Source organism: Bacillus mycoides, from assembly GCF_018742245.1.
Taxonomy (GTDB): domain Bacteria; phylum Bacillota; class Bacilli; order Bacillales; family Bacillaceae_G; genus Bacillus_A; species Bacillus_A cereus_U.
Window position 1 is genome coordinate 651,029 of record NZ_CP036132.1, and the last position, 57,671, is coordinate 708,699.

Below are 57,671 nucleotides of genomic sequence, written 5' to 3' on the forward strand. Positions count from 1 at the left end.
AAAAATGGTGTCTCAATTGTTCTCTTCGGATTCCAAAAAGCGATATAAGAACGTATTTTATCGACTTTAACTTTCGCATCATTTTGTAGAGAGCTATACAGTTTATGAGTAACAGAATTGATTTCTGTATTAAAAGGCAAGTCTCGATAGTAGCTTAAAGATTGAAAAGCAAAAAAGATGGAGACTGCTTCTTCTTCGGTAAATAAAATGGGGGGAAGCATGTTGTTTGTTAATACTTTATATCCTCCGTTTCGACCTTGTTCAGCGTAAATGGGTAATCCCATATCACTTAAATCTAAAATATATCTATGGACAGTACGAACGGATATATTGAACTCATCAGCTATTTCTTGAGCTGTAAATTTTCTTTTCGCAGAAGCAAATATAAGAATGTCTAGTAAACGTTTTGCTTTTGACAAATATATCACTCGTTTCTTTTTTTACATGACATTAATTGTCATGTTTTACGGTTAGTATATTGTTTATATCATAATTTTATCAAGATGAGACGCAAGGAGGAAAAGAAATGTCACGTAAAATTGTTTTATTTATTGCAGCGAGCTTAGATGGATTTATCGCGAAAGAAGACGATGATTTAGAGTGGTTAATCGAAACGGAAGGAGAGGGAGACAACGGTTATACGGAAATGTATGAGACAATTGATACAATAATCATGGGAAAGAGAACGTACGATTATGTAGTAGAGCATATGGAACCATTCCCGTACCTAGATAAGAAATGTTATGTTTTTTCTAATTCTGAAAAAGGTTCAAATGGACATGTGGAATTTGTAAATGGAGATGTAGTAGAGTTCACCAAAAGGTTGAAAGAGCAGGAAGGATCTAAAATATGGATGGTCGGTGGAGGGAGTCTACTGAGAGAATTTTTTAGGAATAATCTAATTGATGAATATGTTGTTACGATTACACCTCACATATTAGGTTCTGGTATTCCACTATTTAAAGAAAAGAACCCGGAAATTAATTTAACTTTAACGGATACAAAACGTTTTGGTCAGTTTGTAAATCTATATTATAAAGTAAAATCTTAAAGGATAAAGAAACACGACTACTGATAGTAGTCGTGTTTTTATATAGATGGCAATGAAATTGTAAAGCAAGACCCGTGGTCAACTTCACTTGTGGCAGTAATATTCCCGCCGTGTAGTTCTACGATTTCCTTCACGATAGAAAGTCCTAAACCGGTTCCACCTGTAGCTCGTGTTCTTGCTTTATCAACACGATAAAAGCGGTCGAAAATGTGAGGGAGGTCTTCAGGAGGAATACCTTCTCCCTTGTCCTCAATTTTGATGGAAATATGTTTATGTTCTTCTGTAACAGAAATATTAATATGAGAATGTTCTTTTGAATGTCTATACGCGTTATTTAAAATGTTAGCCATAACTTGTTCAAAGCGCTGCTCATCTAGCTTTACTAAGAGTGAGAGAGGACATGTAAAAACAACTTTAATTTGTTTTTCTCCATACATCACATTTATTTTTTCAGTGATGCGAGTAAGGAAAGTGTGTAAATGCACTTCTTTTACTTGAATGAAAAAGTTATGCTTTTCCATTTGAGCGAGTGAAAATAAATCTTGAACTAAGTTTGTAATATAATCAGATTCGTCTTTTATAATGGATAAGTATTGTAAACGTTGCTCAGGAGGTATATCTTCTTTTAATGCAATGTCAGCATAACCTCTTACGTACGTTAAAGGTGTTCGTAATTCATGAGCAACACTCGCTAGAAATTCACTTCTTTCTGTTTTCATATAATGTAAATCATTTGCTAGAGTTTGGATAGATTCTGCTAGTTCACCAATTTCGTCATTTCGAGTAGTCGTTAATGAAACTGATAAATCGCCCTTACTCATTTTTTCAGTCGCTTGTTTCATGTGTAACAATGGTTTTGTTAATAAACGTGATAATAGAAAAATGGTGATGGCTGTTAATAGAAAAGTAATGACTCCGGCGATAATGAATTGTCTTGTTAGCCCGTTAACCATTTCTTCGATTGATTCCGTTCCGAGAAACATATATACATAGCCTTCCGTTTTTCCTGCCACTACAATTGGACTAACTGTACATATATAATTAGATGTTTTCCAATGATTCTCTATAATCGCTCCATCATGATCTGTTCGTGTTTGCATTCCTTCAATATGTTTTTTTATAGTAGTATTTATTTCATTGGATTTAGCTAGTACTTCTTTATTTGCATTTGTAATAATAACAGTTGTTTCAGCTTCGGATTCCATTAAAGCAACATGGGAGATTGTTTGCTTATCAAAATACTTTTCAAGGACATCTCGGTGACTATTTCCACGCTTTAATAAAGCAGTCATTTCTTCATTTACTCTAGTGTTCACAAGGCTATAATAGAGCAAGACAAATAGAACACTTTCGATTAAAAGTGTAACAATTAGAAAATAAAATCCGAGTTGAATAGAAATTCGCTTCATCGCTTTGCTCCTTAATCTAGGGTATCAATCCATCGATACCCTACTCCATATACAGTTTTTAAATGGTGATCAATAGGGAAATTTACTTTTCGTAATTTATCACGCAAATTACGAATATGTGAATCGACTGTTCTATCTTCTGTATTTGTATTCAATCCCCAAATTCGTTCAATGAGCTGATCACGGCTTAATACATAGTTCACATGACGTAAAAATAATCCGAGTAAAGAGAATTCGATTGGTGTGAGAAGAAGTTCTTCATTATAGACAGAAATGAAATGTTTGGCCTCATCCCATAAAATGCCGTGATATTGGATTTGCGCGTGTTGATTTGTTCGCCTTAAAACAGCTTCAATTCTTGCGAAAAGTTCCTCTGCGTGGAATGGTTTCGTCACGTAATCATCCGCTCCAAGTTTTAACCCTTGGATGACATCTACCGTTTGATCACGAGCAGTTACCATAATGATTGGAACGTTACTAAATGATCGAATTCTTTTGCACGTTTCCCACCCGTCCATCTTTGGCATCATAATATCGAGTAAAACAAATTTGAAGTTTCGATTTTCTATATGTGAAATAGCTTCTTCTCCGGACACTGCACATACGCAGTTGTATCCGATTGGAGTAAGATAAAGTGATAATAATTCAAGCATTCTCGGTTCATCATCTACAAGTAGTATATCGATCATAGAGTACCTCCGCATTTGTAGTCATTACTTAAATTGTAAGTCAAAATCATGAAGAAATGGTGCAGATTATAATGTATCTGCATAATTTCTTCAGAATTGCTTGTTATTGTAAAGTTGAAATTCCATTTTAGGTAATAAGATTGGTTCGAAAACAATTACGGGGGCGATATAGTGAAAAAGATGACCCGAATTTTTGGGATAACAATAATTGCGGCAGTCGGTCTTGCGGCATGCGGACAAACGAATACAGATCATAAAAATCATGAATCTACAAAAGAGAAGAAAACAGAGCAAAAGGAAATGAAAATGAATCAGGAGATAACTGCGCCGAAAGAAATGAATGCCGGGGCATCAGAGGATTTATTAACGACAAGTTTAAAAAATGTAACGAGATTAAATACAAATAATCCTCTGCAAATGGCAGTGTTAACTTCGCAAACGATATGGCCAGCAACGCATAAAGAGAATCAGCCAGGTGCTGTTATTTTAGTGCCAGTGAACGAGTGGCAATTGGGTATTGCAAGTGCGGATCTTATTCATCATCCGAATAACGGACCGATTTTATTTATAGAAAAAGAAGTGGTACCCGAAATGACGTTAAAAGAAATAAAACGATTAAATCCGCTCGGAACGAAAGATGGAACGCAAATTATGGTGATGGGGGATGTAGGGGCATCTGCGCTTGAGCAATTAAAAGAGTATAAAGTGAAGCAAATAAAAGAAACGGATTCAGCTAAATTTGCTAAAGATGTTGATAAAGAATATGCCGATATAACAGGGAATTATCCAAATAGCGTTATTATCGGTTCGTCTGAAGAAGAAGGACGTTTATATACAACACCAGCTGTAAATTGGATTTCTCATATGCCAGAGCCACTTTTATATACAGAAAAAGATAAGGTGCCAGAAGCGACAGTAGAGGCATTAAAAATGAGAAAAGATAAAGCAAATATATATGTGTTAGGACCAGAAAAAATCATTTCAAAAGAAGTAGAAAAAGAGTTAAGTAAATACGGTAAAGTAACACGTATTAGTGGGGAGACTCCAACAAAAAATTCGGTTGCATTTGCGAAATTTAAAGATAAAAAAACGAAATTTGGCTGGGGGTTCACAAAACCTGGTCACGGTTTGTCGTTTGTTTCGAGTAAAACACCAGACTTAGCAATTGCGGGAGCACCGTTTTCACATATGGGTAAACATGCCCCTGTTGTTTTGCTTGAGGAAGGAAGAGCTTCACAACCAGTTTATGACTTCCTTGCTACTATTCAGCCGAAGTTTAAAGATGATCCAACACTTGGACCGTATAACCATGGTTTCCTATTAGGAAGTACTAGTGATATTTCATTTGAAACACAAGGGATATTAGATGAGAGGTTAGAAATTGTTCAGGAAAGTGGTCAAGGTCACGGTGGACATTAATGAAATGAGAAAAGACGCTGTTAAGGTAGCGTCTTTTCTTTAGGAAACTTTTACATAGCACAACATCCTTTGCTCGTTATATAATAGCCTTCGTGCAGTCGGCCCTGATTTTCTTACGGAGAAAATCAAATGATAAAAGAGTAGAGGAGTGTTACTTTGTTTCAAACTATAAAAAATGAATGGTTCTCAAATGTGAGAGGGGACGTGCTATCGGGGATTGTTGTTGCTTTAGCATTAATTCCTGAAGCGATAGCTTTTTCTGTTATTGCAGGTGTAAATCCGACGGTTGGATTATACGCCGCTTTTTGTATTGCAGTTACAATGTCATTTGTTGGCGGAAGATCTGGGATGATTTCAGCTGCAACAGGTGCAATGGCATTATTAATGGTGACGCTCGTTAAAGATCATGGTTTGCAATATTTATTTGCTGTGACAATAGTAACAGGTATTGTTCAAATTATTTTTGGAGTGTTCAAGCTGAGCTCATTTATGAAGTTTGTTCCTAAATCCGTTATGAGTGGTTTTTTAAATTCACTTGGAATTTTAGTTTTTACAGCGCAATTGCCGCATTTTAAAAATGCAACTTGGCAAATGTATGCACTTGTCGCATTAGGACTTGCAATTATATATGTATTTCCACGTATTACGACGGCTGTACCGTCTACACTTATTTCAATTATTATTGTGACAAGTATTGCACTTATGAGTGGATTACAGTTGAAAACAGTAGGGGATATGGGAAGCTTACCGAAAGAATTACCGTTCTTCAGCATTCCTGATGTGCCGTTTACACTTGAGACATTAGGTATTATTTTACCGTACTCAGTTATGCTTGCAATTATCGGCTTACTAGAGTCATTATTAACAGCTTCGGTTTTAGACGATATGACACATACGGAAAGCAATAAACATAAGGAAGCACGTGGGCAAGGTATTGCAAACATTGTCGCTGGTTTCTTCGGAGGAATGGCAGGCTGTGCAATGATTGGACAATCTGTTATTAACATTAAATCAGGTGGTCGCGGGAGATTATCGACGTTTGTAGCCGGTGGCTTTTTAATCGTATTGCTATTTGTTTTAGGGGATTACGTTGTTCATATTCCGATGGCTGCTTTAGTTGCTGTTATGATTATGGTTTCGATTGGGACGTTTGATTGGAATTCTGTAGCAACAATTCATAAAGTACCGAAAGGAAACGCATTTGTTATGATCGTAACAGTTGTGATTGTCCTAAGCACACATAATTTAGGATTAGGTGTAATTATCGGAACGATAATTAGTGCGGTTTTATTTGCATTCAATATGGCAAAGATTCACGTGAAACATTTGTATATTGAAAATAAGAAAATATATGAAATTCACGGCCAACTATTCTTCGCATCTACGGCAGAGTATATAAATGCTTTTTCATACAATGAAGATGTGAAAGAAATTGAGATGAACTTTACTCATGCACATGTATGGGATGATTCAGCAGTAGCGGCAATTGACAAAGTTATAATGAAGTATGAACAGAACGGTGTGAAAGTAAGGATCACAGGGTTAAATGAACGAAGCTCGAAGATTGTTTCAAATTTAGCTATCTATAATAAGAGAATTGCTAGTTAGAAGCCTCCTTTTTAGGGGGCTTTATTATATAATACGAGTAGGATAACGAAAAGGGGATTCAGCATATGTACAAACAAATTTTATTAGCATGTGATGGTTCTGAACATGCACTTCGAGCAGCCGAGCATGCAACATATATTGCGAAATTTAACGAAGAAACACATGTTGAAGTTGTGTACGTAGTAGATAATAGAACGGCAAAATCAGATATTATACAAGGACAAACGGATTTAGAAACAATATCAGCTAGTCGAAAAGATAAATTAAAAGAGATTGAGGGTTTATTAAAGAAAGAGAACATTTCCTACAAAATTACGATTCTACATGGCGATCCAGGAGATACGATTGTTCAATATGTAAATACAGGAGATATAGATCTTGTTATTGCTGGGAGTAGAGGGCTAAATACACTGCAAGAGATGGTGCTTGGTAGTGTAAGTCATAAAATAGCAAAGCGTGTGAAATGCCCGGTGATGATTATAAAGTGAAACTTTAATCAGTGGGGGTTTTGTTCATCCCCCACTGATTATTAGCCTTCACCAATCGGGTATTTACGGGCAGCCCGACCCCCACCTAACTTCTTTGCTTTCGCTGAATTTTGAGGTGTGGGTCTTACTGCCCGGCGAATAGCGGGATAAAATAAATTGAGTGAGATAGTCTGTAGTGTAAGCGAGACCTTGATATAATTCGAGGTCTTTTTTGATGTATAGAGGGGGGGATTATGGCCATACTAGATATAAGTTTAGAGGGAAATTGTTAACTTACAAATTTGTAAGTTAGTTGTCAGTGAAATCGATGTTATGAAATTTTTTCCATTGATAAAATAAGAATATCAAAGGGGATATAGGGAGGATGGAAGGTATGAAATCATTTCAAAATTTGTCTTATAGCCAAGGAGTAAGTTTAATTTGTTTAGGTGGATTTGCTGGATCTGTTATGTTAGCTGTTTTAATAAAGATGTTTCAGCAAATGTTTTAATCGTATGAATAGAAAATAGAAGGGAATTGATTAATATAAATAGCAAGAGAAGAACGATAAATAAAAAATAGCTCTTAGCATGTAAGTAAATGCTGAGAGCTATTTTTATGTTTATTTTTCTACACATTATATTTTGTTTAAACTGCTTTTGATTTTGCAGATCCTGTATTTAAAGTAAGAGCAAGGAAGAACATTGCAAGCACACAAGAAGCAAGGAGCAAAATGAATCCGCCGTCCCATCCGAATCCATCTACAATAAAGCCCATAGCTGCGCTAGCAAAAGTAGCTCCGCCTAGGTAACCGAAGAACCCAGTTAACCCAGCGGCAGTTCCAGCAGCTTTCTTTGGTGCTAAGTCTAGCGCGTGAAGACCAATTAACATAACAGGTCCGTAAATTAAAAATCCAATGGAAACAAGTGCGATACTATCAATGATTGGATGCCCAGCAGGATTTAGCCAGTAAACAAGAACGGCAATGAATACACCGACCATAAATAAAATACCAGCAGGTGCGCGGCGCCCCTTAAATAGTTTATCACTCATCCATCCGCAAAGAAGTGTACCTGGAATACCAGCCCATTCGTATAGAGCATAAGCTGTACGTGAGCTACTATGAGTAAAGCTTTTTTCTTCTACTAAATAAGTAGGAGCCCAGTCTACAACGCCGTAACGAACGAAATAAACAAAAACGTTAGCGATAGCGATATACCATAAAAATTTATTGTTTAATATGTATGTAAATAAAATTTCCTTTACCGAAAGCTCGCGTTCACGGTCCGCTACTTTTTCATCTGATGGATATTCCCCAGTATGTTCTTCAATAGAAGGTAATCCGCAAGATTGAGGTGTATCTCTCATCGTAATTAATACATAAATACCCACTAAAATTGAAAGAATACCTGGGAAGTAAAATATACTTTTCCAGTCATTTGCAAAGAAATATAAGCCTAATGTAACGAGAGAAGGCATAAGCGCGCCGCCGACATTATGAGCGACGTTCCAAATAGACATTTTTGTACCACGTTCACTAATGGAGAACCAATGAACCATCGTACGGCCACAAGGAGGCCATCCCATACCTTGTACCCATCCATTTAAAAACTGAAGTACAAACATAAGTATGATGCTCGTTGTAATGAAAGAAAATGAGCCGAAAATAATATTAATGATACCGGATAAAAATAGCCCAGCTGCTAAAAAGTAGCGAGGATTACAACGATCGGATACGATACCCATAAGAAATTTACTTAATCCGTAAGCGATAGATACTGCTGAAAGGATAACCCCAAGTTCCCCTTTACTAAAGCCTTGTTCGATTAAGTATGGCATTGCGAGTGAAAAGTTTTTTCGAACAAAGTAGTAACCCGCATAACCGATGAAGATGCCTAAGAATACTTGTAAACGCAATTTGCGGTATTCGCTATCAGTGCGATCAGCTGGTAAGCGTTCTGCGTGGGGCGCAGGTTTAAATAATTGTGTGAAAAACATAAAATGAAAATCCTCCTCTAATTAATTAGAAGCGTTTTAAGACAGAGAGAATACAAAAAGGCTATGAAATATAAAAAAGTTCCCTTTTTTATATTTCATAGCCTTATACTCCGATTCTCCGTGACTGTCAATATTAACTTCGACGAAAATTATACAACTTTGTGACAGGAATGTAAACGTTTTTATGAAGAAAGTTGTTGACGTATTTTGTTTGTGGGATTAATATTTAAATACGTTAAATATTTTATTGCTTAAATAAGAGGTGGATAACATGCCAAATGATATGACTCATATTGATAAGATTCAAGCTCTTACATTCGCTATAGGAAAGAAAATGCAAACAGAGCTATTAGAACAAATGCAAGCATCAGGACTTACACCACCGCAGTTTTATATTTTAAAGATTTTAGATCATTACGGAGCTTCAAGAGCGACACAATTGGCGGAGAAAATGTACGTGAAACCGAGTGCGATTACAGTAATGATTGATCGTTTAATTGATCATGGGTTAGTAGAGCGCTATCACGACGATAATGATCGCCGCGTTGTTATCATTGAGCTAACGAAAAAGGGGAAAGCTACAGTAGAAGAAGCGATGGCGGCTCGTAATGAGCATATTGCAAAATACTTCTCACACTTAGAATTACAAGAGAGGGAAGATTTGTTACGCCTCTTTGAAAAGCTAGAAACAATTATTTGCGGGACACAAGAGAAAAAAGAGAAAAACTAAGAGGAATTGAGGAGATTACATGGAGCAACAAGAAAATCAGAATAGAAAGTTGTTGTTAATCGGTTTAGTAATCGCGATGCTATTTGCTGCATTGGACGGAACAATCGTTGGTACAGCAATGCCGCGTATCGTCGGTGAGCTAGGCGGATTAAGTTTAATGACATGGTTAACAACAGCTTACATGTTAACATCAACAACGGTTGTACCGATTGCAGGTAAATTAGCGGATTTACTTGGGCGTCGTAACGTATATATAGCAGGATTAATTATCTTTATGGCTGGTTCAGCGTTATGTGGTATGGCAAACGGTATGACAGAATTAATTATTTTCCGTGGTATTCAAGGTCTTGGTGGCGGTATTATGATGCCAATGGCTATGATTATTATCGGAGATATGTTCACGGGAAAAGAACGTGCTAAATGGCAAGGTATTTTTGGAGCTCTATATGGTCTTGCCTCTGTAATTGGACCACAAGTTGGTGGTTGGATTGTAGACGCAGTGGACTGGAGATGGGTATTCTATATTAACTTACCAGTTGGTATTTTAGCGACAATCTTTATTGCAATGGGATTAAAAGCACATAAACAAACAGGACCAATTAAAATTGATATCGCTGGAATCTTCACGATGATTCTCGGTGTTGTAAGTTTATTACTTGCGTTAACGTTTGGTGGAAAAGATTATGCATGGGGTTCTTGGCAAATTATCGGGTTATTTGCACTAGCTGCCATTGGTATTGTTAGCTTTGTTATTGTTGAAACGAAGGCTGAAGAACCAATTTTACCGATGCACTTCTTTAAAAACCGCACATTTACACTACTGAATGCGATCGGTTTCTTTATGAGTATCGGAATGTTTGGAGCAATTATGTTCGTACCGTTCTTTATGCAAGGAATTGTAGGCGTAAGTGCTGCTGAATCAGGAACGATTATGACACCGATGATGATCACAATGATCGTTATGAGTATTATCGGTGGTCAACTTGTATTAAAAGTTGGTGTGAAACCACAAATTATTACAGGGATGCTTATTATGGCTAGTGGTTTCTGGTTATTAACAACGATGGATATGCACACAACTAAGCTTACCGCTACTTCTTATATGATGATTATCGGTTTAGGAATGGGTCTTGTTATGCCGATACTAACATTAGCATTACAAGAAAGCTTTCCGAAAAAAGATCTTGGTGTTGTAACATCATCAAGTCAATTCTTCCGTCAAATCGGTGGAACGTTTGGGATTACAATTTTAGGATCAATTATGAATAACACTTCAGGTACAACGTTAACAAATAAATTAGTACCTGTATTAGATACATTCCCAAAAGAAGCGGGACAAATGGTAACAAAATTGAAAGATATGATTCATACAGATCCACAGAGTTTATATTCTATGCTCTTTAGTCCAGAGGCATTAAAACAAATGCCAGAAGCATTTTCTAACAGTATCGTACCGGTTTTGAAAAGTTCTTTGGTGGATTCGCTTCATACTGTATTCTTAACAGGATTAGTATTTATCGTAGTAGGTGCTATCTTCACGATTTTCTTACAGAAGATTAAACTATCTGATCGTAAAAAGGGCGCTGAGGAGCCTGTTGTAGAAGAGAAAGAACAAACAGTATCATATTCGTAATGAGAAAGCATCGCCATAAGGCGATGCTTTTTTTGAGTATAACCTTAAAACCTTTTTAGTGAGAAATGATTGACGTATTTTTATAAATGCGTTATATTATTTTGTGTAAACGGTTACATGAAATGAGGAGAAAAGAGAATGAGTACGATTAAAGACGTTGCAAAATTAGCAGGGGTATCTGTTGCGACCGTTTCCAGAGTGTTAAATAAAAATGGATATGTTCATGAGGATACATTAAAAAAAGTAGAGCGAGCAATTGAAATGCTAGATTATAAGCCTAGTACAGTAGCACGTTCTTTATACAATAAAAAATCTCGTTTAATTGGCTTAGTTGTTCCAAATATCGTGAATCCATTCTTTCCAGAAGTTGCACGTGCCGTAGAAGATGTAGCACATAAGCAAGGTTACACAGTTGTCCTTTGTAACTCTGATGAAAGTTTAGAAAAAGAGAAACAATACATTGATGTGCTTAGACAAAATAATGTGGATGGGTTTATTGTGGCAACGAATCCACAAAATAGTGTTAATTACATGAATTTGTCTATTCCAGTTGTTGCGATTGACCGAATGTTTAATGAGCGCATTCCTACTGTATATGCAGATAACTATGCAGGGAGTCAGGCGGCGACAAAGTTATTAATAGACAAAGGGTGTAAACATATTGCACATATTCGCGGACCGCGTGATGTGAGCACAGCTAATGAACGTTTTGAAGGTTTTGTAGACGTTATTACGCAAAATAATCTTTCTTATATGATTGCAGAGAGTACATTCGATCCAGCTAATAGTGAACAGGTCGCGGTAGGATTATTGGAAGAATATCCGCATATTGATGGGATTGTTGCTGGGAATGATTTAATTGCAATCGGCGTTGTAAAGGCTGCACTTCAAAAGGGAATTTCTATTCCAGACGATTTACAAATTATCGGATTCGATGGAATTTCTTTAACAGAAATGATGTATCCATCTATTACAACTGTTGCACAGCCAATTTATGAAATGGGGAAAATTGCAACAGAGTTGTTGTTAGAGCAGATGGAAGGAAATCCATTAGAAGAGAAACACTATCGTTTACCGATTGAAATTATAGAACGAAATACAACGAAGTAAGGAGATGAGACAGATGCCAAATATTGCAGTAGTAGGTAGTATTTCAATGGACTTAGTGGCTGTTTCAAAAATACGGCCGAAAGCAGGCGAAACGGTAATTGGTGAAGCATTTCATACGATCCCAGGAGGGAAAGGGGCCAACCAAGCAGTAGCTGCAGCTAGATTAGGAGCAAATGTAGCGATGGTTGGTGCGGTAGGAAATGATGATTACGGAACAGTAGTTAGAAAAAATTTAGAGAACGAACGCGTTTTTATCGACTATGTGGTACCGGTTACAGATAGAACGACAGGAATCGCTCATATCGTTTTAGCAGAAGAGGATAACAGCATTGTTGTCGTACAAGGAGCAAATGCTCTTGTAAGTGATTCGATTGTAGATCGTTCAAAAGACCTTCTTGTAAAAGCAGATATGGTCGTTCTTCAACTAGAGATTCCGCTTGAAACGGTAAAATACGTTCTGGCTATTTGTGAGGAGCACAAAATTCCAGTTATGTTGAATCCGGCTCCAGCACAAATTTTATCAGAAGATATTTTAGAAAAAGCGACTTATATTACGCCGAATGAACATGAATGTCGCATCGTATTAAATGATTTCACATCACCAATTGAAGAGTTACTTGCGAAATATCCAAATAAGCTATTGATGACGGAAGGGTCTAACGGTGTTCGATTCCATAATGGAACGGAAGTTGTTCAAGTTCCAAGTATTGCCGTAGATGTAGTAGATACGACTGGAGCTGGTGATACATTTAATGGCGCGTTAGCAGTTGCGCTTTCTGAAGGAGAAATACTTCAAAAGGCTATTCGTTTCGCAAATATTGCTGGTGGTCTTTCTGTAACAAGACTTGGGGCTCAGGGCGGTATGCCAACGAGAGATAGAGTACGTGAAGTGCAGGTGATTGTTGGATGAAAAAGCATGGTGTATTAAATAGTGAAATTGCGGCAGTCCTTGCTTCACTTGGACATACAGATACGATTGTAATTGCTGATTGCGGGTTACCTATTCCTGATGGAGTAAAACGAATTGATTTAGCAGTTGAAATTGGAAAGCCTAGCTTTTTAGACGTATTACAAGTAGTTGCTGATGATATGGCAATTGAGAAAGTGACGTTAGCAGAAGAAGTCATTATGAATAATGCGGTGGTAAATAAAGAAGTTGAGATGTGTTTAATAGAGCCAGCATTTGAATATGTGTCTCATAAGGAATTTAAAGAGCATACAAAGAGAGCGAAGGCGATTATTCGTACAGGAGAAGCAACGCCTTATGCGAATGTTATTTTACATGCAGGCGTGATTTTTTAATAAAGGGATGTGATGAGAATGCATATTGAAATGAAGAACATTTCAAAAGCGTTCAGTGGTAATCCTGTTCTAAAAAACGCACAGTTTATGATTGAAACAGGAGAAGTCCATGCATTGATGGGGGAAAACGGAGCGGGGAAATCGACGCTTATGAAGATTCTAACAGGTGTATATAAAAAAGACAGTGGAGCAGTCACAATTGATGGACAAGAACGAACTTTTAAAAACGCGAAAGAAGCGGAAGAGTACGGTATTGCATTTATCCATCAAGAGTTGAACATATTACCGAATTTAACGGTAGCTGAAAATATGTTTCTTGGAAAAGAGTTAATGTATGGAAAAACGGGCATTTTACGTACGCGTCAAATGAATGCGATTGCCCAGCAGCAATTGGCAGATCTTGGTCTACATGTGAGAGGCGCTATGCTAGCAGGTGAATTATCAGTTGGACAACAGCAAATTATTGAAATTGCTAAAGCATTAATGACAAATGCGAGCGTTATCATTATGGATGAACCTACAGCAGCATTAACAGATCGCGAAATTGAAACACTGTTTATTGTTATTAATAAATTACGTAAAGAGGGCGTTTCATTCGTTTATATTTCACACCGGATGGAAGAAATTTTTTCAATATGTGATGCTATTACGATTTTGCGTGATGGAGAATATGTAGGGAAAAGATTAATTCCGGAGACATCATTTGATGAAGTAGTTAGCATGATGGTGGGTCGTAGTATTGGTGAACGTTATCCAGAACGAAATAGTCCAATTGGCGAAGTGATTTTTGAAATGCGTAACGGAACGAAAAAGGGGAAATTTGAAAATGTTTCGTTTCAAGTTAGAAAAGGTGAAATCCTTGGTGTTGCGGGCTTGATGGGAGCTGGTCGCACGGATATTATGAAAGCAATATTTGGATATGAACCACTTGATTCAGGACAAATTTTTATGAATGGACAAGAAGTGAAAATTGATAGTCCAATTGATGCGATTAGACAACGAATTGCCTTTATTACAGAGGATAGAAAATCTGAAGGGCTTGTGTTAGATTTTTCGATTCGTGAAAATTTAGCTTTACCAAATTTAGAAAGTCTTTCAAAGGGAAGCGTTGTTAATAAAGGTTTAGAACAGCAATTTACAGAGGATATGATGAAGCTTCTTAATGTGAAAGCAGCAAACGGAGAGCAAGCTGTAAAATCTCTTTCTGGTGGAAATCAGCAAAAGATTGTAATTGCAAAATGGTTAGGTATTCATCCACAGTTACTCATTTTAGATGAACCAACGAGAGGTGTAGATGTTGGGGCTAAAAAAGAAATTTACTCTATTATGAATAAGCTTACCGAGCAAGGAGATTCCGTTATTATGGTATCGTCTGAGCTTCCAGAAGTTTTAGGAATGAGTGATCGTGTTCTCGTCATTCATGAGGGGAAAATCGGTGGTATTTTAGAGAAGGATCAGGCATCGCAAGAGTCTATTATGGCACTAGCTACAGGGGGAGAGTAAGATATGGCTAAGAAGGGGAATGTATTACAACAACTTGGTTCTTTAATTGGATTAGTATTAATTATCGTAGTAATTACAGCTTTAAATCCAGCATTTATTGAAATTCCAAATTTATTTAATATACTGCGCCAAGTATCGATTAATGCACTCATTGCATTTGGAATGACCTTCGTTATTTTAACAGGGGGTATTGACTTATCGGTAGGTTCTATTTTAGCATTATCAAGTGCACTTGTTGCCGGAATGATGGCAAGTGGCATGGATCCGTTCCTTGCAATGGTAGTTGGATTATTAGCAGGTCTTGCAATGGGAATTATAAACGGTATCATTATTGCGAAGGGAAAAGTAGCTCCGTTTATTGCAACTTTAGCAACAATGACTATTTTTCGCGGGTTGACGCTTGTTTATATGGACGGACGTCCGATCACTGGTCTTGGTGATCATTTAATGTTCCAAATGTTTGGCCGTGGTTATTTCCTTGGTATTCCTGTGCCAGCCGTTACAATGATGATCGCTTTTGCAGTACTGTACTTTATTTTAAAGAAAACAACGTTTGGTCGCCGTACGTTTGCGATTGGTGGAAATGAAGAAGCGGCAGCTTTATCTGGTATTAATGTTACGAGAATTAAAGTAATGATTTACGGTCTTTCCGGAATTTTGGCAGCGCTTGCAGGTATTGTCTTAACATCAAGATTAGATTCTGCACAGCCGACTGCTGGTACTTCTTACGAATTAGATGCAATTGCTGCAGTTGTGTTAGGAGGAACGAGTCTTTCAGGTGGAAGAGGATGGATTGTTGGTACATTCATCGGTGTGCTTATTATTGGTGTACTAAATAACGGTTTAAATTTATTAGGTGTATCTTCTTTCTTCCAACAAGTTGTAAAAGGACTTGTAATCTTACTAGCTGTACTAATTGATCGTCGAAAAGAAGCGTAATGGAGGGGCAATTCATGAAAAAATGGTTACTGATACTCGTTGCATGCATCATGGTAGTTACTGCTGGTTGTTCAATGGAACCACCAGATTGGGCAAAGGATTCTGGCGATAAAGGTCGAAATAAAACTATTAAAGTTGGATTTTCTGTTTCAACTTTAAATAATCCATTTTTCGTCACGTTGAAAAAAGGTGCAGAAAAGAAAGCAAAAGATAGCGGCATTGAATTAATTGCTGTTGATGCACAAAATGATGCAGCGAAGCAAACAAACGATGTTGAAGATTTAATTCAAAAAGGTGTCGATGTAGTTGTTATTAATCCAACCGACTCAGATGCTGTTGCTTCAGCGGTAAGTGCAGCCAATGCAGCCAATGTTCCTGTTATTACAGTAGACCGAGTTGCGAATTCAGGTAAAGTTGTTTCTCACATTGCTTCTAACAATGTCGAAGGTGGTCAAATGGCTAGTGATTACATTCGGGAATTAGTTGGTGAAGGAACAAATGTTGCTGAGTTAGAAGGAATCCCTGGATCGTCTGCTGCTCGTGAGCGTGGGAAAGGATTCCATAACGTAGCTGATAAGTCTTTAAAAGTAGTAGCAAAACAAGCAGCTGATTTCGATCGTGCAAAAGGGTTATCCGTTATGGAAAATATTTTGCAAGCAAATAGCGATATAAAAGCAGTGTTTGCTCATAACGATGAAATGGCATTAGGCGCACTTGAGGCGTTGAAATCTGCTGGCAAAACGGACGTAGTCGTTGTTGGATTTGATGCAACGGACGATGCTGTAAAAGCGGTTAAAGATGGGCGCATGGCAGCAACAGTCGCTCAAAAACCGGAATTAATCGGAGAGAAGGCGATGGAAACAGCGAAAGAAATAACACAAGGTAAAAAAGTGGACAAATTTGTTCCGATTGAATTAGAGCTTATTAAGAAAAAATAAATAAATATAAAATGAAAATTAGGAAGGAAGAATAACAAATGAAATTTTTTATTGATACAGCAAACATTAACGAAATTAAAGAGGCAAATGCATTAGGTGTAGTAGCTGGAGTAACGACAAATCCATCACTTGTAGCAAAAGAAGGCGTAGATTTCCATGAGCGTATTCGTGAAATTTGCAGCTTTATTGAAGGACCTGTAAGCGCAGAAGTAATTAGCTTAGAAGCTGATAAAATGATTGAAGAAGGAAAAGAGTTAGCAAAAATCGCTCCAAACGTTGTTGTAAAAGTTCCAATGACAACAGAAGGCTTAAAAGCAGTAAAAGCATTCTCAGATTTAGGAATTCGTACAAACGTTACATTAGTATTCTCAGCAGTGCAAGCATTACTTGCAGCTCGCGCTGGTGCGACATACGTTTCACCGTTCTTAGGTCGCTTAGATGATATCGGTCATAACGGTATGGACTTAATTCGCCAAATCGCAGAAATCTTTGCAATTCACGGCATTGAAACAGAAATCATTGCAGCATCTGTACGTCACAGTGTTCACGTAACAGAAGCAGCATTAAACGGTTCACATATTGCAACAATCCCAGCAAACGTAATCGCTTCATTAGTGAAGCATCCATTAACAGATCAAGGAATTGAGAAATTCTTAGCTGATTGGGAAAAAACACAAGAGAAATAATACGAAATGGAGAACCCAAGTTTAATTAACTTGGGTTCTTTTTTTTGTTTGAAAGAATTTTCATGCAATTGTGCATATTGTCTTTTAAATTTTTAATATAAGCTATTTAATATATACAAATCACTCTTTATTTTTCACATTTCGACATAAAAAAGATAGAGGGTCTGACCAGAAAACTGGAGGGCATGATTCTATAACAGAAAGCTTATTTCTTATAGAATCATGTCTTTTATTATACAAGGGAGGATAGATTACGTATTTTTATCTGAAGTTTAAGATTGATACAAGGGGATGAGTAAAATGAGAAAAAAAGCGCCATTTAAAGTGTTGTCATCATTAACGATCGCGACACTCATCGGATGCTCAGCTGTAATGAGTGCTCCGTTAGCATACGCAGAAACGCCAGCAAAAGAAAGTGTGTCTACAACGTCAATTGATCATAATTTAATTCAAGAAGATCGTTTAGCGGAAGCGCTGAAAGAAAGAGGAACGATTAATCCAGCCTCTTCTAAAGAAGAGACGAAAAAGGCTGTAGAGCAATATATTGAAAAGAAGCAAGGGGATCAGGCAAATAAAGAAATTCTTCCAGCGGATACTGCTAAAGAGGCATCTGATTTCGTGAAAAAAGTAAAAGAGAAGAAAATGGAGGAAAAGGAGAAAGTAAAGAAACCTGAAAAAAATGTGAGTCCTGAGCAAAAACCAGAACCAAATAAAAAACAACTGAATGGACAAGTCCCAACTTCTAAAGCAAAGCAAGCGCCATATAAAGGGTCTGTTCGAACTGATAAAGTATTAGTATTACTCGTTGAATTTAGTGATTATAAACATAATAATATTGATCAAACACCAGGATATATGTATTCGAATGACTTTAGTAGAGAGCATTATCAAAAAATGTTATTTGGTAATGAACCGTACACATTATTTGATGGTTCAAAAGTAAAAACATTTAAACAATATTATGAAGAGCAGTCTGGTGGAAGTTATACGACAGATGGATATGTAACGGAGTGGCTAACTGTTCCAGGAAAAGCGTCTGACTACGGTGCTGATGGTAGTAGTGGTCACGATAATAAAGGACCAAAAGGCGCACGTGATTTAGTGAAGGAAGCTTTAAATGTGGCAGCTGAAAAGGGATTAGATTTATCTCAATTTGATCAATTTGACAGATATGATACAAATGGTGATGGTAATCAAAATGAATCTGACGGTGTAATTGATCATTTAATGGTAATCCATGCTGGTGTTGGTCAAGAAGCTGGTGGCGGTAAATTAGGTGATGATGCGATTTGGTCACATCGTTCAAAATTAGCAACAGATCCAGTAGCGATTGAAGGTACAAAATCAAAGGTAGATTACTTTGGTGGAAAAGTAGCAGCGCATGATTACACAATTGAACCGGAAGATGGAGCAGTAGGTGTATTTGCGCATGAATTTGGACATGACCTTGGCTTACCGGATGAATATGACACGAAATATACTGGAATGGGTTCACCTGTTGAAGCGTGGTCATTAATGAGTGGAGGTAGTTGGACAGGGAAAATTGCAGGAACAGAGCCAACTAGTTTCTCACCACAAAATAAAGACTTCTTACAAAAGAATATGGGCGGCAACTGGGCAAAAATTTTAGAAGTAGATTACGATAAAATTAAGAGTGGTGTAGGCGTTCCTACATATATTGATCAAAGTGTTACGAAATCCAATCGTCCAGGCGTTGTACGTGTTAACTTACCAGGTAAAAGTGTTGAAACGATTAAACCGGAGTTTGGAAAGCATGCATATTATAGTACAAGAGGAGATGATATGCATACAACACTAGAGACACCATTCTTCGATTTAACAAAAGGAACAAATGCAAAATTTGATTATAAAGCGAATTATGAACTAGAAGCAGAGTGTGATTTCATCGAAGTACATGCTGTAACTGAAGATGGAACGAAAACATTAATTGATAGATTGGGAGAAAACATAGTCCAAGAAGATAAAGATACAACAGATGGAAAATGGATTGATAAATCATACGATTTAAGTCAATTTAAAGGGAAGAAAGTTAAACTACAATTCGACTATATTACAGATCCAGCTTTAACATATAAAGGTTTCGCAATGGATAATGTAAATGTAACAGTTGATGGACAAGTAGTATTTTCAGATGACGCAGAAGGACAGTCTAAAATGAAGTTAAATGGATTCGTTGTTTCTGATGGGACAGAACAGAAACCACATTATTATTATCTAGAGTGGAGAAACTATGCTGGATCAGATAATGGATTAAAAGCGGGAAAAGGTCCGGTATATAATACAGGTCTTGTCGTTTGGTATGCAGATGATAGTTTCAAAGATAACTGGGTTGGGTTACATCCAGGTGAAGGCTTCCTTGGTGTTGTTGACTCTCATCCAGAAGCGTTAGTTGGCAATCTAAACGGGAAACCAGCATACGGTAATACTGGAATGCAAATTGCAGATGCTGCATTTTCATTTGATCAAACGCCGACATGGAGTGCAAATTCATTAACACGTGGACAATTTAATTATACTGCATTACAAGGTGTTACAACATTTGATGATTCAAAAGTATACAGCAACAAACAAATTGCTGACGCAGGACGCAAAGTTCCAAACCTTGGTCTTAAATTCCAAGTTGTTGGACAAGCAGATGATAAGTCTGCAGGTGCTGTTTGGATTAGACGTTAATAAAGTGAAACTTTAATCAGTGGGGGTTTTGTCCATCCCCCACCAATCGGGATAAAATAAAAGCACATTCTTCATATGAAGAATGTGCTTTTTTATTTGTACAGTAAGTTATTATTTTAGCTTGTGTAATACAACTGTTTATCTATGTGTAGTGTATCAAATTATGTGGGGAAAGGAAATATTTCCGAGGAAATTGTCGAAGTATCGTTGGTATTTATAAACTTTCTTTTTAAAAGAAGAGATGTAGCATTGCTTTTACAGTGCAATTTATTTACATTGTTATTTGGCTATACACAAAAGTAATATATTAGGCGAAAAAAGAGCTCTATTGGATAGAGCTCCTTTTTAATGACAGAAAGGAGTGAGTTATAAATGAAAGAAACAATTGCATGTCCACAATGTGAAGAGATTATTACTGCACAACATATTATCGATATCCCACATCCTTTTTCATTAAGGTGTCCGCATTGTAAGGTAAAGCTGAAAGAAATGAGGATAACACCATGTTTAATATTAGCGGCAATTTGTATTATCCCACTGTTTATTATTATTGGAGAGAGTATTAAAGAATTGCTAGGAAAACATTTTTCTATTGTAGATCATGTACCAACGGTACTTATTTTCTTCTTATTTTGTTATCCGTTGTATTATTTCTATGAAAAATATAATGCCATATTATTCATTAAATATGGTTTGTTGAAAGTTAAAAGTTGAATTGAATAGGAGATTATCATTATGTTGTGGAAAATTTATTTAGTAATTGTAGCGATATTAGCTATTACTTCGTTAGTAAGAGGGATGTTTCAAACACCGATTCAAAAGTTTGATTTTGTAGTGTCTATTATTACATGGATAGGACTATTTGGATTTGTTTTTGATGTACAAATATTGACGCCGATCGTTTGGAAATGCATCTTTGTGTTTAGCATCATTTGGACTTTAACTGCAGTTTTTGTTTTACGATTATATGAAGAGAAAGATGAGCCATTACCTTTTATATTTAAATTAATTGGCATTATCCCAACTTTTCCGTTATATTACGGATTATATCAATATGCATTTTAAAAAAAAGACAATGATGGAATTAACCCATCATTGTTTTTTTTACTTTGCTTCTTACATAAATCATTCCAGCAAATGTTAATAAGAATGCAGTTCCGATAACAAAGCTAGCGCTAGGTGATGCCCCGATTGCTCCGACTGTAAAGGAGCCAGCAACAACTCCTAACGAGAAGAATGCATAAAACAATCCGAATGCTTTCCCTCGGTTACCATCTGTTGTATTTTCAACAAGTAAAGCATTAATTGCTGGGAAGAGGATAGCGAATCCAATTCCATAAATCATCATAACGATAAAGAGCATGCCTTTTGTTGCAAATAATCCGAGTAAAGATAACGCTAGTGCCATTACTGCAATCCCGATTAGCATTAGTTTTGAACGATTAAATCGATCGTAAATGCGATTTGTTGGCAGTAAGAAGAAGAGGATAGCGGTAATTCCGAATACACTTAACATCATGCCTGTTGTAGATGCTTTAAGTGCTAACGCCTCAACTTTTACTGGTAACATATAAGTGACAATCCCTTGTGAAAACATTAGTGTGAAAGCACCAATATATGCTTGTAATAAAGGTTCAGATCTCAATAGTTCAATCATATCTTCTTTGTTCATCATTTGTGTTCTTGATGTATCTTTCCTTGATACGTTATTTGGTAAGAAGAATAGGGATACGATTGTACCAAGGATCATTAAAATAGAAATGGTAATGAACACCCACTCTATACCAGCTGTTGCTTTCATAATGCCGCTGAAAGCAGGTCCTACGATTGCCGCTGTTCCAACAGCAGCACCAGATAGAGCCATTGCCTTACCTTGCCTTGCTGAATTTGTTTGTTTTGATAAAAACGTAAAGGCAGCAGGAATTAAAAATCCGTCACTAAAACCGTGCATAAAGCGCACAACTAATAGTTGTTCACCACTTTGAACAACGGTGTATAACAAGACTATGAAACTCGTAATTCCCATGCTTATATAAAGGATTTTTTTTGCACCAAATTTATCAACAGCGGCTCCAGCAATAATATTACCGATCATATTAGCGAATGAGTACATACCGACAACTAGCCCGATAACAAGAGGGGTTCCTCCAAGGCTTTGAGCGAAAGTACTCATAATAGGTAATTGTGAAAATGTATCTAAAAACGCTACGATAACAATAAAGTAAATAAAATATTTCAAGCGATATTCACCTCTCCTATGCTATTATGGCATAATGCTAATTTCAACCGCAATGAAATTGAATTAACAGATGTGGAAAAAAGTACAAAGTGACAAAATATTGAACGTTATTTGTTAAAAATTAGTGAAAACGAGATTGCTTTTTGAAATATATGGATAAAAGTATTATAATAGATTTGTAAACTTCACCAGGTTAAGTATATACATAGAGAGGGATGTATAAAATGAAAGCATTACTTTGGCATAATCAACATGATGTACGAGTAGAAGAAGTACCAGAACCAACTGTAAGACCAGGAGCAGTGAAAATTAAAGTTAAATGGTGTGGTATCTGCGGGACAGACCTGCATGAATATTTAGCAGGACCTATTTTTATTCCAACAGAAGAACATCCATTAACACACGTAAAAGCACCGGTTATTTTAGGTCATGAGTTTAGTGGTGAGGTAGTAGAAATTGGTGAAGGAGTTACATCTCATAAAGTGGGAGACCGCGTTGTTGTAGAACCAATTTATTCTTGTGGTAAATGTGAAGCTTGTAAACATGGACATTACAATGTTTGTGAACAACTTGTTTTCCACGGTCTTGGTGGAGACGGCGGTGGTTTCTCTGAATATACAGTAGTACCAGAAGATATGGTTCATCATATTCCAGATGAAATGACGTATGAACAAGGTGCGCTTGTAGAACCAGCAGCAGTAGCAGTTCATGCAGTACGTCAAAGTAAATTAAAAGAGGGTGAAGCTGTAGCTGTATTTGGTTGTGGCCCGATTGGGCTTCTTGTAATCCAAGCAGCAAAAGCAGCAGGAGCAACTCCTGTTATCGCAGTGGAACTTTCTAAAGAACGTCAAGAGCTAGCTAAATTAGCAGGTGCTGATTACGTATTAAATCCAGCAACTCAAGATGTACTAGCAGAAATTCGTAACTTAACAAATGGTTTAGGTGTAAATGTTAGCTTTGAAGTAACAGGTGTTGAAGTTGTACTTCGTCAGGCAATTGAAAGTACAAGCTTTGAAGGCCAAACTGTAATTGTTAGTGTGTGGGAAAAAGATGCGACAATTACTCCGAACAACCTTGTATTAAAAGAAAAAGAAGTTATCGGTATTCTTGGATATCGTCATATATTCCCAGCTGTTATTAAATTAATTAGCTCTGGCCAAATTCAAGCAGAGAAATTAATTACGAAAAAAATTACAGTGGACCAAGTTGTTGAAGAAGGCTTTGAAGCACTTGTAAAAGATAAAAAACAAGTGAAAATTCTTGTTTCACCTAAATAATATATAATAGAAGAAAGTAGCTCTTTTCTAGAAATAGAAAAGGGCTACTTTTTTTCTATACTGAAAGGTGATAGACTTTCCTTTAACTAAAGGTATTTTTGTTTGGAAGGGGAAGTCCAATGCTTTCATTTATGTTGACATTGAAACGGATGTTAAGAGCCTGTTTACGAGCATGGAAAGATAAAGAGTTTCAAGTGTTATTCGTATTAACAATTTTGACATTAACATCGGGGACGATTTTTTATAGTACAGTTGAAGGGTTACGTCCTCTTGACGCTTTATATTTTAGTGTGGTCACGTTGACGACTGTCGGTGATGGGAATTTTAGTCCGCAAACTGATTTTGGAAAGGTATTTACGATCTTATACATATTTATCGGGATTGGATTAGTGTTTGGATTTATTCATAAATTGGCAGTTAATGTGCAACTGCCAAGTATATTATCGAAAAGAAAAAAAGAGTAAAGCAGTTAATCGCTTTACTCTTTTTTTACATTAGTTTAGACAAGTATTTGCAGTAGCTTAACAATACTTTATTACAATGTAAGTGTATTCGTTCATTACGTTCACTATGTATAAAGTTATAGCGGTATGAACATTTGCATATTTTAATTTAATAATAGAAATTCGGTGAAAGGTGAGATATTCTAATCATAGGTTAACCGGAAGACATCATAGGATCCTAAAAAAATATGAACAATAATTCAATTATAAAATGGAGGATTTCAGATGAAAAAGAAAGTTCTTGCTTTAGCAGCAGCTATTACGTTAGTAGCGCCATTACAAAGCGTTGCATTTGCTCATGAAAACGATGGAGGACAGAGAGTTGGAGTTATTCCGCGCTGGTCTGCTGAAGATAAGCATAAAGAAGGCGTAAACTCTCATCTATGGATTGTAAACCGTGCAATGGATATTATGTCTCGTAATACAACACTTGTAAAACAAGATCAAGTTGCACTATTAAATGAATGGCGTACGGAGTTAGAGAACGGTATTTATGCTGCTGACTATGAAAATCCTTATTATGATAATAGCACATTTGCTTCACACTTCTATGACCCTGACAATGGAAAAACTTATATTCCATTTGCAAAGCAGGCAAAGGAAACTGGAGCTAAATATTTCAAATTAGCAGGTGAGTCATACAAAAATAAAGATATGAAACAAGCATTCTTCTATTTGGGGTTATCTCTTCATTATTTAGGGGATGTAAATCAACCGATGCATGCAGCAAACTTTACAAATCTTTCGTATCCACAAGGGTTCCATTCTAAATATGAAAACTTTGTAGATACGATAAAAGATAATTATAAAGTAACGGATGGAAATGGATATTGGAACTGGAAAGGTACAAATCCAGAAGATTGGATTCATGGAGCGGCAGTAGTTGCGAAACAAGATTACTCTGGCATTGTAAATGATAATACGAAAGATTGGTTCGTGAAAGCAGCTGTATCACAAGAATATGCAGATAAATGGCGCGCTGAAGTTACACCAATGACAGGTACGCGATTAATGGATGCACAACGTGTTACTGCTGGATACATCCAGCTTTGGTTTGATACGTACGGAAATCGTTAAATATTTGAAAAAGGTCAAATCTCAGAATAGAGTATTTGGCCTTTTTATCACTACACAGTACATGGAGGTATGAAACGTGAAAGGTAAATTGCTAAAAGGTGTACTTAGCTTTGGTATTGGTTTAGGAGCTTTATATAGTGGATCTTCAGCTCAAGCAGAAATGTCTACAAATCAAAATGATACGTTAAAAGTAATGACCCATAATGTATATATGTTATCAACGAATTTATATCCAAACTGGGGACAAAATGAGCGTGCGGATTTAATTGGGGCAGCGGATTATATGAAAAATCAAGATGTTGTTATATTAAATGAAGTGTTTGATAATAGTGCTTCAAATCGCTTATTAGGAAATTTGAAGAAAGAATATCCAAATCAAACGGCAGTATTAGGTCGTAGTAGTGGAAGCGAGTGGGATAAGACGTTAGGCAACTATTCATCTTCGACTCCTGAAGATGGAGGTGTAGCGATTGTGAGTAAATGGCCAATTGTTGAAAAGATTCAATATGTATTCAAAAAAGGCTGTGGACCAGATAACTTATCAAATAAAGGATTTGTATACACAAAAGTTAAGAAAAATGATCGTTTTGTGCATGTAATTGGGACTCATTTACAAGCTGAAGATAGTATGTGTGGAAAAACTTCGCCGGCATCTGTACGTACAAAACAGCTACAAGAAATTCAAGAGTTTATTAAAAATAAAAATATACCAAATAACGATTATGTGTTAATTGGTGGTGATATGAATGTGAATAAAATAAATGCTGAAAACAATAGTGACTCAGAGTACGCATCCATGTTCAAAACATTGCACGCTTCTATTCCATCTTATACTGGACATACTGCAACTTGGGATGCGACGACAAACAGTATTGCGAAATATAACTTCCCCGATAGCCCTGCCGAGTATTTAGATTATATTATTACAAGTAAGGACCATGCTAATCCATCGTATATAGAGAATAAGGTGTTACAGTCGAAATCGCCACAATGGACTGTTACGTCATGGCTCAAAAAATATACATATAATGATTACTCGGATCATTATCCAGTAGAGGCGACTATTTCTATGAAGTAGAGTAGCCTAAAAAAAGTTTCTTCGTAAAGAAGAAACTTTTTTTATTTGAAAACAGGAAAATCATTCTTTCTTTCCAATATGTATAAGACATATATAGAAGAGGAGAGAAAAATGTGGATAGAGGAATTTTTAAGGAAGTTCCATTACCGTGTGCATTTTTAGATGAAGTGGCTTTAGAGAGGAATATTCAATCGATTATAGAGTTAAGTGGAGATAAGAAGATTCGCATAGCGAGTAAATCATTACGCTCTGTTCCAATTATGAAAAAGATTTTAGCTGCAAATAATCGCTTTCAAGGTATTATGTGTTTTTCTCCTAGAGAAGCTTTGTTTTTAATTGAACAAGGATTTAATGATCTACTGCTCGGATATCCTGCTTATGATGAAAGAGCTTTATATGAAATTAGTTTGCTAACAAAGCAAGGGCACATTATAACTTGTATGGTGGATTGTGAAGACCATATTGTTTATTTAGAAAAAATTGCTGAGAAGTCTAAAGGGTGTTTTCGCGTTTGTTTGGATATTGATATGAGTAGTCGTTTTTTAAAATTTCATTTTGGTGTAAAAAGATCCCCGGTAAAAGATGTGCAGAGCGCTTTGAAAATAGTAGAAAAGGTGAAGGGTTCATCATATTTAATACTAGATGGTGTAATGGGATATGAAGCTCAAATTGCCGGGGTGGGGGATCATATACCGAATCAATGGATGAAAAGTAAAGTGGTTTCGTATTTAAAGAAGAAATCAGTGTTAGAGATTAAAGAAAGAAGAGGACGTATCGTAAAAGAACTAAAAAACCTTGGTAGTGAACTAAGATTTGTAAATGGGGGAGGAACGGGAAGTATAAAAACAACGGAGCAAGATAACTCAGTTACGGAGATTACTGTAGGATCCGCCTTTTACTCTCCTAAACTGTTTGACTATTATAAAGAAGTAAAATTTCAGCCAGCCGTTGGATTTGCTTTACCAGTTGTGCGTAAACCAGCTCCGTTTACGTATACTTGCCTAGGCGGCGGATATATTGCCTCAGGTGCAGTTGGTAAAGATAAAGAGCCTGTGGTTTGGCGACCGGGTGGTGCAAAACTATTAGCTTTAGAAGGTGCTGGTGAAGTGCAAACGCCAATTTTTTATAACGGTGAGGAACGAGTGGATATAGGAGATTCTATCTTGTTTCGTCATAGTAAAGCTGGAGAGTTATGTGAGCGTTTTCCTGTTTTGTATCGCATTAAACAAGGGGAAATTGTTGGAGAGTATTCAACATATCGGGGGGATGGACAATGCTTTCTATAAAGGGACAAAAATGGAGAAATTGGACAGGGAATGTAGAAGGAACACCGCATTATACGATGTATCCAAAAAGTATACAAGATGTAGTAGAAGTTGTGGGGCTTGCACGAAAAAAAGGAAAGAAAATTCGTGTTGTCGGTTCAGGGCATTCTTTTACACCTCTTGTGCAAACGGAAGAAATTTTAGTTTCTTTAGATGAATTGAAGGGCATTATGAATATTGATGCAGAGAAGATGACTGTTGAAGTGTGGGCGGGAACAAAGTTACATGATTTAGGGAAGTTACTTCAGGAAAAAGGTTATGCGCAAGAAAATTTAGGGGATATTGATTCACAATCTATTGCGGGAGCGATTAGTACGGGAACTCATGGGACGGGTGTTACATTTGGGAGTTTATCAACACAAGTTATAGAGATTACGGCAGTTTTATCTACAGGCGAGAGTATAGTTTGTTCAGAAACCAAGAACGTCGAATATTGGAGAGCATTTCAGTTATCGCTTGGAATGCTAGGTATCATTGTAAAGATAAAATTAAAGGTTATCTCAGCGTATTCGCTTGTTTATGAAAGTGAAAAACAAGCATTATCTACTGTAATGAACAAACTAGAAGAATATAAGAAGAATCGTCATTTTGAATTTTTCATTTTTCCTTATTCAGATGAAGTGCAAGTGAAATTTACAAACGAAACAACGAGTAAAGAAAGTGATTTGAAATGGCATAAACTAAAGGTGGAGTTACTGGAAAATAGGATGTTCTCTTTATTATCTAAAGGGTGTAAATGGTTTCCTTCTATAAGCAAGGGAGTAAGTCGATTATCAGCTAAGGCTGTACCGAACACGAAAATAATTGGCGCAAGCTATGAAGTGTTCGCTACATCACGTACAGTTCCATTTTATGAAATGGAGTATAGTGTTCCTTCAAAGTATATGAGGACTGTTGTAGAAGAGATTTCAAATCTTATTGAAAAGAAAAAGTATAAGGTACACTTCCCGATTGAATGCCGTTATGTGAAAGGTGATGATATATGGCTCAGTCCAGCGTACGGAAGAGATTCAGCGTATATTGCTGTTCATATGTATAAAGGTATGACGTATGCTGCTTATTTTGGTGAAGTGGAGAAAATTTTTCTAAAGTATGAAGGTCGCCCGCATTGGGGGAAAATGCATACGTTAACGTACGAGAAATTACAAAATATATATCCAAAACTATATTCGTTTCTAAAGGTGAGGAAGTCATTAGATGAAACAGGAATGTTTTTAAACCCTTACACTGAAAAATTATTTACGATTATGAAAAAAAGCTGACAAATTATTATTTGTCAGCTTTTTTAAGTGTAATTGCATTTCTTGTATGACTAATACGCTCGTAAAATAGTAATTTATCACTGCTAAATACATGTAATAAAACATGAATAATAAATAGCCCGTTAATTACGAATTGGAATAACAATATAACCAGTAATACTAAAGGCTCTGTATGATTTAAGATAGAGCTACTAGAAAGAATATAATTGATTCCACCTAAAATGAAATAGAATATACCGTAACGAATGAATAATTCTTTTAGTGTAATACGCTCTGCTTGTCCTTTAATGTAAATACGAAGCAACGCTTTCCCTATTGTTCTTCCATTTGTAAAGTATGGGATGATAATAAAGTAAATTAAGATTGAACATGCAATGAAAAGGAGTTCGTATACATTTGTATAAGATTGGATGTTAGAAATAAATAGTGAGTTCCCTTTGTTTTTAATGAAAGGTACAACGATAGATAAGAAAATCCAATCAATTTGCATAGCAATGAGACGACGAACGAATCCAACTGGTTTCGTTTCTAAATCAATATGACTATCTAACTCGCTCGCTTTCGGAAGGAAGTACGTAAATATTGGTGCGATAATAAAACCAATGATTCCTCCTAATGTATTTAAAAACAAATCGTCTATATCGAATAGGCGATAGGCACAATTATATATACCATATAATCCAGTTACCTGTGTTAGCTCGAAAAATAGTGAAAGACAAAAAGAAATACAAATAGTCTGTAAGAAACTACGTCGGAAATAATAACGTAAGTAAATACCGAATGGAACGGTTAATAGAACGTTAAAAGCAACTTGTAAAAATGCAGATTCTTTTAATAACAAGAAATAAGTAGTTGGTTTCGTTAAAATTGCCGATGTATGGTTACTAATCTCTTGTATGAAATAAAATGGTGAGAGTTGCATATGCTGTGTATTAGCGGGTTGTAGGCTACAAGTATCATACGTTTGTGGTAACGGCAAAATAACAAGAAAATAGGCATTTAATAAGTAAAGTAATAATGAGTATAAAATAAATGAGCGCCATTTATTTAAATAACCGTATTTTCGATAATTAAATATTAAAAAAGGAATTAATAGAAACATTGCTAAAATAGGAAATAAAATAAAAGCTGTTTTTACTGGAAATAAATATGCAGTCAAAATGAAGCTCCTTTCAATGAAATTTCGTTTATCATTATAGCGCTTAAAAGAATTTAAAACAAAGTTGAAATAGCTCGAAATAGAAAAAATCACAAATTTTAAATAGATTAAGTTATAATAAGTTTAATATAAAGATATTATGATTATACAAGTTGAAAGAGGGTACATGATATGCAATATGAGCTTTTTTCGGTAAGCGGGGATCATATTACAACTTTTGAAAGCACATGGCGTTTTCAGGAGGGAGAACAGATTTTTGTTCATGATGATAATACAAAACGAAATTTTATTATTATTCGCTTAACACATGATTTATTTCAAAAAAATACACATGTTATTCGCTTGTATTGTCAGGAAAAGAAAGTTTATGCATAAGGAAAAACCTCTTACTATACGGGGGCAGTAAGAGGTTTTTTATTGTATATAGGCAGCATTGGATTTTGCAGAAAGGATATAATTTTGTATTTGGTGTTTCCACGTTTCATCATTCTTTCTTAGAGAAAGCCATTCGTGATAATCTTGTTGAGTTTTCCATAACATGCGAACCATATATTCGGCTCTATTATCTATATGATGCATCTGTGAAAATTCTATGTTAATAAAGCCTTGTGTTCCATATGATGGAGAATGCTGTTTAAGTGAATGAAATAGTTCATTTTCATAGCCATATTTAATATGAATAAGTTTAGTAACGATAAACATACGAACACCTCTTTTTCGATAGTATTAAAAAAATGGGATAGAAGAGAGAAATTTTATTCCGTAAAATTCCGATTGGTGAGGGCTAAATAAAGTTTCACTTTATTTTCTTTACAGTAAGAAAAAGTAACGAGAATGATTAATATTATACTATTCAGAAAATTAAAAGTAAATAACGAAACGTATTTAAAATTGAAATATAAAAAAGCAAGTCATCCTATTTGAATAGAATGACTTGCTTTAAAGAGTGTTAATTATCATTTTATCCCGCTATTTGTGGGCAGTAAAACTCCCACCTCAAAATTCGGCCGGAGCAAAGAAGTTAGGTGGGAGTCGGGCTAATAATCAGTGGGGGATGAACAAAACCCCTACTGATTAAAGTTTCACTTTATAAGAAAATGATAGTTAGTAAACCTACGATAATACAGTAGAAAGAGAAATATTTTAAATTTCCTTTTGCCATAATGTTCATAAACCATTTTAATGAAATATATGTCATGATAAATGTTGCGATGAAAGCAACAATATAAGGTACAAGTAATGTATCTAAATTTGGATCGTTTGCAATGTCTGTAATACTTAACAATAAACCACCTAAGCTAACAGGAATGTATAGTAAGAAGGAGAAGCGAAGAGCTGTTTCTTGCTTCATACCAAGTAACATTGCCGCTACGATTGTAGCACCTGATCTGCTTATACCAGGAATTAGTGCGCAAGCTTGTGCTAGACCAATAATGATTGCATCTTTCATAGAAAGGTCGCCATCATTTTTACGTCCACGTAAGTTTCGAATAATCCAAAGGCCGATAGCAGTAATTAGAAGGGAAATCCCAACCATTTTAACACCTTTTAAATAGTGGTCGATATAATCTTTAAATAAAACTCCAATTACACCTGCTGGAATGGTTGCAATAACAAGGTAAATAATGAAGAAGAAATCTGATTTTGCGTCTTCTGCTCTTGTAAATATATAAGATAGACCATTCTTCGTTAGACGAATTAAATCATTTCTATAAATAAGTAATACAGCTAATAATGAAGCTGAATTAACAAGTAGTTCGAAGCTAAACCCTTCTATTTTTAGTCCTAGCAAATGCTGTGCTAAAACGAGGTGACCGCTTGAAGAAATCGGAATTGGCTCTGTTAGTCCTTGGAACAGACCAAGAATTAAGTATTTTAAAATGTAGTAAAATTGTTCCATAACATCCTCCTTGTTAATTAGTCTAAAGAAACAACTTTTCCATTATAACAAAGATATAGATGAATATTGAGAAGGAATAAATATTCGAAATATAATAAAAACCCCTTATAGCGATATAAGGGGCTTTTATTGTTAATGAGAAGATACTGTTTCTTGAAGACCTTTAGTCAATTGAACATCGACTTTTTCAGCATCATGAATATGGCTCATAATAGTAGTATTTAATTTTTGGAACATTTGTTGAGTGTTTGCAAATTCTCTTAATATATCATCATTACAAGATTTTTGGTTTTCAATTGCTTGAATAACATTTGTAGCACCATTTTGTAACGTTTGAATCATGATTAAAATATTTTCGATTCTAGCGTTTGTATCGGCACTCATTTCTACACCTTCATCGACCAAATGTAAATTATCTTTTGTGTTTTCGTATGCTTTTTCAATTTCTTCTTGAATTTTTTTCGTTAAGTTGCCGATATTTTTTGTACTTTCAGCTGTGCTTTCTGCTAGTTTTCTTACTTCATTGGCAACAACAGCGAATCCTTTACCATGTTCGCCAGCACGTGCAGCTTCAATACTTGCATTCAATGCTAGTAAATTTGTTTGTGCTGCAATGTTTTGAATCACTTCTACAATTTGTTCAATTTCTTTAGAGCGTTCGCTTAAATGATTCATACTATTAGAAGTACGTTGTGATTGTTCACCTAATTTATTAATTACAATGAGTAAGCGATGAACGGATTCTTTTCCTTCATTAGAGCAATCGATAATTTCTTCAATAGATTGAATTAAGTTGTGCTCTTTTTGCAGCATTTCGTTATTTAATTCGTTGGAATGTGTAGTACGCATAGAAACATTTTCAAAGCATGCGTTCAATTGTTGAATTAAGTTTTGGAGTGTATGATGTTGGTTATTGACAAGTTCGTGCTCTTGCATAACGCTTTGTATACGATTGTGGATAGAAGAAATAGTCTCTTGTTTTTCAATATCTTTTTGTTTTAATTCTGCTTCTAATTCTTGTATACGATTTTCTAACTGATCAATTTTATGTTGGAGTGCCTTCTTTTGAGTAAACATGTATTTATTTCAACCGCCTTTAGAAGTTATATTTTCTCTATATTTGGATTTTAGCATCTTTTATAATTTTTAAATATAGGAATTGTTAAATATTTAAGAATCTATTACATTTTATTCATAATTCTCTTTTTTTTGTCATGAAAAATAAACTGTATTTAATGGTTTTGTAAACAAACTGTAAAATAAATCATGTATAACTGTATAAGAAGGGAGTCGGATTATGAACTATTTTAAGCGAATCAGTAGTCTAGTATTAGCAGGAATTATTGTTCTTTCTAGTACAGTCGCTGTAAAAGCAGAGTCAAACGACGAAAAACTTAACAACATGCAACAGCAATTGCAGCAAAACGATGCAGATATGCAGAAGAAAGAGCAAGAGAAGCAAGCTGTTAGTAAAGAAATTCAAGGTATCGAAAACGAACTACATAATTTAAATAATACAATTGCAAAAAATAAAGAGGATCAAGCTGCTATTCAACGTAAAATCGATGAAACACATAAGCAGATTGAACAAAAAAAGAATGAAATTGTCGTTTTAGAGGATAAAGTCCTTGCTCGTAAGGATATTATGAGAAAACGTATGGTTTCTGTTCAAAACAGTTCAAATACAAGTTTAGTAGTAGAAGTTGTTGTAGAATCAAAAAACTTTGCTGATTTCATACAACGTATGAACGCAGTTACTACTATTCTAGAAGCAGATAAAGAAATTTTACGTCTACAAGAACAAGATCTTCGTCAAATTGAAGAAGATAAGAAAACAATTGATGAAAAAGAAGCATCTTTAGTAGTAGACAAACAAAAATTAGCAAAAGCACAAGCTGATTTGCAAGATAACTTGAAAAAACGTCAAGATAACTTACAAACAGTTCAAGCTAAATATAATCAGGTTGCAAGCCAACTTAATTTAGCGGCAGAAGAGAAAGCTAAAATCGAATCAAATATGAAGGCAGTACAAGAAACAATCGCTCGTGAACAAGAAGCAGCAAGAATTGCAGCGGAAGAGCGTGCGAAAGCAGAAGCAGCTGCAAAGGCTGAGCAAGAAGCTTTAGCGAAAGCACAAGCAGAAATTGCTGAAAAACAAAAGCAAGAAAAAGCTAATAAACCAGCTGAACCTGTTGTTAATAATAATTCGAAAGTAGAGCCTGAACAACCTAAGGTAACTGCTGGCGGAAAAGAAATGTATGTACACGCAACAGCTTATACAGCAGATCCGTCTGAAAATGGTTATGCAGCAGGTCAACAAGTATATTCTAAATGGGGACCGGGCGGTAAGCCTTATAACTTAACTGCAAACCCAGGAATGAAATTAATTGCGGTGGATCCATCTGTTATTCCATTAGGGTCTACTGTAAATGTTGAAGGCTATGGAATTGCAATTGCAGCAGATACTGGTGGCGCGATTAAAGGTCACAAAATTGATGTTTTAATGCCAGATAAAGCTTCGTCTAGTAATTGGGGCAGAAAAAATGTTAAAGTTACAATTTTAAACTAAAACGTAATCCAACTTTACAAAACGTAAAGTTGGATTTTTTTGTGAAAATAATGTTAAGTTGAGTTTACATTTTGTTAAGAGTAGCATACAATAATAGTGAGAGGTGGTAAATTTGACCATTTTAAACAGAGTGAAGGAATTAAGAGCTCGCTTTAATTTTACGCAAAGTGTATTAGCAGAAAAGGTTGGGGTGACGAGACAAACAATCGCTGCAATTGAAAAAGGGGATTATGTTCCTTCATTGTTACTAGCGTTAACGATTTGTGATGTGTTCCAGTTAAAGATGGAAGATGTGTTTGTTTTAAATAAGGAGGGGGAAGAGGATGAATAGAATTGGGGTTTCTTATATCGTAAATGTACTTTATACGGCGCTAGCATGCTGGACATTTGTTGAACTTTATAATGTGGTCACAGAGCTCGCAGATATAATTAAAAACGAGAAATTCCCATTTGAAGTATGGTTTAATGGAGTACCATTCGTTTTATTATTTATTGGAGCTATTATAGTTACAATTTTTTATAGAATGCAAAAGAAAAAATACAAGAATTTATCCTTTTGGATGTATCCATTATTGTTTCCGTTAGAAGATGAACGTGAAAAAGCGATTACGGAGAAAGCTTGTCGAACAACTTTTGTTTCGTTATGGTATGTGTTACCTTGTGCAGTTGGATTTTTAACTCTTTCTCCTATTGTTAATTTATATATTCCAGGGTATACGCTATATATTGCATTTGGTATTTTCTTTATTCAAATGACAGTCTTCCACGTATCCTTATACAGAAATAAATTAGTCTAAAAAGAAGCCTTCTTGCATTAGCGAGAAGGCTTCTTTTTCAGCTTACACTTGTACATATAGCAATATTGTCTTATCATTTTATATAGAGTAAGATTTTGTAACGGAAAGGAATTGTATATGAATAAGCAAAGAATTTATAGTATAGTAGCAATCCTTCTATTTGTTGTAGGTGGTGTATTAATTGGAAAGCCATTTTATGATGGATATAAGGCAGAGACGAAACAGACAGCGAATGTACAAGCTGTTCAAAAGATGGAATATGAAAAGCACGACACGGAATTTGTAGATGCTTCAAAAATTAATCAACCAGACTTGGCAGAAATAGCGAATGCATCGTTAGATAAAAAACAAGTAATCGGTCGTATTTCGATTCCAAGTGTTTCATTAGAAATTCCTGTTTTAAAATCTTCTACTGAGAAAAACCTGTTATCAGGTGCAGCGACAGTAAAAGAAAATCAAGTAATGGGAAAAGGGAATTACGCACTAGCAGGGCATAACATGTCTAAAAAAGGTGTTTTATTTAGTGATATAGCATCTTTGAAAAAAGGCGATAAAATTTATTTATATGATAATGAAAATGAATATGAGTACGCTGTTACTGGTGTATCTGAAGTAACTCCGGATAAATGGGAAGTTGTAGAAGATCATGGGAAAGATGAGATAACGCTTATTACATGTGTATCTGTAAAAGATAATTCTAAGCGTTATGTTGTAGCTGGTGATTTAGTAGGAACGAAGGCGAAGAAGTAAAAAAGAAGGTCAACTCTTTAAAGAGTTGACCTTCTTTTTTACTATTGTTGAGAAATAATAGAATATTTTAGTTGGTATTTAAAAATCCTTCTATTTATGTATAATAAAGTTAGAATTCTAGATTTTGGGAGGAACAAGAGTGAGACAACAGGTGAAGAAACTTCTTTTAACAACAAGTGTAGCGTTATTGGTAGCACCAATTTCTGCTTATGCACATCCAGGGCGTACAGATGCGAATGGTGGACATACGTGTCGTACAAATTGTGAAAAATGGGGATTACAGTACGGGGAATATCATTATCACAATAAACCAGCTTCTAGTAGTGGTGCAACGAGTCCAGCTCCTAGCCAAAATAATAATGGTGCTGTAGCAGCTGAAAGACAAGCAGAAGCGCAGCGCAATGCGGAGGCAGAAAAGCAACGTGCTGCAGAAGCACAGCGTAAAGCAGAGGAAGAGAGACAGCGTGCTGCAGAAGAACAACGCAAAGCTGAAGAAGAGAGACAACGTGTAGCCGAAGAGCAAAGAAAAGCAGAAGAGGCACGTAAGCAAGAGGAAGCCCAGCGTCAAGCTGACATGGAAAAAGGGCAGCTTGAAGGTCAAAAAAGTGGAGAGGCTGATTTTAAAGCAGGGAAAAATAATGCGGAAGGGCATTTAACTGGAAAATCTGATACATATAAACAAGCATTTACAACTGCTTATACTGCAGCTTGGTCTTTAGAAGAGCAGAAAAAAATGCATTCTGAAAAAGGAAAAGAGCAAGGGTTAGCACAAGAGAAAATGGACGATAGTCAAATTACTCCTGAGTTTAAGGTGAACTTTGCAGAAGGTTTCCAAGTAGGTAATAAAGAGAGAACCAAAAAGATTGAAAAAGAACAAGCGGAACTTGGTGAAAAGGCTGGTAAAGAATTAGCTGAAAAGAAACCTGGAAATACTGAAAAGGATACATATGTGAAAGCATATGAAACCGCGTATGAAAAAGGATATAAGTCTGCCCAAAAAATGGCAGAAAAAGCTGGATATACATATGCATTTGAAAATTATGATTTAAAAGTTCCTGCTAAGTATGAAAAGCACGAGTCATTAAAGAAATGGTTTACGGAAGGATTTAAATCAAATAAAAAGGCAGCAGAAATCCGAGAAGAAGGATATAAAAAAGGAGATAGCTGGCTGTCATTTTTCTATAAAAACTTCGTGCCAAGTGAATATAAAGAGCACAAAGATCTGTATGAACAAGCAATAGAAAAAGGTAAAAAAGCATAAAAAAAGATGAGGAATTTTTCCTCATCTTTTTTAATCCATCCATTTCACTAATTTCTTAGAAATTAATAATAAAACACAACCTAAAATAATTGCTGCAGCTCCGATTACTGTAAATACTTCAGCATATCCAAGTGAAGTTGTGAAGCTTGCAAGTTGTCCGCCTATAATGTTGGCGATTCCTGAGCTTGCTAGCCATACTCCCATTAATAAAGAAGCAAGTTTTACTGGAGCAAGTGCGCTAACCATTGATAGCCCAACAGGTGATAAGAATAGCTCGCCTAACGTATGGAAAAGATACGTAAAGACGATAAATAGTAAGTTTGCTTTTTCTGTAATATTATGTTCATCACTACCTGTTTTTAATGTAGCGATAACGAGAATGATATAACCGATACCGAGTAGGATCATACCAAGTCCCATTTTTGTTGGGATTTTTAAATCCCCATTTTTTCTAGTTGCAAGTTTTGCCCATAATGCTGAAATGACTGGAGCAAGTAAAATAATAAATAACGGATTGACCGATTGGAACCAAGATGTTGGAACTTCCCATCCGAACACAGAGCGGTCTACAAATTTGTTTGTATATAATGTTAACGAACTACCAGCTTGTTCAAAGCCAGCCCAGAAGAAGACAACAAAGCATGTTAAAATGACGATAACTGCGGTACGTTGTTTTTCTTTTTTTGTTAACGGTGTATTTCCTACTGTTTGTTGTCCAGCAGCTGTTTGCAAATCGCGAGTTGGTTTTTTACCGATATCACCAAGGAAGCGATTAGATAGTGTTGTAAATAAAATTTGTCCAATAATCATTCCGATTGAAGCTGCTAAGAAACCGTAACGGAATCCGTAATGAACAACACCGTCCACTGTTGTTTTAAATAAATTTTCTGATAAAAACCCACAAACGAGTGGAGCTAAAAATGAACCGACGTTAATACCCATATAGAAAATTGTAAATGCACTATCACGTTTTGGATCGTGCTCTTCGTATAATTCTCCAACAAGTGTAGAGATATTCGGTTTAAAGAATCCGTTACCGATAATAATAAGCGCTAATCCGAGGTATAGACCGACTTGGTTTTGCAAGGCAAATAGTGTAAGGTTACCAATTGCCATCGTTATACCACCAATTGTGATGGCTTTTCGTTTACCTAGAAAACGGTCTGTTAAGTATCCACCAATTAATGGGGTGAAGTAACAGGCTCCAGTATAAAATCCGTAAATGGAAAGTGCCCATGCGGGACTAAACCCAAGACCACCGCTTACTAAAGCTGTTGTTAAATATAATGTTAATAATCCTCGTAATCCATAGTAACTAAATCTTTCCCACATCTCTGTAAAGAAGAGTAAGTACAAACCTGGAGGATGTTTCTTTTTTCTTTGTTGTTCTCTTTCTAGTTGTATCGTTGATTCCATGTGATTTTTCCTCCTGACACAAACAAAAAACAAAGTTAATAGTTTTATATATTTAATATTTTACTTTATTAACTATTGAAAGTCAATAAAGGTTGATTTTTCAGAAGAAATTGGAAAAGGGAAGTAGATATAGAATGGGTGTTTCTTTTGTGGTAGACTATGGACTATGTTTTCTTTGTAAGGAAGCGGATTATCGCGTTTTTCCTACGTGTGGAATAGATCTCATGCGAGATGAAATTGAAGAAGGAGAAAGAAATGAAATTGTTACAGAAAAAAGAAATTTTGCTTATTAGTCTTATGTTATTCTCTATGTTCTTTGGAGCGGGAAATCTTATATTCCCACCTTTCCTTGGATACGAAGCGGGAGAGCATGTGTGGATTGCATTGCTAGGTTTTATTATGTCAGCAACAGGGCTTCCGATATTAGGTGTTATCGCTATTGCGAAAGCAGGGAGCTTTCAAACGTTAGCGGGCAGGGTTCATTCTTCATTTGCAATTATTTTTCCATGTATTGTGTACTTATTTATTGGACCAGGTCTTGGTATACCACGTGCAGGAAGCTTAGCTTTTGAAATGGGACCAGGTCAGTTGTTTCCAGAAGCGGGTAGTGTAGTTTTGTTATTGTACACGGCTATTTTCTTTAGTATTGTTTACTGGTTAAGTTTATCACCGTCTAAATTAATGGGCTTGTTTGGAAAGGTGTTAACGCCTTTATTATTATGTATGATTGCTATTATATTTATAAAAAGTATGTTTACATCAGTAGGCAGTGTGAAAGGGCCTACAGGAAATTATGGACAAGCTCCTATGTTTCAAGGATTTTTAGATGGTTATTTAACGATGGATGCATTAGCGGCTTTAATATTTGGGATTGTTATTGCAAATGCCCTGCGTGCAAAAGGTGTAGAGGATGATAAAGGTTTAGCGAAATATATGAGCATTGCTGGTATTGGAGCAGGGCTTTTATTATCTATTATTTATGTCATTCTTGGATATGTTGGCTCAATTAGTGGTTCATTGGGTACATTTGATAACGGTGCGAAAGTGTTAGCACAAGTTATGACGACATTATTTGGACAAGGTGGGTTAGTTTTATTAGGTCTTATTTTTACTGTCGCTTGTCTATGCGTTTCCATAGGACTTGTTACGTCGTGTAGTCAATTTTTCGCAAGTGTATTTCCGAAAGTATCTTATAAAGCTTGGGCATTTATATTAAGTTTTGTTAGTATGGTGTTAGCTAATTTAGGATTAACGCAAATTTTAAAAGTATCGGTACCGATTCTTGGATTTATTTATCCAGTTGCACTAACGCTTATTATTTTAGGGTTATTCCATAAGTATATTGGAAAGTATGTATACGTATATTCGGTAACGATTGGAATCGTAGCGTTATTTAGTGCGATTGATGTTTTAAACAAAAGTGTACTGATGAATAAATGGACACCACTACTAAAAATGCTTCCGTTTTATTCAGAAGGTGTAGGTTGGATTGTTCCGGCATTTGTAGGTGTCTGCCTCGGTGTAATTGTTAGTATTGCTATAAATAAGAATAAATAAGTAAGAGGTGTTTTCCTATTTGGGAAAACACCTTTCTTTTTTGGAAAAATAGTATTGAAAATGAATAGACTAAGAGTATGATAAAGGTAATTGGTAATATATAGGTCAAGTGAAAAAATCGATGATGAGGGGGATTGTATGAAGGAGGATTTAAATAAGAAAATAGAAGCGCTCGAAACGGCAATTGAAACGATGCAAGAGACACTTTATGAATTGAAAGCGAAACAAAGAAAAATAGAAGTAGATAAAGTTCAACAAAATGTTAATAAGGAAAAGAAAGAATATATTGAAGCGGTAAGTAATGAAAAGTTACAAGAAGATGTAGTTAAGACGAGGGAGTCCATGCAAGAGCCAGAGGTGAAACAAGTAGATATATCTGCATTTAAACCAGAACCATTTAATATTATAAAGTTTTGTCAAACGTGGTTACCACGCATATTTGTCGGTATTATGCTACTTGGCGTTATTTGGTTATTTAAAGCAGGGGTAGATACCGGATTGTTAACACCAGCGATACGGGTTGTGTTTGGTATCGTACTATCTGCCGGTTTGTATTATGTAGGAGATATACAAATTAAAAGAGAGCGGCAAGCGTTAGGGTTAGTATTAGCTGGGGGAAGTATTACGGGAATTGTTTTAACAACGTTTGCGGCACATTATTTATATGAATTTATTCCTGCAAGTATAGCGTTTATTTGCAACATTATATGGGTTGTTTTAGGGATTTATTTAGCGAAAAGATATAAATCGGAATACCTCGCTATTTTCGTGGCGGTGGGAGCATTTTTTGTTCCTTTCTTGTTAAATAGTACGACTCCTAATACGTATATTTTCTTTAGTTATGAGACGATATTAACAATTAGTCTATTATGGTATGCATTGAGAAACCGTTATAAGTACTTGTATATGATTTCTTATGTTGTGGCAGCAATTGTCCTATTTGTCTTCTTTGCTGTTATGTCAATATTAGTAGAGAATGTGCAAGTACAGTTAACAGTTGTATACGGTGCAATTCATTTACTATTATTTTGGCATATGTTTTCGGAGAGAAGTTTTATACAAGAAGCACGATTGGCGATATTTAGTGCGAATGCAGTTTTCTTTATTTTAGCCATTTCTCAAATTCCTGAATTTACAACGTGGGGATTAGTTATAAGTGCATTTGTGCATGTTGTCATGTTCGCACTTGAATATAGGAAAAATAAACATTCTGTATTTACAAATCTAATATTTGGCTTTGCAATGGGGTCATTTAGTTTAGCGATTTTATACGAGTACAGTTTGGTGAATGCAGCAATCGTATTATTGTTACAAGGTTTCCTTGGTATGGTTACTGCTATTAAAGTAAAGCAAAATATTAAATTGTATGTAAGTGCAACGATTTATGCTATTGGAATGGTGCAGACGATTTTTAGCCCGTTTGATCATTTCATTTCGGCAGGATTTGTCGCTCATATTATTTTGATAGGAACGTTCTATTATTGCATGAGACAAGCGAAAGAAGTGTTAGCGAGTTTTGGTAAATATGTGTACTCTATAGCGCTCTACTCGTTAATGGTCATTGTATTTATTACAATTACTAGAATCGGTGAAGTTCTTTCTACAGATGGAAGTATAATTAGCGTATCTGTATCGTTATTATGGATGGTATATGCGTTATTTGCAGTTTGGTTTGGCCGTTATAGACAGATGAACGAAATATTATATGCTGGCTTAGTCGTATTAGTAGTAACAGTAGGGAAGTTATTCCTTCTCGACCTACCAGAGGTGTCGATGATGATCAGGGCGGTGTTATTCTTAATCGTTGGTAGTATAGGTATCGTTATTTCAAGAATGTTTTTCTCAAAAGAAGAGAAGTGAAAAGAAGGCAATCCATATCCGGATTGCCTTTTTCATTATTTTTTATTAATCGTTACAGTTTCACTATATTTCGCTGTCGTATTTTGACGTAGACGAAGTGTTGCTTGTCCAGTTGTATTTGGATCAAGTTGTACATTCACAATTTTTTCAGCAGATCCTTGGCTATTTGTGATGAAAGAGAATGCACTGCTATATCCGAAAGAAGATGGCCAAGTGCCATTTGTATTTTGAACTTTTGCTACCTGTGTTCCGCCAGTTGTGAAGATACCTAAAGAATAATTATTGTATGTTGTATTTGGTAATAAGTTATTTACTTGAATCTTCATTTGGAACACTTCATTGTTTGGTAGAATGCTAGGGTGCGTAATTACGTAATCACTCGTTGTCACTGCACTGTTATAGCCGTATGAACCTGGTTTGAAAGTATTTGTATTGAACCACTGGTAACCTTGACTTGGTGCGCTCCAAGGTTCTGGTTGTGGTTCTGTTGATAAGCTTGGTTGTTCAAATGTTTGTAGAGCTGTAGGTGCATCAAGCTGTAAACCACTCACTTGATCTAAGCTTGTAAATGTTTCTTGCTTCGCTAACCAATTCACGATGTTTTCTAATAGAACAGCATCGTTTTCTTCTTTATAACCATCATAAGTTTTCTTTGATTGACCTGAATCTTCACGAACATATTTTGGCGAGGCATCTTCAACAGGAGAAGAATCACCAATAAAGGCTGCTTTTCCAAGGCCAACTTTCGAAATAGCAGCATAAGGCCCCTCTGCAACGCCACCACCGTTATAAACGCCGCTATCAACAGCGTTATTCCATTTTGATGGATTTTCTGGAAGATATACAAGGCCTTTCGCTAGTTTTGGATTTGTAATCGCAAGAGTAGAGCCGGCATGCATTGCTACAGATGAAACGCCAGTTGTAATTCCGAATGATTGCGCAGGTGAGACAATATTTTTAGCTGAAACATCACCAAGTGCATTGTAACGGAAGCGAATACCGAAATTATCGGATAGCCAATCAGAGCTTTCTACTCCTTGCATAGCTTGTGAAGTTGTTTCTTCATTAGACATTCCCTTTGCTGGATTATCCCATGCCCCGCGTCTATATCCATTGAACACTTCTGAGGAGTCCCAGCGGTTTTTATTACGATCTGCATTATAATGATCGGCAATGAAGAAAATACTGCCGCCATTTTTCACGTATTGTAACATTGCGTCTTGCTCAGATTTTTTATAAGGAATATTTGCTTCGGGAACGATAAATACATTGTAATTTTTTAAATCGTCGTATGTAATAGATGTTGATTTACGAAGTTCTTTTACATGATATCCGTTTTGGGCAATGCCGTTTCCGAAATCAGAAAAACCGCCATCAATAACCCAATCAGCTGTCCCGGCCGTTTGACCGTGTGTATTATCGAATAATACTTTCTTACCATTGTTTTGATTTATAACTTTTGCAGCAATTTCAGGAGCTGGGTCTACGGAGCTTTCGGCGTAAGTAGACGGAATGTAAGAACTCCCTATACTAAGTGTGATTGCTGTTGCTAAAGAAAATTGAATCCATTTTTTATTCTTCATAGAAGAATCCCCCTAATAATAAATATATGTGCTTTAATAATGTAATTGATTTTTCTATGGAAATAAAGATAGAAAATATTAAATAGTGTAAAGATAACGTTAATTTGATTGAGAAATATTTGCGCGAATAATGAAAAAATCTCTCCCTAGTAAAGTAGGAAGAGATCGTGGACTTAACTAATTTTTGAATTAGACGATTCATCAATCTTATGAAAACCTTTCATATAATACACGATAGCTAAGCCGATAAGCCAAATTGGCCCGACGATTAATGCGATTCGTGTATCTTCTGAATAGGCCATTATACCCAGTACAAGTACAAGGAAGCCGAGTGAGAAATATGAACTCAATGGGTGTAAAGGCATTTTATATGCTAGCTTATCCTTTTTATTAGTTTGTAACCCTTTACGGAATTTAATTTGAGCGACTAATATAATACCCCAAGTCCAAATTGCCCCGAAAGTTGAAATACTAGTTAGCCATGTAAACACTTTTGCAGGAACAAGATAGTTTAATATAACGCCAACGAGTAAAACGATTGCTGTTGCGATAATTCCTTGACTCGGAATACCATTTTTATTTAAACGACCGAATCTTTCGGGTGCTTTCTTTTGTTGTGCTAATGTAAATAGCATACGGCCTGTACTAAACAAACCACCGTTACAAGAAGAAAGAGCTGCTGTTAAAACAACAAAGTTAATAATGCCCGCTGCCTTTGCGATACCAATTTGCTGGAATGTTAGCACGAAGGGACTTCCTTTTTCGCCAAGTTCGTTCCAAGGGTAAATTGCCATCATAACGAATAGAGCTCCAACGTAGAATATTAAAATTCTCCAAAATACATTATCAATTGCTTTTGCGAGTGTCTTTTTCGGATTTTGAGCCTCACCAGCTGTAACTCCGATAAGTTCGACTCCTAAATAAGCGAATAATACCATTTGTAAGGAAAGTAATAATCCAGAGAAGCCATTTGGGAACCAGCCCCCATGTTCCCAAAGATTTGAAATACCAGTTGCAACGCCGCCATTTCCAAATCCGAATAGAATAATACCAAAGCCAATCACTATCATACAGATAATTGTGACAATTTTGATGAGAGCAAACCAAAACTCAAGTTCTCCAAATACTTTCACAGATAAGAAGTTGAAAGCACTCATTAATAAAAGAGCTAGTAATGCCCAAGTCCAGCGCGGGATATCAGGGAACCAGTACTGCATGTAAATGCCTGCTGCTGTAATTTCCGCCATACAAGTAACAACCCATAAAAACCAGTAATTCCAGCCTGTAATATACCCAGCTAGTGGGCTGATGTAATCATTTGCATATTTACTAAAAGAGCCAGCAACCGGTTGTTCAATTGCCATTTCTCCGAGTGCGCGCATAATGAAGAAAATAACGAGTCCGGCAATCATATAGCCTAGTAAAATAGATGGGCCAGCTAGTTTAATAGCGGAAGCTGATCCTAAAAATAGTCCAACGCCAATAGCTGAACCGAGAGACATTAAAGTAATATGCCTTTGTTTTAAGCCACGGTTTAAATTTTCAGATTTGTTTGTTTGCTGCATAAGAAGAATACCCCCTGTAGAGTGAACAATATTTGAATGAATCTACTAAATATTTAACTATTTCAAATTATAAAACATTTCTATCTGTTATGCTACAAAAATAATCATAATACACTGTACTACATCTGTATTTGTCAGACTTAAACTTAAAATTCTAACTATTAGAGAATATATTGACTCTTCTTTTTATTGATTGTTAAGATTAAGTATTACATTTTCTCACATACTAATAAGAAAAGAATGTGTGATAATAATTCAAGTGTAGGAAGGGTACATAAGTATGTTTCAATTACAAAAGTATAACACTTCTGTGAAGCAAGAAATTTTAGCTGGCATCACAACTTTTTTTACATTTGCGTATATTCTTGTCATCAATCCGAAAATATTATCTGATGCAGGTGTACCATTTGATCAAGCATTTACAGCAACTATTATTGCGACAGTTGTTGGAACGCTATGTATGGCGTTTTTAGCTAACTATCCAATTGTTATTGCTCCAGCTATGGGAATGAATGCATATTTTGCTTACTCTGTTGTTCAACAGGCAGAGGGGATTACATATGTCATTGCGTTTTCAGCAGTATTTGTAACAGGTATTATTTTTCTTTTATTATCTTTCACCTCGTTTAGGCAAAAGCTAATTGTCGCAATTCCGGACAGTTTAAAACATGCAATTGCGGGTGGAATCGGATTATTTATTGCTTTTATCGGATTGCGACTTTCGGGTATTATCGTTGACCACCCATCTAACTTAGTTACAATCGGGGACTTTCATTCACCGGCTGTTATTTTAACAATAGTTGGTTTAGTGTTAGCGGCGGTATTAATGGTATTACGTGTTAGTGGTGCATTGTTTATTAGTATGATTGTGACAGGGATTATTGCTTTCTTTACAGGGCAATTAAAGTTTGAAAATAACATTGTCGCAATGCCACATTTACCAGAAGGAATTATTGTTTCAAACCCTATTAATGCATTTTCAGATGTAATTCAGTATGGATTATATGGGGTTATTTTTTCATTCTTACTTGTACTTTTATTTGATACAACAGGTGCGTTACTTGGTTTAATTAAACAAGCAGGTTTAAATACAGATAACACTGAAAAGCGCTTTGGTAAGGCGTTCATTGCAGATGCAATTGGCGGGACGACAGGTTCTATCTTTGGGACAAGCCCGACAGCAGCGACAATTGAATCGTCAGCTGGAATTGCGGCAGGTGGTAAAACTGGATTGACAGGTATTGTAGTCGTTTGTTTAACGATTATAACGGCATTCTTTAGCCCTGTTATTGCCTCTTTATCAAGTGTAGCAGCTATTACAGCTCCTTCTTTAATTATAGTAGGTAGCTTAATGGCACAAAGCATTCGTGATATTAATTGGAATGAATTTGAAGATGCATTACCGGCATTTTTAATTTTCATTGGTATTCCGTTAACATCTAGTATTGCGAATGGAATTGCAATCGGATTTTTAGTGTATCCAATTTTAAAAATCGTGAAGGGGAAAGGAATGGAAGTACATCCGTTACTATACTTATTTACAATTTTGTTTGGATGTCATTTATTCTTATAATATAGATATAGAAAGGGGCTTCTTATGAGAGGCTCCTTTTTTGTGTATAATAAAGTGAAACTATAATCAGTGGGGTTTTGTTCATCCGCCATTGATTATCAGCCCTCACCAATCGGGCGTTTACGGGCAGCAGGGTTCCCACCTAACTTCTTTGCTCCAGCCGAATTTTGAGGTGGGATTTTTACTGCCCACAAATAGCGGGGTAAGGTGAAAATTAAATTAGTCACGTAAAATATAAATTACTTAATGGAATATATATGTTACTATAAAGATAGAGGAGGAACATGAATGGCTGTAAGTAAAATAAAAGTCGCGCGTGTTCAGTTAGATTTAACACAGCAACAATTAGCAGAAAAAGTAGGCGTTACAAGGCAAACGATTAGTTTAATTGAGAAGGGGAAATACAATCCATCTTTAGATTTATGTTTGAAAATTTGTTATGCGGTAGATAAAACATTGAATGATTTGTTTTGGGAGGAAAAGGAGTGATAGGGTGAAAATCGTGAAAGATGAACGTTTAATGATCGAGGGGTTAAAGCATATTAGACTAGCTTTCATCTTACAAAATATTGTCATACTAAGTATCGTGTTTTACCGTTATGTTTTGCAAGGGGCAGGATATGAAAGTGTTTCGGATTTATTAATGGTATTTATGGGCGGGATAATAGTTATTAACTTTTTAAACTTAAAAAATTCGGTGGAAGTGTATGAGCATACAGGGGGAGTATCTCGTAGTTATTTCATGAAGCTATTATTCATTCCAGTAGGTATTGTTATTGGTATTTTAGCTATTTGTATCATTGTAACACCAGATATTTCGATAAAGGAAATTAGCATAACAGGACTTATTATGTTTGCTTGTTTTTTAGTTCCTAGTTTGTTTATATACATATATAGGAAAAAAATAAAAAGTGAAGATGAAATATAAGAAAAGCTTTCTGCGATATGCAGAAAGCTTTTCTTATATTTCTTTATACATTACTTTATGGAGTCCTATTGGATCAATCTCGAAGATTTCACCATGCTCATGGAAACCTAATCGTTTGTAATAATCCGCTACGGTAATTCGGGCATTACACCATAGAATATTTGCTTCGCGTTCTTGGAGGACTTGTTCAGCTTTACGGATTAAGGAAGTGCCAGCATGCTGGTTTCGGAAATTAGGTAAAGTTGCCATTCCTCGTAGACGATAGTGGGTACCAGCTTGTAAGGCAGGGTATAGTTCTTTTGAAAAGGAGGCGATGCTAACAAGTTCATCATGTAGAAATGCACCTAAGTGGAAGGAGTCTATTTCGTAATCTGAATCGTATTTACAATCTTCTAATGATTGATTGGGACGCAAAATTTTTTGGCGTAATAAGTATGTTTCAGATGCATCAATATGTTTCACTGTAATCATAATATCATCCTTTCTTATAAGCCTTTTTCTATAAGTTGTAAGAAGAAATATGCGGGTGCAACGAGAAGTCCTATTATACTAGCAGTTCCGAGAAGGAGTGAAAGTAAGAGACAAAAGTACTTAATTCCATTCGATTTTTTCCATCCATAGCTACAAATTTCAATGCTAATACCGATGAGAATAATGGCGACGAGTACTTCTGCTAATAATAAGAGAGCTAAAGTTGAAATAGACATAATGTTATTCATCCCCATAATATGTGATAGTAACATTTTACCATATGGAAATGAAAAAATGCCCCTCATTTATGTGAGGGGCATTTTCTACTCTAATATGTTTTTCATTGTATCAATATGTTCTTTTGAACCCGTTACAAGTAAAGTATCGCCATGCTGTAACTTCGTATCACCATGTGGTATTAATGCTTTATTGCCACGATAAATTTGAATGACAAGTACATCACCTAAAAACGGAAGGCGACGAAGTGCTAAGCCATTATATTTATTACTCCGTAGTTCAACCTCACGTACTGTTTCATTTGCTGTTGTAATTAAGCGAACGAGACTTGGTTTATCAATAAGTGCACGTAATAAAATACGTGTAGAGTTAATAGTCGAGAATACAGCGATATGTTCTTGAGTCGCCTTTTCTTGTAGAAGGGGATCTTCTACACTTGCGATGACGTGTTCAACACCTAATTCTTTTGCGTGTTCTGCTAATAATAAGTTTTGTTCATCATCACTTGTCGCAACAACAACACGGTCTGCTTCGAAAGCTTTTTGTTCCATTAAAGATTGAATAGTAATCTCATCTAATTTTACAATAGGGAAGTCATGAGATTTCGCTTCCTCATCATTTATTTTATTTTGACGTATCATATATAGTGTTACGTCATACTCTTCACGTTTTAAATCAAGTGATAGCGGAAGGGTAATTCTGCTTGCACCAATAATAGATACTTTCGGTTTTGGTGTTTCCACTTTTGGAAACATCTTGTTAAATAATATAGGTGCAAAAATACAAGTAATAACTGCGCTTAAAATAAGAGATGCTGATAAACTTGGGCTAATGATGCCTAGCTTTTCACCAATTTGTGCAGCCGCAATAACTAAAGAAAGTGTTGATGTTAACAAAATAGCACTTCCGAGTACGATATTGCGTGGGTACCATTTTCGTAAGACGAGTGATGGCAACAGTTTTGAAATAAAGAGCCCCACAATTAGAATTGGGATCATTAGCATACTAGAAGGCTCTTTAAAAATAGACCATACTTCTAGATTTACACCAACCATTACGAAGAAAATAGGGATGAAGAAACCATATCCGATGGAATCAAGTTTTTCAACCATATCTTCATTTGGTGATAATAAAGATACGAGTACACCTGCTAAAAAGGCTCCCAAAATATTTTCTGCCCCAACAGATTCAGATAATCCAACTAATATTAAGATGAGTGCAAAAATAGCTCGTGTATCAATTTGTACACTACCGGCTTTTAGGCTTTCTAGGTATGGAATATTTTTAAAACGTCTTGCGACAAAGTAAATTACAATACCAGCACCGAATAGAAGAAGTAGAAGCCACATACTTTGGCCACTTTCGGAATTTAATCCGACGAATACCGCGAGTAAAATCATTGTAACTAAGTCTGCAATAACAGCGACTAATAAAATGATTTGCCCGATTGCGGTTTTTCCTAAGTTATTTTCTTTTAATGTGGGCACAACAACACCTAAAGAAATAGTTGAAATAATTAAAGTCATGAACATTGCATTGTCTACGAATCCTAGCCATACGAATAGTAATGATAGGGCATAAGATAAAATGAAAATAAATAAGAAGATAATGCTTGCTGCTTGGAATGTGTTTGGTTCGTTTGTCGTATTCTTTTTCCCTTTTTGCTTAAAGATCGAAAAGTCAATTTCTAAACCACTTAAAAACATTAGGAAGATAAACCCTAGTGTTGATAAGACTTGAAGCCACATATCTGGCTCAATGATGTTAAATCCACTTTTACCTACAAAGATTCCTGCGATAATTTCTGCAACAACGACAGGAAGTGCTTTTAATTTAAAGCGCTGTAACAAAAGGGGAACGAAAAACGTGATTGCGACAACAACCATCAGTGATAGAACAGAAGAATGATGTTCCACTGCGTTCTCTCCCTTCAAATAAATATAGTACCTATTTAGCCATATAATAGGTAGAAAAGCAACGCATATGGATTCGATTTCATAAAGAAAGAGTTTTCTTAACGTTTGTCATAATAAGTATATTTTTCATGATTTTGTTGTTAATTCCGTAATGTGGATGTAATAGGGGAGAGAATAAAAAAAGACTGCCGAGGAATCTCAGCAGTCTTTTTCATGCAAATTACATTGAGAAGAAAATCCATACAGTAAGACCAACTGTTGCAGCTGCAACGAAGAAACTGTATATCATTGTAAGAATTTGAATGCTTCCTTCTCCTTCTTTTAAGTGCATGAACATAATTAATTGTAATAACGCTTGCGCAACTGCCATTATGATAATAGTTGTTAATATCGTTGAAAGTGGCAAGTCTGTGTAAAGTGCAACATATAAAGCAAGAAACGTTAGTGCAAGCGATAAAATGAATCCGAAAACGTGTGACCACGGGAATCCGCTATGCGCATTTGCTTGATTGTTATTTTGACCCATTTACGCCACCATCCCGTTCAAGTAAACTAGTGTGTAAATAAAGACCCAAACAAGATCAAGGAAATGCCAGTATAAGCTGATAATAAATACTTTACGAGCTGTAACTGGTGTTAAACCTCGTTTTAAAATTTGGATAATAACACAAGTTGCCCAAATGATACCACCTGTTACGTGGGCACCATGCGTTCCAAGAAGAACGAAGAATCCAGATAAGAATGCGCTTGTTTGAATCGTTGCGCCTTCACCAACGTACATAATGAACTCTTCGATCTCGAAGAATAGGAAACCTGCACCTAAAAGTAATGTAAAGATGAACCATCCAAGCATTGCTTTTTGGTTGTGTTTACGCATTTCGTGAATTGCGATACCACATGTGAAACTACTTGTTAAAAGTAATAGCGTTTGAATTAAAAGTGTTTTAACTTCAAACAGTTGCGCTGGTGTTGGGCCATCTGCCGTACGACCAGCAAGGACTAGATAAGAGGCGAAAAGTGTTGCGAACAGCATAATTTCAGCCCCAAGAAAAATCCAGAATCCTAGGATATTCAATCTGCTTTGCTCGGATTGATATTCCAAAGGTAAGCTTTTATCTAAAGCCGCCATGTCATTTCACCTCTCATGCTATATGTTCTGTTTCTTTAATTTCATCAACACTTACGTAGTAGCCATCATCATAATCGAATGAACGATAGATTAAGCAACCTAAAATACCAATACCACCGATTGCTGCAAGCCAGAACCAGCTAAATACTAATGCAAAACCTGCAAGACCGAAGAATGCAGACATAATAATAGGCACACCAGAATTACTTGGCATGTGAATTGGTTTTAATTCATCAGCTGTTGGTGTAATTGTTTCTCCGCGTTTTTTCATGAACCAGAAAGCATCAGCTTCTTTAATTTCAGGAAGTTTCGCGAAGTTGTAATGTTGTACAGGAGAATGAGTTGCCCATTCAAGTGTGCGGCCATCCCATGGATCTCCAGTTGTGTCACGTTCACCGTGACGTGCACTCCAAATTACGTTGTAACAAAGAAGTACGAATCCGATACCCATCATTACTGCGCCGACAGATGCGATTTGGTTCAACCAACCCCATCCAAGGCTTTCAGAGTAAGTGTACATACGACGAGTCATACCATCTAAACCTAGGAAGTACATTGGGAAGAAACAGATGTTAAATCCGCTCATAAAGATCCAGAATGTCCATTTACCAAGGCGTTCATTTAGCATATGACCTGTCATTTTTGGATACCAGAATGTGAATCCAGCAAGCATAGCGAATACTGTACCTGCGATTAATACGTAGTGGAAATGAGCGACTAGGAAGTAGCTGTTATGGTATTGATAATCAGCTGCTGCCATTCCAAGCATAACCCCTGTAACTCCACCAACTACGAAGTTTGGAATAAATGCCAATGACCAAAGCATTGGAACTGTAAAACGAATACGTCCTTTATACAGCGTAAACAACCAGTTAAATATTTTAACACCGGTTGGAATCGAAATCGCCATTGTCGAAATCGAGAAGAACGAGTTAACCGCTGGACCTGCACCCATCGTGAAGAAGTGATGAAGCCATACGACGAAACTTAGTAAAGAAATTGCAACCATTGAGTATACCATCGCACTGTAACCGAATAGACGTTTACGTGAGAATGTACTAATGATTTCAGAGAAAATACCGAATGCCGGTAAAATAACGATATATACTTCAGGGTGACCCCATACCCAGAACAAGTTGGCCCAGAGCATTGGCATACCGCCGCTCGCCATCGTAAAGAAGTGAGCATCAAATAGACGGTCAAATGTCATTAATGCAAGAGCTACTGTTAATACTGGGAAAGCGAAAATAATGATTACACATGTAATTAAAATAGACCATGTAAACATTGGCATTTTCATTAATTTCATTCCAGGTGTACGCATTTTTAAAATAGTAACTAGGAAGTTAATACCTGTCATTAACGTACCAATACCTGAAATCTGTAAGGCGATTGCGTAGAAGTTATTTCCTACACCAGGAGTAAACTCTGTACCCGCCATTGGGAAGTAAGAAGTCCACCCAGCGTCTGGAGAACCACCGATTACGAAAGCGATGTTGAATAACATTGCTCCAATAAAGAATAACCAGAAACTTAAAGCATTTAAGAACGGATATGCAACGTCACGAGCACCAATTTGTAATGGTACAACGACGTTCATTAATCCTAGAACGAATGGCATCGCCATGAAAAGAATCATAACTGTACCATGTGTTGTAAAGATTCCGTTATAGTGTTCAGCGTTTAAATATGTTGTATCTGGGAATGTTAACTGGGCACGAATCATTAAACCGTCCATACCACCACGGAATAACATTATAACGGCAGAGATAATATACATGGTTCCTATTTTTTTATGGTCAACAGTTGTTAACCATTCATCCCAAAGCCATCTCCATTTTTTGTACTTTGTTAGTACGAAAAGAATCGCTAATGTCACAAGAACGATAGATGCGTCAGCTCCGTAAATAATCGGGTCACCTGTGACAAAAAATTCATCAAGCTTCACTGTGTTCACTCCAATCTGTTGGAATAATAGCTATTATTTTTTGTTTTTGTAGTAGTTGTAATCACAATATTCAAGTGATTTTGGATCTACATAACTTAAGTGATGACTAGAGAATGTCATACGACCAACTACACCAGGTTTAACAATATCGTTGTACTTATCTTCTGTTAGTTTAGGAGCAGTTTCTTGTACTTCTTTTACCCACTTGTCATACTTTTCTTTTGTTTTTGCTTCAACTTCGAACTCCATGTGAGTGAATCCTTCACCAGAGAAGTTCGAGCTACGACCTAGGTAAGAACCTGGTTTGTCAGCTTGTAAATATAAGTCCATGATCATGCCATCCATTGTATACTTCATACCACCAAGTTCTGGTACCCAGAAAGCATTCATTGGACCTACAGAAGTCAGTTTAAATTGAATTGGTACACCAGCTGGGATGTTTAAATAGTTAACGGTTTCAATTTTTTCCTCCGGGTAACTAAATAACCATTTCCAGTTTGCAGATGTAACATAAATTTCAACTGGTTTAATATGTTTGGACTCTTGCGGAACCTCTTCCGAAGCATAAGTTGCTTTAACTGTTGGAATCGATAATGCGATAACGATAATAACAGGAATAATCGTCCAAATGATTTCTAATAATGTGTTACCGTGTTGATCAGGTGGCTCATAGTCCATATTCTCTGGTTTTTCACGATAACGAATCAAGATGACTGTAAACAAGATGAATACAATTGCGATAATTAATGACATAAGCACGAATGACCAAACAATTAAATCATACTGTGCCTTTGCAACAGGTCCTTGCGGATTTAATACTGCGAGTTTTTTATCACAGCCACCGAGGAACAGAACTAATGATAACGGAAGAAGCGAAGCCAACTTCCAAAATGCTTTCTTTAGTTGCACGATTGAAAATCTCCTTTCTCCTTGGATTGAAACTATGCCAATAAAACAATATAAACCTATTAATTTATAGTTGGCAATAGTTTTTGTTATATTGTTAAAAAATAGACACAAATGCACGCTTTTTAAGGTGAATATCATTTGTAACTTGATAACATTGTAAACTATTTTCCAGATAAAAACGTTATTGTGAGAATTTTAAGATAAATAAAGTTATACCAACATATCCAAGAAATAGAAAAAAGCTATCTTATCATAAGAAAGATAGCTGAATATTTTGTGTATTTAGTTTATTTCCTGAGTTATATTTCGTTGTTGTTCAAATGTGACAACTTTTTTATATTTAACTTGGTATAAAATGTAACAAATGATCATAAATGGAATCCCGCAATAAAGAGCAATTCTCTGATCTGGAATGAAAGCTAAACTAATAAATGTAATGAAATTGAGTGAGAAAGCTACGATTGGAACTATTGGATAAAGTGGTGTACGGTATTTTAAATCATTTATGTTGCCGCCATTTTTCACGAAGTTTCTACGGAAGAAAAACTGTGAAGCTGCGATCGACATCCAAACGACAACAGCCGCCATAGCTGCAATCGATGTTAAAATTAAAAAGACAGTATCTGCCGCGAATATACTTGTTAATAAAGAAAGGCTTGCAAAAATTAGGCTGAAAATTAATGCGTTTAGCGGTACACCTTTTTTAGTTAGTTTTGTAAAAGCTGGACTTGCCATTCCTTGTTTTGCCATCGCCCAAAGCATACGAGAATTTGCGTATAGACCAGAGTTAGCTACGGATAATACAGCTGTAATAATAACAAAGTTCATAATGTCCGCTGCATATGGAATACCAGCCATATCAAACACAAGTACAAATGGACTTTCAACTAGATTAGCTTCTTGCCATGGGAGTAAACCTACAACAACTGAGATTGCTAAGACGAAAAAGAATAGAGTACGCCAAATTGTGTTTTTTATAGCTTTCGGGATCGTTTTTTCAGGGTTCTCGCTTTCCCCTGAAGCAATTCCGATAAGTTCTGTTCCTTGGAATGAGTAATTTACAGTAATCATTGTAAGAAGAACTGCTAGTGCACCGTTTGGAAATAAGCCGCCATTTTCAGTGAAATTGTGGAGCATTGGTGCTGGCTTTCCATTAAAGTCGAGAAAACCAAACATAACTGCGCCTCCAAGTACGATAAAGATAACAATCGTTGCAACCTTTACGCTAGCGAACCAAAATTCAGTCTCTGCATATGCTTTTGCTGATAGAGCGTTTACAAGAAAGAGTGCTGCTGCAAATGTAACACACCAAATCCACGAAGAAACGTCTGGAAACCAACGTTTCATTAAAATACTAACAGTTGTTAACTCTACTCCAACTGTAACAGCCCAATTTAACCAATACATCCAACCGACGACAAATCCAAAACCAGGTGAAATAAATTTGCTTGCGTAGCTTTGGAATGAACCTGCTTCTGGCATAGCTACTGATAATTCACCAAGACATAACATAGTTAAATACATAACGAAACCACCGACTAAAAATGCAAGAATAGCTCCTCCTGGTCCAGCATTATGGACGATTTGTCCAGAACCCATAAATAATCCTGTTCCAATGACTCCACCAAGTGCAATCATGAATAAGTGTCTACTTTTCATTGTTCGTTTTAAATCTGTTTGTTCTACTTGTTGATTCATATGCCCCTCACCCCGTATTTTTCTTGTATGTGTTAACTTGATTTCATTCTGGGATTTTAATCATTAGTGGGGGATGAAAAACATACTCGGTTTATTTTGTTGTGAACTGAGTATGTAATAGAAAAACTAACTATGACTAAATACCTTAGAATGTTTATTAACATAGTGAAAGAAATATGATTCTTTCACTATGTTAATAATTTTGATTTTAGCAAAATATTCTGAAAAAGTATATTGTTTTTTCTTTTTATTAAAAATAATTAGAATTTTAAAATGATATTTGTGAATAATAATTCGCAGAATCTTTCTAGCAAACTAGTAAGAAGAAAGGTACAATGATAGAAGTTGAGCCTTAAAAATAATTGATATAATGGAGTTTGGTTTATGATGAAAAAGTTAAAATATATTTTTATTTTAGGTAGTATATTTGCTGTCGTATTTTTTTTCGAGAAAGATAAAATTATGAGAAAGGCACAGGAATTACGGTTAGACCTTTTCTCTGAGATGAAAGAAAGTACAATGATTACAGAGGTTCCGTTTATTAGACAGTTACCCGAATTACCTAGAGGTTGTGAAGTGACAAGTTTAGCTATGCTACTGCAACATAAAGGTGTACAAGTAGATAAGATGCAACTTGCTAGTGAGATTCATCGCGTCCCATTTGAACAAAATGGTTTGCATGGAAATCCTTATGAGGGATTCGTTGGAAATATTTATACGAAAGCTGAGCGAGGATACGGTGTATATAATCAACCAATTTTTAATTTAGCAGAAAAGTATGTTCCTGAAAAAGTAATTAATTTAACGGGCAGAGACGTGCAAGATCTATATAAAGTAATTAGTTCTGGTTCTCCGGTATGGGTAATTATTAATACAACGTTTAAACCATTAGCTGAAAGTAGTTTTGAAACATGGAATACGAGTTCAGGTGAAGTGAAAATTACATATTATGAGCATAGTGTTGTAGTAATTGGATATGATCAAAACTTTGTATACGTAAATGATCCTCTTGCAAACAATCCACGAAAAGCCGTTCCTCGTGCTGAATTTGAAAAGGCATGGGAGCAAATGGGGAAACAAGCGATTACTATTTTATAAAGTGAAAAGTCATCTTGAGATGGCTTTTTATTTTTAAATGTTTATTATAGAAAATTCTGAAGATTCTTTCGAAAGTTAACAGTTCGCGTTATAATAACATTTAACTTGGTGAAGAAGGGGAGAAGAGAAATGGATGTCGCAAAGGAACTTGTTTTATCAAAGAATCAGTTGATTGAGTGGAGAAGGCATTTTCATAAGTATCCAGAGTTATCTTTTCAAGAGGAAAAAACATCTCAATTTGTATTCGACATACTTCGGGAAATTCCGTATTTAGAAGTTTCGCGACCTACTAAATATAGTGTAATGGCAAGGTTAATAGGTAAGCAGCCTGGTAAAACTCTCGCGGTTCGTGCTGATATGGATGCTCTTCCTATTCATGAAGAAAATAAGTTTGATTTTATTTCTACATA

The 57,671-nt window shown here is 35.8% G+C and carries 56 protein-coding genes (2 of these 56 running past the window's edge); 36 read left to right on the forward strand and 20 right to left on the reverse strand.

Annotation, left to right across the window (positions count from 1 at the left end; all coding sequences use genetic code 11):
• Window positions 1–419, reverse strand: the beginning of a protein-coding gene (locus EXW56_RS03265; RefSeq protein ID WP_215597173.1) for a helix-turn-helix transcriptional regulator. The gene continues 535 nt to the left of window position 1, outside the view; the window shows 419 of its 954 coding nt (coding positions 1–419); its start codon is at window positions 417–419; its stop codon lies beyond the left edge, outside the window.
• A 107-nt stretch (window positions 420–526) separates the two neighbouring features.
• On the opposite strand from EXW56_RS03265, the gene EXW56_RS03270 reads away from it, so the two are divergent.
• The gene (locus tag EXW56_RS03270) at window positions 527–1,051 is read left to right on the forward strand and encodes a dihydrofolate reductase family protein (protein ID WP_078173832.1); all 525 of its coding nucleotides are present in this window, start codon (window positions 527–529) and stop codon (window positions 1,049–1,051) included.
• Between the two features lie 38 nt (window positions 1,052–1,089).
• Here EXW56_RS03270 and EXW56_RS03275 read toward each other — a convergent pair whose 3' ends face one another.
• A complete protein-coding gene (locus EXW56_RS03275) occupies window positions 1,090–2,460 on the reverse strand; it encodes a sensor histidine kinase (protein ID WP_215597174.1) in 1,371 nt (456 codons plus the stop codon).
• An 11-nt stretch (window positions 2,461–2,471) separates the two neighbouring features.
• Window positions 2,472–3,149: a response regulator transcription factor gene (locus EXW56_RS03280; RefSeq protein ID WP_002201781.1), complete on the reverse strand. Its 678-nt coding sequence runs from the start codon at window positions 3,147–3,149 to the stop codon at window positions 2,472–2,474.
• 171 nt (window positions 3,150–3,320) lie between these two features.
• Here EXW56_RS03280 and EXW56_RS03285 point away from each other — a divergent pair, with 171 nt between their 5' ends.
• The 4 genes from EXW56_RS03285 to EXW56_RS03300 all read left to right on the forward strand — a co-directional run bounded on the left by EXW56_RS03285 (window position 3,321) and on the right by EXW56_RS03300 (window position 7,154).
• Window positions 3,321–4,568, forward strand: a complete 1,248-nt coding sequence (locus EXW56_RS03285; RefSeq protein WP_098988679.1) for an ArsR family transcriptional regulator — start codon at window positions 3,321–3,323, stop codon at window positions 4,566–4,568.
• A 156-nt stretch (window positions 4,569–4,724) separates the two neighbouring features.
• The gene (locus EXW56_RS03290; protein ID WP_215597175.1) at window positions 4,725–6,176 is read left to right on the forward strand and encodes a SulP family inorganic anion transporter; all 1,452 of its coding nucleotides are present in this window, start codon (window positions 4,725–4,727) and stop codon (window positions 6,174–6,176) included.
• A 65-nt stretch (window positions 6,177–6,241) separates the two neighbouring features.
• Window positions 6,242–6,664 (forward strand): universal stress protein, encoded by a 423-nt coding sequence (locus tag EXW56_RS03295; RefSeq protein ID WP_002159291.1) that lies wholly within the window; start codon window positions 6,242–6,244, stop codon window positions 6,662–6,664.
• 373 nt (window positions 6,665–7,037) lie between these two features.
• A complete protein-coding gene (locus EXW56_RS03300) occupies window positions 7,038–7,154 on the forward strand; it encodes a DUF4027 family protein (RefSeq protein WP_002125236.1) in 117 nt (38 codons plus the stop codon).
• Between the two features lie 137 nt (window positions 7,155–7,291).
• On the opposite strand, the gene glpT is transcribed toward EXW56_RS03300, so the two are convergent.
• Complete coding sequence (gene glpT, locus EXW56_RS03305) at window positions 7,292–8,641, reverse strand: glycerol-3-phosphate transporter (RefSeq protein WP_002201776.1); 1,350 nt, start codon at window positions 8,639–8,641, stop codon at window positions 7,292–7,294.
• Between the two features lie 271 nt (window positions 8,642–8,912).
• Here glpT and EXW56_RS03310 point away from each other — a divergent pair, with 271 nt between their 5' ends.
• From EXW56_RS03310 to EXW56_RS03365, 12 genes are all read left to right on the forward strand, one after another.
• Window positions 8,913–9,371 (forward strand): MarR family winged helix-turn-helix transcriptional regulator, encoded by a 459-nt coding sequence (locus EXW56_RS03310; RefSeq protein WP_002114114.1) that lies wholly within the window; start codon window positions 8,913–8,915, stop codon window positions 9,369–9,371.
• A 19-nt stretch (window positions 9,372–9,390) separates the two neighbouring features.
• Entirely contained in the window at window positions 9,391–11,004 is a 1,614-nt protein-coding gene (locus EXW56_RS03315; RefSeq protein ID WP_002201775.1) for an MDR family MFS transporter, read from the forward strand.
• A 138-nt stretch (window positions 11,005–11,142) separates the two neighbouring features.
• Entirely contained in the window at window positions 11,143–12,114 is a 972-nt protein-coding gene (gene rbsR / locus EXW56_RS03320; RefSeq protein WP_002201774.1) for a ribose operon transcriptional repressor RbsR, read from the forward strand.
• Between the two features lie 13 nt (window positions 12,115–12,127).
• Entirely contained in the window at window positions 12,128–13,024 is an 897-nt protein-coding gene (rbsK, locus tag EXW56_RS03325; RefSeq protein WP_002201773.1) for a ribokinase, read from the forward strand.
• Entirely contained in the window at window positions 13,021–13,416 is a 396-nt protein-coding gene (gene rbsD / locus EXW56_RS03330; RefSeq protein WP_002114121.1) for a D-ribose pyranase, read from the forward strand. Before rbsK ends, rbsD begins: the two co-directional genes overlap by 4 nt.
• An 18-nt stretch (window positions 13,417–13,434) precedes the next feature.
• Complete coding sequence (gene rbsA / locus EXW56_RS03335; RefSeq protein WP_002201772.1) at window positions 13,435–14,919, forward strand: ribose ABC transporter ATP-binding protein RbsA; 1,485 nt, start codon at window positions 13,435–13,437, stop codon at window positions 14,917–14,919.
• A gap of 3 nt (window positions 14,920–14,922) precedes the next feature.
• Window positions 14,923–15,858, forward strand: a complete 936-nt coding sequence (locus EXW56_RS03340) for an ABC transporter permease subunit (protein WP_002114125.1) — start codon at window positions 14,923–14,925, stop codon at window positions 15,856–15,858.
• Between the two features lie 14 nt (window positions 15,859–15,872).
• Window positions 15,873–16,796: a ribose ABC transporter substrate-binding protein RbsB gene (gene rbsB / locus EXW56_RS03345; RefSeq protein ID WP_002114128.1), complete on the forward strand. Its 924-nt coding sequence runs from the start codon at window positions 15,873–15,875 to the stop codon at window positions 16,794–16,796.
• 38 nt (window positions 16,797–16,834) lie between these two features.
• Complete coding sequence (fsa, locus tag EXW56_RS03350) at window positions 16,835–17,482, forward strand: fructose-6-phosphate aldolase (RefSeq protein WP_000667669.1); 648 nt, start codon at window positions 16,835–16,837, stop codon at window positions 17,480–17,482.
• Window positions 17,483–17,782: 300 nt separating this feature from the next.
• Window positions 17,783–20,176 carry a M6 family metalloprotease immune inhibitor InhA2 gene (gene inhA2 / locus EXW56_RS03355; RefSeq protein WP_002201771.1) on the forward strand — a complete coding sequence of 798 codons (2,394 nt, stop codon included), beginning with the start codon at window positions 17,783–17,785 and terminating at the stop codon, window positions 20,174–20,176.
• A 372-nt stretch (window positions 20,177–20,548) separates the two neighbouring features.
• Window positions 20,549–20,890, forward strand: coding sequence for a hypothetical protein (locus tag EXW56_RS03360; RefSeq protein WP_002201770.1), 342 nt, complete (start codon window positions 20,549–20,551; stop codon window positions 20,888–20,890).
• Between the two features lie 21 nt (window positions 20,891–20,911).
• Complete coding sequence (locus tag EXW56_RS03365; protein WP_002201769.1) at window positions 20,912–21,241, forward strand: hypothetical protein; 330 nt, start codon at window positions 20,912–20,914, stop codon at window positions 21,239–21,241.
• Between the two features lie 19 nt (window positions 21,242–21,260).
• Here EXW56_RS03365 and EXW56_RS03370 read toward each other — a convergent pair whose 3' ends face one another.
• A complete protein-coding gene (locus EXW56_RS03370) occupies window positions 21,261–22,415 on the reverse strand; it encodes an MFS transporter (protein ID WP_098988677.1) in 1,155 nt (384 codons plus the stop codon).
• A 224-nt stretch (window positions 22,416–22,639) separates the two neighbouring features.
• Here EXW56_RS03370 and bdhA point away from each other — a divergent pair, with 224 nt between their 5' ends.
• From bdhA to EXW56_RS03400, 6 genes are all read left to right on the forward strand, one after another.
• On the forward strand, window positions 22,640–23,692 hold the full coding sequence (gene bdhA, locus EXW56_RS03375) for a (R,R)-butanediol dehydrogenase (RefSeq protein ID WP_002114142.1): 1,053 nt from the start codon (window positions 22,640–22,642) through the stop codon (window positions 23,690–23,692).
• Window positions 23,693–23,811: 119 nt separating this feature from the next.
• Window positions 23,812–24,156 carry a potassium channel family protein gene (locus EXW56_RS03380; RefSeq protein WP_002114144.1) on the forward strand — a complete coding sequence of 115 codons (345 nt, stop codon included), beginning with the start codon at window positions 23,812–23,814 and terminating at the stop codon, window positions 24,154–24,156.
• Window positions 24,157–24,420: 264 nt separating this feature from the next.
• Window positions 24,421–25,272 carry a phospholipase CerA gene (gene cerA / locus EXW56_RS03385; protein ID WP_002114146.1) on the forward strand — a complete coding sequence of 284 codons (852 nt, stop codon included), beginning with the start codon at window positions 24,421–24,423 and terminating at the stop codon, window positions 25,270–25,272.
• A 76-nt stretch (window positions 25,273–25,348) separates the two neighbouring features.
• Window positions 25,349–26,350 carry a sphingomyelinase C gene (sph, locus tag EXW56_RS03390; RefSeq protein ID WP_215597176.1) on the forward strand — a complete coding sequence of 334 codons (1,002 nt, stop codon included), beginning with the start codon at window positions 25,349–25,351 and terminating at the stop codon, window positions 26,348–26,350.
• A 113-nt stretch (window positions 26,351–26,463) separates the two neighbouring features.
• Window positions 26,464–27,636, forward strand: coding sequence for an amino acid deaminase/aldolase (locus EXW56_RS03395; RefSeq protein WP_215597177.1), 1,173 nt, complete (start codon window positions 26,464–26,466; stop codon window positions 27,634–27,636).
• Window positions 27,624–28,937 (forward strand): D-arabinono-1,4-lactone oxidase, encoded by a 1,314-nt coding sequence (locus EXW56_RS03400; RefSeq protein WP_215597178.1) that lies wholly within the window; start codon window positions 27,624–27,626, stop codon window positions 28,935–28,937. The genes EXW56_RS03395 and EXW56_RS03400 overlap by 13 nt, the downstream gene beginning before the upstream one ends.
• Before the next feature lie 7 nt (window positions 28,938–28,944).
• Here the strand turns inward: EXW56_RS03400 and EXW56_RS03405 are convergent, their stop codons facing one another.
• The gene (locus EXW56_RS03405) at window positions 28,945–30,096 is read right to left on the reverse strand and encodes a VanZ family protein (protein ID WP_002201765.1); all 1,152 of its coding nucleotides are present in this window, start codon (window positions 30,094–30,096) and stop codon (window positions 28,945–28,947) included.
• 171 nt (window positions 30,097–30,267) lie between these two features.
• Between EXW56_RS03405 and EXW56_RS03410 the strand changes: the two genes are divergently transcribed.
• Window positions 30,268–30,471: a hypothetical protein gene (locus EXW56_RS03410; protein WP_002010557.1), complete on the forward strand. Its 204-nt coding sequence runs from the start codon at window positions 30,268–30,270 to the stop codon at window positions 30,469–30,471.
• 39 nt (window positions 30,472–30,510) lie between these two features.
• Here the strand turns inward: EXW56_RS03410 and EXW56_RS03415 are convergent, their stop codons facing one another.
• The 3 genes from EXW56_RS03415 to EXW56_RS03425 form a co-directional block, all read right to left on the reverse strand.
• Complete coding sequence (locus tag EXW56_RS03415; RefSeq protein ID WP_002114160.1) at window positions 30,511–30,798, reverse strand: antibiotic biosynthesis monooxygenase family protein; 288 nt, start codon at window positions 30,796–30,798, stop codon at window positions 30,511–30,513.
• 385 nt (window positions 30,799–31,183) lie between these two features.
• The gene (locus EXW56_RS03420; RefSeq protein ID WP_002201763.1) at window positions 31,184–31,996 is read right to left on the reverse strand and encodes an undecaprenyl-diphosphate phosphatase; all 813 of its coding nucleotides are present in this window, start codon (window positions 31,994–31,996) and stop codon (window positions 31,184–31,186) included.
• A 132-nt stretch (window positions 31,997–32,128) separates the two neighbouring features.
• Window positions 32,129–33,073 carry a methyl-accepting chemotaxis protein gene (locus EXW56_RS03425; RefSeq protein WP_215597179.1) on the reverse strand — a complete coding sequence of 315 codons (945 nt, stop codon included), beginning with the start codon at window positions 33,071–33,073 and terminating at the stop codon, window positions 32,129–32,131.
• Window positions 33,074–33,293: 220 nt separating this feature from the next.
• On the opposite strand from EXW56_RS03425, the gene EXW56_RS03430 reads away from it, so the two are divergent.
• The 5 genes from EXW56_RS03430 to EXW56_RS03450 all read left to right on the forward strand — a co-directional run bounded on the left by EXW56_RS03430 (window position 33,294) and on the right by EXW56_RS03450 (window position 37,373).
• A complete protein-coding gene (locus tag EXW56_RS03430) occupies window positions 33,294–34,565 on the forward strand; it encodes a 3D domain-containing protein (protein WP_002114168.1) in 1,272 nt (423 codons plus the stop codon).
• A 112-nt stretch (window positions 34,566–34,677) separates the two neighbouring features.
• Window positions 34,678–34,896 carry a helix-turn-helix transcriptional regulator gene (locus tag EXW56_RS03435; protein WP_000154019.1) on the forward strand — a complete coding sequence of 73 codons (219 nt, stop codon included), beginning with the start codon at window positions 34,678–34,680 and terminating at the stop codon, window positions 34,894–34,896.
• Window positions 34,889–35,362 (forward strand): DUF2178 domain-containing protein, encoded by a 474-nt coding sequence (locus EXW56_RS03440; RefSeq protein WP_215597180.1) that lies wholly within the window; start codon window positions 34,889–34,891, stop codon window positions 35,360–35,362. Before EXW56_RS03435 ends, EXW56_RS03440 begins: the two co-directional genes overlap by 8 nt.
• A gap of 117 nt (window positions 35,363–35,479) precedes the next feature.
• The gene (locus EXW56_RS03445; RefSeq protein WP_002201759.1) at window positions 35,480–36,112 is read left to right on the forward strand and encodes a class A sortase; all 633 of its coding nucleotides are present in this window, start codon (window positions 35,480–35,482) and stop codon (window positions 36,110–36,112) included.
• Window positions 36,113–36,251: 139 nt separating this feature from the next.
• Window positions 36,252–37,373, forward strand: a complete 1,122-nt coding sequence (locus tag EXW56_RS03450; RefSeq protein WP_002201758.1) for a YHYH domain-containing protein — start codon at window positions 36,252–36,254, stop codon at window positions 37,371–37,373.
• A 30-nt stretch (window positions 37,374–37,403) separates the two neighbouring features.
• Here the strand turns inward: EXW56_RS03450 and EXW56_RS03455 are convergent, their stop codons facing one another.
• On the reverse strand, window positions 37,404–38,789 hold the full coding sequence (locus tag EXW56_RS03455; RefSeq protein ID WP_002114172.1) for a peptide MFS transporter: 1,386 nt from the start codon (window positions 38,787–38,789) through the stop codon (window positions 37,404–37,406).
• A 255-nt stretch (window positions 38,790–39,044) separates the two neighbouring features.
• On the opposite strand from EXW56_RS03455, the gene brnQ1 reads away from it, so the two are divergent.
• Window positions 39,045–40,346: a branched-chain amino acid transport system II carrier protein BrnQ1 gene (brnQ1, locus tag EXW56_RS03460; RefSeq protein ID WP_002201757.1), complete on the forward strand. Its 1,302-nt coding sequence runs from the start codon at window positions 39,045–39,047 to the stop codon at window positions 40,344–40,346.
• A 138-nt stretch (window positions 40,347–40,484) separates the two neighbouring features.
• Entirely contained in the window at window positions 40,485–42,206 is a 1,722-nt protein-coding gene (locus EXW56_RS03465; RefSeq protein ID WP_002201756.1) for a DUF2339 domain-containing protein, read from the forward strand.
• A gap of 35 nt (window positions 42,207–42,241) precedes the next feature.
• On the opposite strand, the gene EXW56_RS03470 is transcribed toward EXW56_RS03465, so the two are convergent.
• Complete coding sequence (locus tag EXW56_RS03470) at window positions 42,242–43,789, reverse strand: DNA-binding protein (RefSeq protein ID WP_070138757.1); 1,548 nt, start codon at window positions 43,787–43,789, stop codon at window positions 42,242–42,244.
• Between the two features lie 173 nt (window positions 43,790–43,962).
• Window positions 43,963–45,354, reverse strand: a complete 1,392-nt coding sequence (locus EXW56_RS03475) for an amino acid permease (RefSeq protein WP_002114183.1) — start codon at window positions 45,352–45,354, stop codon at window positions 43,963–43,965.
• Window positions 45,355–45,634: 280 nt separating this feature from the next.
• Between EXW56_RS03475 and EXW56_RS03480 the strand changes: the two genes are divergently transcribed.
• The 3 genes from EXW56_RS03480 (at window position 45,635) to EXW56_RS03490 (ending at window position 47,855) form a co-directional block, all read left to right on the forward strand.
• Window positions 45,635–46,927, forward strand: coding sequence for an NCS2 family permease (locus EXW56_RS03480; protein WP_070127918.1), 1,293 nt, complete (start codon window positions 45,635–45,637; stop codon window positions 46,925–46,927).
• A 288-nt stretch (window positions 46,928–47,215) separates the two neighbouring features.
• Window positions 47,216–47,416 carry a helix-turn-helix transcriptional regulator gene (locus tag EXW56_RS03485; RefSeq protein WP_000301182.1) on the forward strand — a complete coding sequence of 67 codons (201 nt, stop codon included), beginning with the start codon at window positions 47,216–47,218 and terminating at the stop codon, window positions 47,414–47,416.
• 4 nt (window positions 47,417–47,420) lie between these two features.
• Window positions 47,421–47,855 (forward strand): hypothetical protein, encoded by a 435-nt coding sequence (locus EXW56_RS03490; protein ID WP_098988668.1) that lies wholly within the window; start codon window positions 47,421–47,423, stop codon window positions 47,853–47,855.
• Between the two features lie 33 nt (window positions 47,856–47,888).
• On the opposite strand, the gene EXW56_RS03495 is transcribed toward EXW56_RS03490, so the two are convergent.
• The 8 genes from EXW56_RS03495 to EXW56_RS03530 form a co-directional block, all read right to left on the reverse strand.
• Entirely contained in the window at window positions 47,889–48,326 is a 438-nt protein-coding gene (locus EXW56_RS03495; protein WP_098988667.1) for a GNAT family N-acetyltransferase, read from the reverse strand.
• Window positions 48,327–48,340: 14 nt separating this feature from the next.
• Entirely contained in the window at window positions 48,341–48,631 is a 291-nt protein-coding gene (locus EXW56_RS03500) for a DUF4022 family protein (protein WP_141558717.1), read from the reverse strand.
• Window positions 48,632–48,649: 18 nt separating this feature from the next.
• The gene (locus EXW56_RS03505; RefSeq protein ID WP_098988666.1) at window positions 48,650–50,479 is read right to left on the reverse strand and encodes a monovalent cation:proton antiporter family protein; all 1,830 of its coding nucleotides are present in this window, start codon (window positions 50,477–50,479) and stop codon (window positions 48,650–48,652) included.
• A 220-nt stretch (window positions 50,480–50,699) separates the two neighbouring features.
• The gene (qoxD, locus tag EXW56_RS03510) at window positions 50,700–51,005 is read right to left on the reverse strand and encodes a cytochrome aa3 quinol oxidase subunit IV (protein WP_002201748.1); all 306 of its coding nucleotides are present in this window, start codon (window positions 51,003–51,005) and stop codon (window positions 50,700–50,702) included.
• Window positions 51,006–51,608 (reverse strand): cytochrome aa3 quinol oxidase subunit III, encoded by a 603-nt coding sequence (gene qoxC, locus EXW56_RS03515; RefSeq protein ID WP_002174913.1) that lies wholly within the window; start codon window positions 51,606–51,608, stop codon window positions 51,006–51,008.
• A gap of 13 nt (window positions 51,609–51,621) precedes the next feature.
• Window positions 51,622–53,556, reverse strand: a complete 1,935-nt coding sequence (qoxB, locus tag EXW56_RS03520) for a cytochrome aa3 quinol oxidase subunit I (RefSeq protein ID WP_002201747.1) — start codon at window positions 53,554–53,556, stop codon at window positions 51,622–51,624.
• 33 nt (window positions 53,557–53,589) lie between these two features.
• Window positions 53,590–54,465, reverse strand: coding sequence for a cytochrome aa3 quinol oxidase subunit II (locus tag EXW56_RS03525; protein WP_002114212.1), 876 nt, complete (start codon window positions 54,463–54,465; stop codon window positions 53,590–53,592).
• 282 nt (window positions 54,466–54,747) lie between these two features.
• A complete protein-coding gene (locus EXW56_RS03530; RefSeq protein WP_002201746.1) occupies window positions 54,748–56,163 on the reverse strand; it encodes an amino acid permease in 1,416 nt (471 codons plus the stop codon).
• A 387-nt stretch (window positions 56,164–56,550) separates the two neighbouring features.
• On the opposite strand from EXW56_RS03530, the gene EXW56_RS03535 reads away from it, so the two are divergent.
• Window positions 56,551–57,261 carry a C39 family peptidase gene (locus tag EXW56_RS03535; RefSeq protein ID WP_033716928.1) on the forward strand — a complete coding sequence of 237 codons (711 nt, stop codon included), beginning with the start codon at window positions 56,551–56,553 and terminating at the stop codon, window positions 57,259–57,261.
• A gap of 129 nt (window positions 57,262–57,390) precedes the next feature.
• Window positions 57,391–57,671: the beginning of an amidohydrolase gene (locus tag EXW56_RS03540; RefSeq protein ID WP_002201744.1), read on the forward strand. The gene runs 895 nt beyond the window's last position; 281 of the gene's 1,176 nt are visible here — the first part of the coding sequence; the start codon lies at window positions 57,391–57,393; the stop codon falls past the right edge of the window.

Bases quoted from the DNA above. Each gene is read 5' to 3' on its own strand.
- EXW56_RS03270 (WP_078173832.1), top strand. From the start codon at position 527: ATGTCACGTAAAATTGTTTTATTTATTGCAGCGAGCTTAGATGGATTT.
- EXW56_RS03275 (WP_215597174.1), bottom strand. From the start codon at position 2,460: ATGAAGCGAATTTCTATTCAACTCGGATTTTATTTTCTAATTGTTACA.
- EXW56_RS03280 (WP_002201781.1), bottom strand. From the start codon at position 3,149: ATGATCGATATACTACTTGTAGATGATGAACCGAGAATGCTTGAATTA.
- EXW56_RS03295 (WP_002159291.1), top strand. From the start codon at position 6,242: ATGTACAAACAAATTTTATTAGCATGTGATGGTTCTGAACATGCACTT.
- EXW56_RS03300 (WP_002125236.1), top strand. From the start codon at position 7,038: ATGAAATCATTTCAAAATTTGTCTTATAGCCAAGGAGTAAGTTTAATT.
- glpT (WP_002201776.1), bottom strand. From the start codon at position 8,641: ATGTTTTTCACACAATTATTTAAACCTGCGCCCCACGCAGAACGCTTA.
- EXW56_RS03310 (WP_002114114.1), top strand. From the start codon at position 8,913: ATGCCAAATGATATGACTCATATTGATAAGATTCAAGCTCTTACATTC.
- EXW56_RS03315 (WP_002201775.1), top strand. From the start codon at position 9,391: ATGGAGCAACAAGAAAATCAGAATAGAAAGTTGTTGTTAATCGGTTTA.
- rbsR (WP_002201774.1), top strand. From the start codon at position 11,143: ATGAGTACGATTAAAGACGTTGCAAAATTAGCAGGGGTATCTGTTGCG.
- rbsK (WP_002201773.1), top strand. From the start codon at position 12,128: ATGCCAAATATTGCAGTAGTAGGTAGTATTTCAATGGACTTAGTGGCT.
- rbsD (WP_002114121.1), top strand. From the start codon at position 13,021: ATGAAAAAGCATGGTGTATTAAATAGTGAAATTGCGGCAGTCCTTGCT.
- rbsA (WP_002201772.1), top strand. From the start codon at position 13,435: ATGCATATTGAAATGAAGAACATTTCAAAAGCGTTCAGTGGTAATCCT.
- EXW56_RS03340 (WP_002114125.1), top strand. From the start codon at position 14,923: ATGGCTAAGAAGGGGAATGTATTACAACAACTTGGTTCTTTAATTGGA.
- rbsB (WP_002114128.1), top strand. From the start codon at position 15,873: ATGAAAAAATGGTTACTGATACTCGTTGCATGCATCATGGTAGTTACT.
- fsa (WP_000667669.1), top strand. From the start codon at position 16,835: ATGAAATTTTTTATTGATACAGCAAACATTAACGAAATTAAAGAGGCA.
- inhA2 (WP_002201771.1), top strand. From the start codon at position 17,783: ATGAGAAAAAAAGCGCCATTTAAAGTGTTGTCATCATTAACGATCGCG.
- EXW56_RS03360 (WP_002201770.1), top strand. From the start codon at position 20,549: ATGAAAGAAACAATTGCATGTCCACAATGTGAAGAGATTATTACTGCA.
- EXW56_RS03365 (WP_002201769.1), top strand. From the start codon at position 20,912: ATGTTGTGGAAAATTTATTTAGTAATTGTAGCGATATTAGCTATTACT.
- bdhA (WP_002114142.1), top strand. From the start codon at position 22,640: ATGAAAGCATTACTTTGGCATAATCAACATGATGTACGAGTAGAAGAA.
- EXW56_RS03380 (WP_002114144.1), top strand. From the start codon at position 23,812: ATGCTTTCATTTATGTTGACATTGAAACGGATGTTAAGAGCCTGTTTA.
- cerA (WP_002114146.1), top strand. From the start codon at position 24,421: ATGAAAAAGAAAGTTCTTGCTTTAGCAGCAGCTATTACGTTAGTAGCG.
- EXW56_RS03400 (WP_215597178.1), top strand. From the start codon at position 27,624: ATGCTTTCTATAAAGGGACAAAAATGGAGAAATTGGACAGGGAATGTA.
- EXW56_RS03410 (WP_002010557.1), top strand. From the start codon at position 30,268: ATGCAATATGAGCTTTTTTCGGTAAGCGGGGATCATATTACAACTTTT.
- EXW56_RS03415 (WP_002114160.1), bottom strand. From the start codon at position 30,798: ATGTTTATCGTTACTAAACTTATTCATATTAAATATGGCTATGAAAAT.
- EXW56_RS03420 (WP_002201763.1), bottom strand. From the start codon at position 31,996: ATGGAACAATTTTACTACATTTTAAAATACTTAATTCTTGGTCTGTTC.
- EXW56_RS03425 (WP_215597179.1), bottom strand. From the start codon at position 33,073: ATGTTTACTCAAAAGAAGGCACTCCAACATAAAATTGATCAGTTAGAA.
- EXW56_RS03430 (WP_002114168.1), top strand. From the start codon at position 33,294: ATGAACTATTTTAAGCGAATCAGTAGTCTAGTATTAGCAGGAATTATT.
- EXW56_RS03440 (WP_215597180.1), top strand. From the start codon at position 34,889: ATGAATAGAATTGGGGTTTCTTATATCGTAAATGTACTTTATACGGCG.
- EXW56_RS03445 (WP_002201759.1), top strand. From the start codon at position 35,480: ATGAATAAGCAAAGAATTTATAGTATAGTAGCAATCCTTCTATTTGTT.
- EXW56_RS03455 (WP_002114172.1), bottom strand. From the start codon at position 38,789: ATGGAATCAACGATACAACTAGAAAGAGAACAACAAAGAAAAAAGAAA.
- brnQ1 (WP_002201757.1), top strand. From the start codon at position 39,045: ATGAAATTGTTACAGAAAAAAGAAATTTTGCTTATTAGTCTTATGTTA.
- EXW56_RS03465 (WP_002201756.1), top strand. From the start codon at position 40,485: ATGAAGGAGGATTTAAATAAGAAAATAGAAGCGCTCGAAACGGCAATT.
- EXW56_RS03470 (WP_070138757.1), bottom strand. From the start codon at position 43,789: ATGAAGAATAAAAAATGGATTCAATTTTCTTTAGCAACAGCAATCACA.
- EXW56_RS03475 (WP_002114183.1), bottom strand. From the start codon at position 45,354: ATGCAGCAAACAAACAAATCTGAAAATTTAAACCGTGGCTTAAAACAA.
- EXW56_RS03480 (WP_070127918.1), top strand. From the start codon at position 45,635: ATGTTTCAATTACAAAAGTATAACACTTCTGTGAAGCAAGAAATTTTA.
- EXW56_RS03485 (WP_000301182.1), top strand. From the start codon at position 47,216: ATGGCTGTAAGTAAAATAAAAGTCGCGCGTGTTCAGTTAGATTTAACA.
- EXW56_RS03495 (WP_098988667.1), bottom strand. From the start codon at position 48,326: ATGATTACAGTGAAACATATTGATGCATCTGAAACATACTTATTACGC.
- EXW56_RS03500 (WP_141558717.1), bottom strand. From the start codon at position 48,631: ATGAGGGGCATTTTTTCATTTCCATATGGTAAAATGTTACTATCACAT.
- qoxD (WP_002201748.1), bottom strand. From the start codon at position 51,005: ATGGGTCAAAATAACAATCAAGCAAATGCGCATAGCGGATTCCCGTGG.
- qoxC (WP_002174913.1), bottom strand. From the start codon at position 51,608: ATGGCGGCTTTAGATAAAAGCTTACCTTTGGAATATCAATCCGAGCAA.
- EXW56_RS03530 (WP_002201746.1), bottom strand. From the start codon at position 56,163: ATGAATCAACAAGTAGAACAAACAGATTTAAAACGAACAATGAAAAGT.
- EXW56_RS03535 (WP_033716928.1), top strand. From the start codon at position 56,551: ATGAAAAAGTTAAAATATATTTTTATTTTAGGTAGTATATTTGCTGTC.